The following is a 50,451-nucleotide window of genomic DNA, read 5'->3' as shown; positions in this document are numbered from 1 at the left end:
GAGCCGTTGCGCGCTGTGCCGGCCGGGCGTGGACTCGGCGGCGAGCAGGGCGAGTTCGGCGGCCAGCGCGCTGTTCCCGCGGCGTCGCGCCGTGTCGGCCGCAGCCGCGACCTCCGCTGCCAGTTGCTCGTCGGGGATGTCCGTCGCCAGCGCCCGGTGCCGTACGGCCTCGACGGGGTCGTCCACGACCCGCGCGAGAGCCGCATGACCGTCGCTGCGCTCGGCCCACCCGGCGTCGTGCACCAGCGTGGAGGGCAGCAACCCGGCCGTGAAGGCGACCGTCCCGTCCTCCGTGAGCGAGATGAGATTCGCCCGCTCGGCGGCGGCGAGATCGGCCTCGGCCATGGTGCGGCCGGTGCGGCGGATCAGCGAAGCCGTCGGGCGCAGCGCCAGTGCGGCCAGCAGGAGCGTGTCACGCACGGCGGGGGAGGCGGCGCCGAGCAGTTGACGTGCGAGATCGCGTGCGCGCCCGGACAGGGACAGGGCCTCGGCGTGGTGCACCGGCGTCCTGGCGTCGGCGAGGGACCGGCCGACGGCGAGCGCGAGTCGCGGATTGCCGCCGCTGGCCTTGTGGATACGGCCGGCCATCCGGGACGGCAGCCGGTGGTGGAAGAGGAGTTCGGCGATCTCGTCGGCGTGCAGCGGCGCCACGTTCAGGACGTCGGCCTCGGACGGCACCCACAGCGGCTCCGGGCAGGCCGCGTCCTGCGGTGCCGTACGTGTGGTGGATGTGTCGGGTCCGTACGCCTCGGGGGTCTCGACGGCGATGACGCGCAGCGCCGACGGAGCCAGATGCAGGGCGAACCGCATCAGGTCGGCGCTGTCGGCGTCGATGCGCTGGACGCCGTCGACGACGAGCAGGACGGGGCCGTGCGCGGCGAGCGTCCGCAGGATCTGGGCGAGGGCGAGCCGCAGGGCGATGGGGTCCCAGCCGTTGTCGGGCACGGGCGCCTCGCGGCACAGCATGGCGACCGCGGTCCGCTGCGGTCCGGGCAGTCCCCCGAGGATGTCGTACGGGGCGGGGCCACCCTGGGGCCGGGCCCCGGGCCAGGAGGCGCACGCCGAAATGGTCGCGACCAGGGCGGCGGCGGCCGCGCCGGGTATGTCCCGGTCGGCGGGCAATGTGGCGAGCCACAGTACGGTTTCGCCGCGGGACTCGGCGCGCGCGGCGGCGGCCAGGGCGACCTCGGTCTTGCCGACCCCGGCCGGGCCCGTGAGCAGGGCACGCCCGCGGGCGTGCAGGACTCGTTCGAGCCGCGCGAGGAGCTCCCCCCGCCCGACCGGTGCAGGGCGGTGCGCCGCCGTTGTCACGTACCCACCACCCCCCTGTGGCCTGCGCGGGACTCTGCCCGTGAGAGCAGAGCATACGAATCAGGCCACCGCAGTCCAGGCTGTTTGTCCGGGATGCGGACAGGCGCGCACGGACCGGCGGCGGGGCGCGCTCGCGGCGATATGCCGCGAACGCGCCCCTGACCAGCTGTGATGCACTTGTGGTGGGTGGTTCAGAAGGTGAGACTCCAGGCGTCGATGTAGCCGGTGTCACCCGATGCCACATCGCGGACCTGCAGCTTCCAGGTGCCGTTGGCCACCTCGCTGGACGCGTCGACCGTGTACGTCGCAAGGACGTTGTCGGCGCTGTCGGACGACGACGAGGCCTTCAGGTTGCGCACCGTGCCGTCCGGCGCGATCAGGTCGATGACCAGGTCGCCGCGCCAGGTGTGCTTGATGTCCACGTCGACCTTGAGGGCGGCGGGGGCGTTGCCGGAACGGCCGGTGACGGCGATCGACGAACTGACGGTCGAGTTGTCCGCGATTGTCACATCCGTCGCATTGCTGAACGTCGTACCGCCGGTGGTGCCGGTGACGGCGTTCACGGTCTTCGCCGCGTCGGCGATGCCGGTGCCGCAGCCGCCGGTGCAGGTGCCCGGCAGTGGCCTGGCGTTGCTCTTGATCGCGGCCTCGATCTCGGCCGGGGTCAGAGTGCTCTTGGCCGACTTGAGCAGCGCGGCGAGCCCGGCGATGTGCGGGGCGGCCATCGAAGTGCCCTGGTAAGGCTTGTAGTTCTCCGTCGACTGGGTGGTGGCGCCGGAGTTCAGCGTGGAGAGGATGCCGTTTTCCGGAGTGGTGACGGTGCCGGGCGTGTCGGTGGCGCGGCGGGTCTCGCCGCCGGGCGCGGCGACGTCGACGATGCTGCCGTAGTTCGAGTAGAACGAGCGGTTGCCCTCACGGCTGGTGGACGCCACGTTGATGATGTTGGCGCAGTTCGCGGGGGTGAAGCCTGAGGCGTTGGCGTTGCTGTTGCCCGCCGCGACGACCACCGTGGTACCGCGGGACACGGCGCCGTTGATGGCGTTCTGGTAGACGCTGGGGCAGGTGGCACTGGCGCCGCCGAGGCTCATGTTGATGACCTTGGCCGGGTTCGGGTTCGCCGGGACGCCAGGGACGGTACCGCCGGATGCCCAGGTGATCGCGTCGGCGATGTCCGCGGAGGAGCCGCCGCACTTGCCGAGCACGCGGAGCGGCTGGATCTTCGCGCTGTACGCGATACCCGCAACGCCCTTGCTGTTGCCCGCCGTTGCCGCAATGGTGCCCGCGACGTGGGTGCCGTGCCAGGAGGAGTTGCCCGCCTTGGAACCGGTGCCGCACTCGCCGTCGGTGGCGTTCCAGTCGCCCTCGTCCTTGGCGTCGCTGTCGCGGCCGTTGCCGTCCCGGGCGTCCGCGGCGGTCGAGATGAAGTCGTAGCCCGGGATGACATTGGCGGCGAGGTCCGTGTGGGCGGCGTAGCCGGTGTCCACGACGGCGACGGTGACGCCACTGCCGGTGGTCTTGTCCCAGGCGCCTGGCACGTTCATGCCGCCGGTGGCCTCGAACAGGTCCCACTGCTTGGTGTACTCGGTGTCGTTCGGGGTGACGGCCATCGCGTAGGCGCGGATGTCGGGTTCCACTGACGCGACCGACGAGTCGGCGCGGAAGGCGTCCAGGACCTCGGCGAGGTCCTTCTTGGACGCCTTGCCACCGAGGTTGACCAGGGCGGCGCCGCCGGCGAGCCGGCGCTCGAACGACAGGCTCTCGCCGGTCTCGGCGGCCTTGGCCGTTGCGTCGGTCTTGGCCGCCGTGTTGGAAGTGGCCTCGGACGTCTTGGACTTGTAGGTGACGATGACCTTCTCGACCGGTGCGGTCGGCAGTGAGGTCATCGACTGGGAAGCCGGGGCGGGCTTCGGCGAGGGCGGCGGCGGAGTGGCGGCGAGTGCCACGGAGTACGTGGCGGCGACGGCGGCGATCGTCGCGCTCGCGGCCACGACGGATATGAGTCTCCGTCTGGAACCGTTCAAGGTGTTCCCTTTCAACTGACGGTGCGGAGCGCGGACGGACGGCGCGGGAACCGCGGTTGGCTGTGGGGGTGCGATCCGCGGTCCCCCGGGCCGGGTCGCCCTCGCGCCGCCGTCGGCGCGACGGCCCCTGGTCAAGGGCCGTCGCCGGCAGATCCCACGATTTACATGCACCTGACATTTAACGGTCAGAGGCTGGAATTCGCCGGTGCGGCAGACAGTAGGGAATGCGGAGATGAACCCGATACGGGGAAAACCCTTGTCACCCCCGTGGGGGCTCCCCCAGCGGGGTCCGGGGTCCGGCGGGTGCGCGGCGTGTCGCGTCGCACCCAACGGCGGATGCCAGTGGGGGCTGGCACGCTGAAGGCGACCGACTGCAACCGTCATCCCCGCGCGCGTGCGAGAGGAGAACCACGATGCTGACGACCACGTACGTCCCGGGTGCGCCGAACTGGCTCGACCTGGGAAGCCCCGACGTAGAAGCCGCCGCCGCCTTCTACGGAGCCCTGTTCGGCTGGGAGTTGCGGACCATGGGACCGGAGGCCGGAGGGTACGGCTTCCTGCGGCTGAACGAGAGGACCGTCGCCGCGATCGGCCCGCTCACCGAGGAGGGCGCGGCCTCCGCCTGGACGCCGTATTTCCAGACCGCCGACGCCGACGCCACGACCAGGGCCGTCGAGCAGGCCGGCGGCACCGTGCGTGTCCCGCCCATGGACGTCTTCACCGAAGGCCGGATGGCGGCGTACACCGACCCGACCGGCGCCCGGTTCGCCGTCTGGCAGCCCGGCGACACGAAGGGTCTGGAAGCGGTCAACGATGTGAACACGCTGTCCTGGACGGAGCTGTACACCACGGACGCCGCCGCCGCGAAGGACTTCTACCGCTCCGTCTTCTCGTGGGACTACAAGGACGTGCCAGTCGCCGGCACCACCTACACCGTCGTCTCTCCCCCGGGCGGCGGCGAGAGCGCCACGCAAGGCGGCATCATGCAGCTCGCGAAGGAGAACCTGGAAGCGGGTTCCCGCTCGGAGTGGCATCCGTACTTCGAAGTGGCCGACGTCGACGCCACCTTCACCGAGGCCACCCGACAGGGTGCCACCCCGCTGATCCCGCCCATCGACGCGGAGGGCGTGGGCCGCTTGGCCATGTTCACCGACCCCTTCGGCGCCCCTTCGGCCATTATCCGCGGCGCTGCCCGCTGAGTCCGCGGCCCGGACGGTCGGACGAAGCCGGCCTCGGCGACTCGCCCGGTTGCCGCGGGCCGGACGGCCTTCACGATGACCGTCCTTACCCGGCTGCCGCGGGCAGGCCTCCACGATGGCCGCGCCGGCTCCTGATCCGGGATGAACTCAGTGGAACGCCCCGGTCACCCAGGTCTCCCGCTTGATCGTTCGGCGGGCGGTGAACCGCCGGCGGCCCATGGACGTCTGACATGTCGAAGTTCGTTCTCGAGACCTCTCGACGCCGCAATGCGGCACAAAGCCGTGTGCAAGCACCATCGTCGATCAGCTCTACCGGAAGGACACGGAACGCATGGCGACGTTCGATCCGATCACCCGTCGGCTCCGGCAGCTCTTCGCGGTCCTGGACACCGACGAAGACGGCTTCGTCACGTGGGGCGACTACCAGCGGATCGTGGACAAGTACATGACCGGCTATGCGTTGGCGAAGAGCGACGCCAGGATCAAGTCGTTGGAGAAGGCGTACTGGGCGCAATGGCTGGGACTCCTGACGCAGGCGAACCCCGGGCAGGACCGTCTGTCCCAGGACGAGTTCGTCGCGGCGCACCGCGCCGCGGGGTACGACACGTATGCGTCCCACCTGCTGGAGGACATTGCCCAGGCCATCTTCAATGTCCTGGACATCGACGGCGACAAGCGGATCAGCAGGGACGAGTTCGCCCGGTACCTGGCCTTCTACGAGGTTTCCAGCGCTGACGCCGCGGTCATCTTCCAACGGCTGGACCTGGACGGCGACGCGTTCATCTCCCAGCGGGAGGTCGCCAGGTCGCTCCGCGCGTTCCACCTCTACAACGACGACCTCAACACGCCGGGTGGCATCTTCCTCGGCGTCACCGAGCGGAGTTCGGACGCCCCCTGACCGTGGGCTGAGCCCGGCCGCACCGACAGGCCCCGAGCCGCAGGGCCAGGACGGCCCTGCGGCTTCGGACTGCGCGAGAGCCGGGGCTCCGACGGGTCGGCGCGGTGAGAGGGCGCTTCCCGCAGCGCGGCCGAGTCGAGCGAGCTGTTCGAAATGTGCTGAGTGATGGCGTGCCGACCGCCTCAGCATGCGTGCGGTCCCGGCTGCCGTAGTTCGCGGCGCTCAATGACGAGGCAGTCGTCTCTGCGGACATACCCGTGCGGTGGTGCGGCGGCACGCTGAACCTACCGGCCGGCCGATGGGCGCCGCCGCCCGGTGAGCCGTCACCGTTCCGTAGACCGACTCACCCCGCAGGGACGAAGCGCCTATAGCGGCTGGAGTCGGCACCTCGGACACCGAGGGTGAGCGGGCGACTATTTTCGGTCAAAGGTACGATTCGTGACGCGATGTGCGAGATCGACCGAGACCTGCCGGGCGAGCGCTGCGCGGATCCTCTTGTCGGGAAGCATCAACGCATGCCATTCATCCGGAAGTTGCATCATTCTGGCGGAAGATTTGCCGATCCGATGGAGATATCGCAGGAGAAACGACCGAAAGTGTTCTTTGTGTTTTGACTGTTGATCGACCTGACGGTGAAGGTCTGACTCATGTCCCCCTCACCCCCTGTCGCATCCAGCGGTCTGCTGCGCATGCGCGACTTCCGTCTCCTGCTCGCCGGCGCCGCGGCCGGTCAAGTCGGCGCCCAGGTCACCCTGGTCGCTCTCCCGCTGGTGGCGGTACTCGTGCTGAAGGCACCCGCGTTTCAGGTGGGTCTGCTCACGGCTGCCGAGACCGCCGCGTTCCTCCTGATAGGGCTGCCTGCGGGTGCCTGGGTCGACCGGATGAGGAAGCTCCCGCTGATGATCCGGGCCGATGCGGTGCGCGCCCTGACCATGGCGAGCGTCCCGCTGGCCGCAGTCGCCGGCGTACTGACGATGGCGCAGCTGTACGTCGTCGCTCTGGTCACCGGAGCCGCAACCGTCTTCTTCGATGTGGCCCACCAGAGCTACCTGCCCGAACTGCTGCCCAAGGAGCGGCTGATGGCGGGCAACGGTGCATTGGAGACGGTCCGCTCATCGGCCCACATCGCCGGACCCGGGCTCGGTGGCGGACTCGTACAAGTCCTCGGGGCCCATCTGGCGATCGTGGCCGACGCGATCGGCTACGCCGTGTCCGCGCTGTTCCTGCTGGCCATGAAGCGGCCGCCCGAGAGCCGGCCCGAGCCGGTCCCGGGCGCGTCCCTGCGCAAGGACATCGGGGAAGGCCTCCGGTTCGTGCTCGGCCACCCCTTGCTACGGGTCATCGCCGCAACGACCGGCCTCGGCAACTTCTTCACCGCGATGCTGATGGCCACTCAGACCATCTTCCTGGTACGGGTGATCGGCCTGCAGCCGGTCGCCGTCGGTCTGATGCTCTCCGCGTCCGCCGTGGGCGGACTCGTCGGTGCACTCAGCGCCGGCACGCTCGCCGGCCGCCTCGGACAGGGCCGCATCATCTGGCTCTCCGCCCTGGCAACCGGGCCGTTCGCACTGTTGTGGCCGCTGTCCGGACGGGGAGCCACCGCCGCCCTGTTCGCCATCGGCTCCGGCGTGGTCTCCTTCGGCGCGGTGGTCTACAACGTCGCCCAGGTCAGCTTCCGTCAGACGCTCTGCCCGCCCCGACTGCTCGGCCGGATGAACGCCACACTGCGTTTCCTTGTGTGGGGCACCCTGCCGCTCGGCGCCGTCGTGGGCGGCGCCGTCGCGGGCGCCTTCGATCCGCGCGCCGCACTCTGGGTCTGCGCGATCGGCTTCCTCGTCGTACCGCTGCCGTTGCTGCTCTCCCCCCTTCGCCGCATGCGCGATCTGCCGGCCGCTCCGGAGGACACACAAGCCCCGGAAGGTCCGGCCACGGGCGACTCCGGCGGCCGGCCCGAGTCCATAGCCGTCGGCTGACTCGAAACCCCCCGTTCCAGCTCCGGCCTGCGTGCCGGTCCTTCATCGCTGCCGTCCCGCCCGAGCGTCATGGCGCGGCGTCCGACGCGCGGCCATGACAGACACGACAGAGAGGACAACGTGCGCCTCAGCATCACGGGCCAGTACGTGGCTCGCTACCAACGCATCGCCGCCGACAACAGGGAAATCGATCTGCTGCCCGTCACCGGAGCCCAGCGGCGTTTCGTCCTGGTGCGCTCCCTGGACCCCGCCGGACGGCCGGACATCGTCCCGATGTTCTTCGCCTTCCCCCGCGGCACCGTGGATCCGGTACGGCTGCGAGCGGCCGCGAACCATCTGGCCGCCCGGCACCCTGTGCTGCGCGCCCACCCGGAGGTGCTCCGCGGCACCCCCGTGCTTCGCCCGGCGGAGCCGGACGTACCGGTGGAACGCGTCGTTCGCGCGCCCGGCGAGGACGCGGCCACCACCGTGCGCCGAGCCCTGAACGCCTGGACTGCGCAGGGCTCGCCGCTGCGGCTCTACCTGGCCGATGACGGACCGGATGCCCGGGAAGAGGTGCTCGCCGTCGTACTGGACCACACCGCCTGCGACGGCCAGTCGCTGGCACGCGTCGTCGAGGAGCTGAGCAGCGCCTACCGCGACGGGGCCGGCCCCGGAGAACTCGCGCCCGCCGAAGCGGCCGCGGAAATGGCCGCCTACCGGGACGCGGTCCTGATGCAGCTCGACGCCGAGCAGCACGCGGGGTCGTCCGCCGCGCTGGAGTACTGGGGCGGGCGGCTGCGTGAGGTGCGCGAACGCGCTCCGCTCCCGGGGCCGCAGACTCCCGCCTCCGGCACGCTGCCCACCGGCGCGGCCGAACTGCGGCTGCCCGCACCGGCCTCCGGCGCACCGTTCCCTGCGCTGCTCGACGCCTGCCGGGCAGCGGCCCGGGTCCTGTACGGAGCCGGTCATGTGTCACCGATCGGGTACCCATGGGGCGGCCGCCCGGCCGCCGCTGCCCCGGTGGTCGGCTGCTTCCTCAACACCGTCGTTTTCCCCGCCGGGACCGATGACGCCCCCGACGGCCCGAACGGCGGCGACCCCTTCGGCGCGGAGGCGACGGCCACCGACTGGTGGGCCGACCTCGACCGGGCGGACACCCCCTTCGACGAAGTCGTGCACGCCGCCCGGTCGGCCGGGTCCCTGTGGTCGGGCCGACTGGACGGCCTGCTGACCGTCGACGACGCCCGTCGCCGTCCACCGCTGAGCCTGGGCGGAGTGGCAGGCCGCGAGATCCACATCGACGGCCGGCCGGTGCGCGCCCCGTTCGCCGTCTCCGTGACCCACGGGCCCGAACTCCACATCCGCATGGTGTGGGACCGCCACGTGCTCGACGACCACACGGCCGAAGACGGGTTCGGCGCCTTCTGCGCGGCCCTGCCCGCCCCGGAGCGAGCCGACGTCACCGTCGGCTGAACGCCGCGGTCGTACACGGAAACGGCACACCGCCGAACGCACACGGCCGGCGCACCGCACACCCCTCGAGCCACAGAGCCACAGACCCACCCGTAAGCCACCCAGCACAGCACGGCAGGACCGCGCGATCCGCGGACCGGCCTGCGAACCCGGGTCGGGGAGCACAACCGTGCCCCGACCCGCATCCGAAGAACCCGACCCGACAACCTCAGGGATCGCCCATGCTTCCCCTCTCCTCGTCGCAGGAGATCGTCTGGCTGCACGAACAAGTGCAGCCCGGCAGCCGCGCCTACAACTTCACCGCCTCACTCGACCTGTGGGGGACGCTGGATACCGAGGCCCTGCGCCGCGGACTCACCGCCGCCCTCGACCGTCACCCCGGACTCCGCCTGGAACTCGTGGCCGTCCCCGGCGCGATGCCCGCCCAGCGGGCCGCCAACGCCTGTACGCCCCGCCTGCGCAGCGTGGACCTGACCGGGGAGGCCGACCCGGAGGCCGCGTTCGCCGAGCTGCTGCGCACCGAGGCCGAGACCCCTCTCGACACATATGAGGCGCCGCTGCTGCGCTGGACCCTGGCGCGGCTCGCCGACGACCAGCACCGGCTCATCCACGTCGAGCACCATCTGATCCACGACGGGCACTCCTTCGCGATCCTGCTGGGCGATGTCTTCACCGCCTACCGCGCCCATGTCCTCGGTGAGCCGGTCGCTCTGCCTCCCGCGAGCTCGTACACGGACCATGTGCGTGCCCAGGCCGACGCCCGGGCCGAGGACGCAGGAACCATGGAGCGGCAGGCGAGCCTTGAGTACTGGGCCGACGAACTGCGCGACGCCTCCCACGACATGCCGTTGCCCGGCCTGACCCGGCCCGGCGCCCGGCGCAGGCACCACGGTGGACAGCTGCGGCAGTCGATCGGCGCGGATCTGACACAGCGGCTGCGCGCCCACACCCGCGAGCGCGGTCTGACACCGTTCTCCACGCTGCTCGGGCTTTTCGCGGAACTCCTGCGCCGGCACAGCGGCCGCTCCCAGATGGTCGTCGGCACCGCCGTCGGCAACCGCCCGCGGGGATTCGAGGACGCCGTGGGCATGTTCGTCAACACGATCCCGCTGCGGCTTCGCCTGGATCCGAAAGCTCCGGCCGAGGACACCATGGACGAGGTGACCGACACCCTCATCCGGGCTCTGCCGCATCAGGAGGTGCCGGTCCAGGAGTTGACCCGGGCACTGGCCCTGCACACCTCCGGCGCGGACAACCCCCTGTTCAGCGTCATGTTCAGCGCGCACGACGCGGCACTGCCCGAGATCGAGGTGCCAGGCCTGGACATCACCCTGTTCGAAGGGTTCAACACCGGCACCACCCGATTCGACCTCGATGTCGTCCTGCTGCCCGACGACCGGCGTGGTGTGAGCCCCCGGCACGGGGCGCCCGGCATGACGCTGGTCTGGGACTACGACGCCGATCTCTTCGGCGAGGACGTGGCGAAGCTGCTCGCCGAACGCTTCCTGGATCTGCTGCGCGCCTACCTGGACGCTCCCGCCACCGTGCTCGCCGACCTCGCCCTTCCGGCGGCCGGCGATCCCGCACCCGAACCGCACGCAGTCGCGCAGGGCCGGGACACGCTCGACCCGGCCGCCGCCCACGACGCCTCGCTGCCCGCGCTGCTGATCGGGGCCCGCCGGCTCACCTACGGCGACCTCGACGAGCAGGTCACCTCCCTCGCACAGCGGATGCGGGACGCCGGTGTGACGGCCGGTCAGCCGGTCGCCGCCGTACTGCCGCGCGGCGCCGACTCGGTGGTGACGCTGCTGGCCTGTCTACGGACCGGAGCCGTGTACTGCCCGCTCTCACCGTCCGACCCGGTCTCCCGTCTGGAGCTGCTGCTCGAGCGGCTCGGTCCGGCGCTCGTGCTCACCTCCGCCGACGCGGGGGCGAAGCTGCCCACACACCTTCCGACGGCGCGGATCGACGCCGCCTCCTTCCCCGCCGCGCGACCGGCCCCAGTGGTGGCCGGTGCGGCGTACATCATCCACACCTCGGGTTCGACCGGCATACCCAAGCCGGTCGCGGTGGGCCGGGCGGCCCTGGAGAACCATCTGACCGGCGCGGCCGACCGGTTCGGCCTGGCCGCCGGTGACCGGGTGCTGCTGTTCGCCCAGCCCTCGTTCGACGTTGCGCTGGAAGAGGTCCTGCCCTCGCTGTACGCCGGTGCCTGCCTCGTCGTACCGGAGCGGGAAGTGCCCACCGGAGCAGAACTCGCCGAGCTGCTGGCCGCCGCCCGGGTCACCGTCGCCAACCTCCCGACCAGTTACTTCCTCGCCACCCGCGAGGAGTTGCGGCCGGTGCTGCGCGAGCGCCGCTGGGCGCCGAGGCTGCTGGTGCTCGGCGGCGAGCGCATCCCGGCGGATGCGATGCGCGGGTTCTTCGCCGACAGCGACGCCGCCGTGTTCAACGTCTACGGAGTGACCGAAGCGTCGATCAGCTCGACCGTGTACGAGATCACCCGCGAGAACCTCGTGGACGGGGCGGAAATCCCCCTGGGCACCGAACTGCCCGGCGAGCGGATCCACGTCCTGGACGCGGCGCTGCGTCCACTGCCGGCCGGTGCGGTCGGTGAACTGGCCATCTCCGGCGCCGGTCTGGCCGAGGGGTACGTCGGCAACCCGGAGGCCACCGCGGCACGGTTCGTACGGATCGAAGCACTGAACGGCGAGCGGGTCTACCTCACCGGCGACCTGGGCTACCGGGATCGCGACGGGCTGCTGCACTTTCTGGGGCGCCGCGACAACCAGATCAAACTGCGGGGCTACCGCATCGAACTGGAGGAGGTGGAGGCCGCCGCATCGGCCGTGCTCGGCGGACGTTCCTGCGCCGTCGTACTGGACAGGGAAGCGGCCGGGGGACCGCGCCTGGTCGGCTTCCTGGAGAACTCCGACGAACAGCGGCCGTGGGACGAACAGGCGATGCACATCGAACTGAGCCGCCGTCTGCCGGGTGCCCTCGTACCCGGCCGATGGGCGCGGCTGGATGCGATGCCGACCTTGGCCGGCGGCAAGCCGAACCGAGTGGCGCTGGCCCGTCTGGCCGCTCAACTCGAGCCCACCGCACCGGCCGAGGAGAACACCACGGTCGAAACCGGCCCCGCGGCATTCGCCGATCCGTCTCTGGCGCTGCTCGCCGAAGGCTGGCGCGAGGTGCTGGGTCACAGTCGGTTCACCGCTGCCTCGCACTTCTTCCGGACCGGCGGGCACTCGCTGCTCGCCGCGCAACTGGCGGCCTGGCTGGAACCCCGTATCGGCGCACGGCCGCCGCTGCGACTGCTCTTCCAGAACCCGGTCCTGTCCGACCAGGCACGCGCCCTTGGCGCGCTCGCCACGCCGACCGTTGCTGCCCACACCGCTACGACCACGCCGACGGAGTCGTGATGACCGAGATGCTGAATGACATGCCGACGGGGGCCGAGCCGATGACCGGGCGGTCCACGGAGCCGATGACCGAGCAGACCTCCGCGCCGATGAACGGCCGTCAGGGCGCCCTGCCGAGCGTCGTACACGGCACTCCCCTTCCCGACGCCACCGCCGCCGGAGTGCTCTCCCGCTTCGAGGAATGGGTACGCCGCAACCCCGAGGCCCCCGCCGTGGTCGACGGGACCCGTACCTGGAGCTACCGGCAGTTGGACGAGGCGGCCGACGACGTTCTTCGCGCCCTGAACGACCGGGTCCGCCCGGGCGACCTGGTCGGCGTCTGCCTGGACCGCTCGGCGGCGCTGGTCGTGACCGCGATCGCCCTCGCCCGGATCGGCGCGGTCTATCTCCCGCTCGGCCCCCGGCCCGGTGGGCGCCGCATCGACGCGGTCACCGAGGACGTCGCCGTGGTCTGCCTGATCGGTGACCCCACCGTGCTGCCCCCCCGCCATCAGGCCGCCGAGCAGATCGCGCTGCCGCTGCCGGGAGAGGGGACGAACGCCGCGCCGAAGGCCGTCGCGGCCTTCGCCCCTCCCGCGGCCAGCGCGCGCCCGGCTCTGCAGGAAGCCTTCTACGCCGTGCTGACCTCCGGCTCCACCGGGCGGCCGAAGGCCGTCGCCGTCGCGGAACCCGCTCTGTCCGCGCTGCTGGACTGGTACCGCACCGGCACCGGCCTGGCGCCCGGAGACCGGCAGTCCCTGCTGATCGGCGTCGCGTTCGACCCGCATGTGATGGAGCTGTGGGCCGGTCTGACCTCCGGCGCGGCCCTGGTTCCCGCTCCGGACGCCGTTCGCTGGGACCCGGCCGAACTCACCGCATGGTGGCGCGACGCCGCCGTGACGGTGTGCGTCGTGGCCACTCCGATGGCCGAGGGGGTGCTGGCACGGACCTGGCCCCAGGACCTGAAGCTGCGTCACCTCATTGTCGGCGGTGACCGGATGCGCCGACGGCCCGGTGGGGATGTGACCGCCACGGTGCACAACGCGTACGGGCCCGCCGAAGCCACCGTCGTCACCACCACCCACGCCATGCGCGCCACGGACGGCGACGCGGGCGACGAGAGCGCGCCGTCGATCGGAACTCCGATCCCGGGCGCCACGGTCGTCGTCACCGCAGCGGACGGCCGTGTCGCCGCCCGCGGTGAGGCCGGTGAACTGTGCATCGGCGGCACGTGCCTGGCGCTCGGCTATCTGGACCCGGAGCTGACGGCACGCCGGTTCACCGCCCCGCCCCCGGGAATCGACGCGGGGCAGACGGACCGCGTGTACCGGACCGGGGACCGCGTGCGGATGCTCGACGACGGCAGGCTGGAGTTCCTCGGCCGTCTCGACGATCAGGTGAAGATCAGCGGAGTACGGATCGAACCGGCCGAGGTGGAGGCCGCGCTCGAACAGAACCCTTCGGTGCGCAGCGCGGTGGTCACCGCGCCCCGTTCCGCCGACGGCAGCGCACGCCTGGTGGCGTACGTCCTGGCATCCGGCGGAGCGAGTGCTGACGAGCTGCTGTCCGAGGTACGGGCCTGGCTGCCCGAGCAGGCCGTGCCCTCGGCCGTGCGGATCCTGGACACCTTCCCACTCGACGCCAACGGCAAGGTCGACCGGGCCCACCTGCTGAAGCTGGCTGCGTCCCCCGCGCAGCCGATCACCGGCGACAGCGCCACAGCCGACAACGGCGATGCGCACGACGGCGCGACGGAGAGCGAGCGACTGGTCCTGCGGGTGGTGCGCGACCTGCTGGGCAGCCCTCGTACCGGACTGATGGACAACTTCACCGAGGCCGGCGGAACCTCCCTCGTCGCCGCGCGCCTGCTGACCGTGATCGAGCAGGAGACCGGAGTCCGGCTGCGCGCGCCGGAGTTGCTCCGTCAGCCCGACCTTCGGGCAGTCGCGGCCGTACTCGACAAGCGCCGCGCCGCCGTCGGACCGGAGGTGGCCTGAGATGGCGACCGCCTTGGCGAACACCCCCGACCGCAGGAAGGAAAGCCCCGTGCCGGCTGACCGCACACCGTCCGCGTACGCCTCCGCTCTGCCCGCGCTGGTGGCGCGGCACGCCGAGCAGACCCCGCAGGCCCTGGCCGTGATGGACGGCGACACCACGCTGACGTACGCGCAGCTGGTCACCTCCGCCCGCGCTCTGGCCGCACACCTTCACGACCATGGCGTCCGCCCCGGCGACCGGGTGGCGCTGCTGGTGCCGCGATCGGCCCGCGCGCTTGTCGCGCAGCTCGCGCTGTGGTGGGCAGGCGCGGCATGCGTGCCACTCGATCCGGCACACCCGCGTCCGCGTACCGAAGCGATGCTCGCCGCCGCCGGGGCCACACTGACCGTCGGCGACAGCAAGCTGCTCGAATCCACGGCTCCCACGGGCGCCACCCTGGCGCTGCCCGAGGATCCCCTGCTGACCGGCGCCGAGCTGCCCGCTGTTGAGCCCGGCCCCAACGCGACGGCGCTCGTCCTGTTCACCTCAGGATCCACCGGCCTTCCCAAGGGCGTGACGGTCACCCACGGCGGCATCGCCCAACTGGTCACCGCTCCGCAGTACGCCACCGTCACCGCCCGCGACCGGGTGTTGTTCCACTCGCCGGCAACCTTCGACGCCTCGACCTTCGAGGTGTGGTCGGCCCTCGCCAACGGCGCCGCCGTGGTGGTGTGCACCGTCGAGCGGCCCTCCTTCGAGGATCTGGCCCAGCAGGTGGAGCGGCACGGCGTGACCGTGGCGTTCTTCACGACGGCGCTGTTCCACCAGCTGGCTGCCCGCCGCTCCCGGGTGTTCTCGGTACTCCGCACGGTGGTGGTGGGAGGCGAGGCGATGGCCGCCCAGCATGCCCGTGCGGTGCTGCGCGCGTTTCCCTGGCTGGAGTTGGTCAATGGCTACGGGCCGACGGAGACGACGACGTTCGCGACGGCGCACAGGGTCACCGATGCGGACTGCGACGGCCCGGTGCCGATCGGCCGCCCGATCGCCGGTGCCGTCGCACACGTCCTGGACGGGACCGGGCAGCCGGTGGCGCCGGGCGAACGCGGTGAACTGTGGATCGGCGGCAGCCGTCTGGCAGGCGGATACGCGGGGCAGCCGGAGCTGACCGCCGAACGCTTCGTGGACCATGCGTCGCTGGGCCGCCTGTACCGCTCCGGCGACCTGGTCTCGGAGCGCCCGGACGGAGTGCTGGACTTTCACGGCCGCGTCGACGACCAGGTCAAGGTCCGCGGATTCCGCATCGAGCCGGGCGAGGTCGAGCACATCCTGCGCGAGCAGGCGGAGGTGGACGACGCCGCTGTGACCGTGCGCCGGCCCGCAGCGGACGACGCCCGCCTGGCCGCCTTCGTCGTAGCCGCGCCAGGCCCGGTACCTCGTGCCGAGGCGCTGAGGGCGCGGCTCGCCGAACAGCTCCCCGCCCACCTGGTCCCCGACGAGCTGACCCTCGTGGAGCGGCTGCCCCTGACGGTCTCCGGCAAGGTGGACCGGCGCGCGCTCACCGCCTTTCACGGCACCGCCACCGCCGAAGAAGCCGCCCAGGCGCTGACCCCGCTCCAGCAGGCCGTCGCCGAGGTGTGGAGCCGCAGCCTGGGCTGCGAGGTGAACCGGCCGGACGCCGACTTCCTCGCCTACGGCGGCCACTCCCTGCTCGCCCTGGTCGTCACGGACGACCTGCGCGAGGAGCTCGGAGTGGAGCTGTCCCTGCCCGACTTCTTCGCCGCCCCCACGGTGGCCGGACAGGCCGAGCTCGTCGAGCGCGCCCTGCTGGCCAACCACGGCGATCTCCACCTCGACGCGCCGGAGGACACAGATGCCCACTGACAGCACCCCCAGCTCCGCCGCACTGCAGGAGGAACTGCTGCGCAGGGCCCGGGCCCGCGCCGGCACCCGCCCGGCCGCCCCGGTCCCCGCAGCCGTCCACGACCAGGGGCCCGCCCCGCTCTCCCACGCCCAGCGGCGGATGTGGCTGATGGACCGCCTCGGCCAGGGAGGCTCCCTCTACAGCGTGCCCTTCGCCACCCGGCTGCACGGGCCGCTCGACGTGGACGCCCTCACCGTCGCACTCACCACGCTCGTACGACGCCACGCCATCCTGCGTACCCGTTACGGTCGGCGCGGCGACGAGCCGTACCAGGAGACGCTCCCCGCGCCCGACACGATCGCCGTGCCGGTGGTGGAGGTCGACGGCGACGGCGTGCACACGCTCGCCGAGGAGGCTCGCCGTCCGTTCGACCTGGCCGCGGGTCCCCTGCCGCGCGCCCTGGTGCTGCGGCACGGCCCCCGAGACCACACCGTGCTGCTGACCTTCCACCACATCACCATCGACGGCGGGTCGCTGGAGACCGTCGCCGACGAACTGACGCAGCTGTACGCAGCAGCCGTGGACGGACGCCCTCACGAACGGCCGGAGCCGCCGCAGTACACGGACTACGCGCGCCGCGAGCACGCGGCGGCCGGCTGCCTCGATGAAGGACTGGCTCACTGGACGCGCCGGCTCGCCGGAGCCGTACCGCTGCGGCTGCCCCGGCCCGCACGCGCCTCCGCCGACCTGGGCACGCGGCCGGCGGTCGCCCGCACCACGAAGCTGGACGCCTCGGTGCTGTCTGCACTGCGCGAGCTGGGCAGGCAGCACCGGGCCACCCTCTTCACTGTGTCCCTCGCCGCCGCCTTCGCCGCGCTGCAGCGCTTCACCGGCGAGGACGACCTGGTCATCGGCTGCGCCGCCACCCACCGCGAGGGGGCCGCCATGCGCGGTCTCGTCGGACTGTGCGTCAATACCCTTCCGGTACGTGTGGACCTGTCCGGCGACCCGGAGTTCGGGATCCTTGTGGACCGGGTGCGGGACGCGCTACTGGAGGCCCAGGAGCACCGGGACGTTCCCTTCGACCTGATCCTGGAGCGACTCGGCGCCACCGCGCGGGAGGCCGACGGCACGCCGCTGGTACGGGTCACCGCGGACGTCCTGCGGGCGCCCACGGCGCTCCCGCTGCCCGGCACGGTCGCCGAGCCCGTCGAAGTCGGCCTCGGCGAAGCCAAGTTCGACCTGTCGTTCGGCCTCATGGACACCGACGAGCCCGCCTGCCTGGTCCAGTACGGGCCGGCAGCCCTGGCGACGGAGGCGGGAGACCAGCTGGCAGACGCCTTCGCCGACCTGCTGGCCGCGGTCGCCGTCGACCCGGAACTGACACTGTCACGGCTGCCCGGCCGGCCGTGGGCGGTCCAGGCCGACGACAACTGCCATCCGGCCGAGACCCGGCTGCGGACGCATCCGCAGGTGAGCGATGCGGCAGTGCCGCAGCCGGCGACCGGACCGCTGATCGCCTACGCCGTCCTGCGGGAGACCGGGGGCCCCTCACCCGCCGAGTTGCGGAGCCACCTCCGGTCCGCCCTCGCCCGGGAACTCGTCCCGGCGGCGGTGACGCTGCTGGACGCGATGCCGCGGAAAGCCGACGGCTCACTGGACGCCGGCCGGCTGCCCGGCGCGGCATCGGCCTCCGCCCTGCACGGGGACCGTGCGCACGCGGTGACGGCGGCGTTCACCGCTTTGCTGGGCAGGACCCCCGCACCGGACGACGACTTCTTCGTCCTCGGTGGCCACTCCCTGGTCGCCGTGCAGCTCGCCGAACGCTTGCGCACCGGGCTCAAGCTGCCGTTGACCGGTCTCGATGTGATGCAGAACCGGACACCGCGCGCACTCGCCGCGCTGCTCGACGCACGTGAGACGGAACGGGCGGCCGCGGCCGCCTCGTCGGCCCCGTCGGCGTCACGTACCCGGCGGGCTCGCGAGGGCACCGTGCTGGTCACCGGCGGGACGGGCGGCGTCGGAGCGTTCATCCTGCGCGAACTCGCCGCCCAGGGCAGGCCGGTGCTCGCGCTGGCCCGCCCCGAGTCGGCGCACCTGGTGGCCGGGGACGGTGTGGACGTCGTCGAGGGTGATCTGACCGATCTGGACGGCCTGCGCGCCGCCGTGGAGAGTGCGGACGCGGTGATCCACGCGGCCTGCACCTTCACCCGTCCCGAGGTGGACATGGCGGCGATGGAAGCGATGGTCGGCGCCTGGCACAGCGGCCCGTTCGTCTTCGTCAGCAGCGTGGACGCCTACGGACGCCCCACGGAACAGTGGGTGGCCGAGGAGTCGGCCTCCCGACAGCCATTGAGCGCGTACGGACAGGCGAAGCTCGACTGCGAACACATGCTGATGCGGGCGGCCGGCACCGGGGGCAGGGGCGGGGCCAGCGCCGTACGCTCGCCCCTCGTGTGGGGCCCGCACGACCGGCTCCGAGACCAGTTGCGCTGGGGCGCGACCGGGATGCTCTATCAGGCTGCCCTCGCCGGGGAGCCGATCACCCTCCCACAGCCCGGCACAGCCGGGCGCGACTGGTACGGCGCCCCGTGGGTCCACGCGGCTGCCCTGGCCCGCGCCGTGACCGCCTGCCTGGACACGGCCGTCCACGGCGTGGCCAATGCCCTGAGCGGTCACGTCGCGTGGCAGGACCTCGCCGCCGAGCTGCGCAAGCTCCTCGGCAGCGACAGTGAGATCCGGCTCGCCGAGCGGGCGCATCCGGACCTCGACCACTCCTGGCACTACCACGCGGACCGGCTGGCCACCGCACTGCGTGAACAGCCCGGGGAGGACCGGCACTCCGTGCTCGCCGCGATGGTCGACCCCTCCCGGGCCTGAGCGCCCAGGACAGCGGGCCATGCGATCAGCCCTCGGCGCGGGCCGGGGGCTGATCGCCGTCCTCGCAACGCGCACACGGTACGGACCGCCTGGCAGGGCGCATCGCCGCCGCGAGCCTCATCGAGGTGGGCAGGCCGGCACTGAGCCGGCACCGACTCTCTGTCGGCACCGGCACCGGCAGCGCTCCGCGCGGGCCATCGGAACAGGTCGCTGCCCGACTGAGCCTCGGTCACCATGCGCAATGGTCTGCGCATCAAGGACGGTCCGGACTGTCCGACGGCTGGATCCACCCCAGCGATCGCTCGACGGCCCGTTGCCAGTTTTCGTATTCCGATTCGCGCCGCGCGGAGTCCATGTCGGGCAGCCATTGGCCCGCCCGGTGCCAGTTGCGGCGCAGGACTTCCAGGTCCGACCAGTATCCGGCGGCCAGCCCGGCGGCGTAGGCGGCACCCAGCGAGACGGTCTCGGCGACCATGGGGCGCACCACTGGCACATCGAGGACGTCGGCCAGGATCTGCATGAGCAGGTTGTCGGATGTCATGCCGCCGTCGACCTTGAGCTCATTCAGGGTCAGCGAGGAGTCGGCGTTCATGGCGTCGACGACCTCACGCGTCTGCCAGCCGGTGGCTTCCAGCACGGCTCGGGCCAGGTGCCCCTTGGTGATGTACGAGGTGAGGCCGACGATGACACCGCGTGCGTCGCTGCGCCAGTGGGGTGCGAAGAGACCGGAGAACGCCGGGACGATGTAGCAGCCGCCGTTGTCCTCGACGGTGCGCGCGAGGGTCTCGATCTCCGGCGCGCTGCTGATCAGTCCCAGACGGTCACGGAACCACTGGACCAGCGAGCCTGTGACGGCGATCGGGCCTTCCAGCGCGTAGACCGGGGGCTGATCGGCGATCTTGTACGCGACGGTGGTGAGAAGTCCGTTCCGGGACCGTACGACGTTGGTACCCGTGTTGAGCAACAGGAAGCTGCCGGTCCCGTAGGTGCACTTCGCCTCGCCCGGGGAGAAGCAGGTCTGCCCGAAGAGTGCGGCCTGCTGATCGCCGAGCGCGGCCGTGATCGGGATGCCCGGGAGGATCGATCGGTCCTCCCCATAGCTTTCCGCCGAGGACCGGATCTCGGGCAGCATGGCGCGGGGGACCCCGAAGAACGCCAGGAGCTCCTCGTCCCAGGTGAGCGTGCGCATGTTCATGAGCATCGTGCGACTGGCATTGGTGGCGTCGGTGATGTGCTGACCGCCGGCCGTGCCGCCGGTGAGGTTCCAGATCAGCCAGCTCTCCATCGTGCCGAACAGCACCTCGCCGTCCTGGGCTCGCTGTTCCAGCCCCGCGACGTGGTCGAACAGCCAGCGGATCCGTGGCGCGGAAAAATAGGTCGAGGGGGGCAGGCAGCAGCGTTCCAGGAAGAACTCGTCGCCGGGGTGGTTTCTCAGGCCCTCGACGAGCCGAGCGGTGCGGGTGTCCTGCCAGACGATCGCTCTCCCCAGCGGGGTGCCTGTCCGCCGGTCCCAGAGCACCGTCGTCTCGCGCTGATTCGCGATGCCGAGAGCGGAGACCTCGCCGACGGCGGCGCCGGCGCCGGAGAGGGCCTCGGGCACGACGCGCCGCAGATTGCGCCAGATCTCGAGGGCGTCGTGCTCGACCCAGCCGGGCCTCGGGAAATACTGCTCGTGCTCGCGCTGGGCCACCGACATCAACCGCCCACGGTGGTCGAACAGGATGCAACGGGTGGAGGTGGTGCCCTGGTCAATGGACATCACATACCGTTCAACCATGATCCGGACCGCCTTCCGATGCGTCGAGGATGCGGTGGTGGAGCTACCAGCGGGCCGCCCCCAGGTCTCTGGAGATCGCCCGTGCGGCCTCACGGAGGAGGGTGATCAGGGCCGGCCGGGGCTCACCCTTGGCCTCACAGATCCGCTCGACCGGGCCGGACATGCCGATGGCGCCCACCACGAGGCCCCCGTGCCCCCGGATGGGGGCGGCGACGCCGGCCTCACCCATGCTCATCTCCTGAACCTCGGCGGCCCATCCGTTCTCGCGGATCTCCTCGAGCGCCCGGGTGAGCTCCTCGGGGACGACCAGGGTGTGCCGGGTGTACGCCTCCAGTCCGGCGCCGAGCGCCACCTCCACGGTCGCGGTGCCGAAGGCCAGCAGGACCTTGCCGATCGAGGAGGCGTGCAGCGGCAGCAGCGAGCCCACGTCCAGGGTCTGGAGCGTGTCGTCCGGCCGGAAGACGTGGTGGACGATGAGCACCTTGCCCTCAAGGGGGGTACCCAGGCGGACCGCCTCCCCGCTGCGGGCGGCCAGAGCGTCGGCCCAGTTGATGGAGCGCGACCGCAGCTCGTTGACGTCGAGGTAACTGGTACCGAGGTGCAGCAGCGCCGCCCCGAGCTGGTACTTTCCCGTCGCCGCGTCCTGCTCCACGAAATCCACGTGCTGCAAGGTGCGCAGAATGCCGTGGGCGGTGCCCTTCGCCAGCCCGAGCGACGCGGCCACCTCGCCCAGTCCGAGCCGACGGGGACCGCCGGCGAGCAGACGCAGGATTGCCGCCGCCCGTTCGATGGACTGGACTGGGCCGGCCATAGGACGATTCTAGGCCCGCCTTTACCGGACCACAGCGCACACGATGAGGGTATTTTTCCGGATTCGGGTACTCCGTTCGGTAATGCCGACCGCTGTCCATTGACCGGCCTCGCCTCGCTCCCTAGCGTGCGTTGATGCCGGCGTCCCGTCGGCAGCGCTCGCCGAGGAGGGCACATGGCGGTTCAGCTCAGCGCAGTGGCCCGCAAGGCAGTCGATCATGTCTGTCCTGTGCCGCACACCCCGGAGGCCGTCTCGGTCATGCGCGGACGTGTCCGCGCGGTACTCGTGGACTGGGGCCTTCCCCCGGACGTCACCATGGATGCGCTCCTGGTGGTCTCGGAGCTGCTGACCAATGCGCTCGTCCACGCCCTGCCACCTGCGACGCTGCGGTTGTCGTGGGTCCGCGCCGAGGAAGGCAGAGCCCTCCGCATCGAAGTCACCGACGCGGGACGCGCGCTCCCGGCAAGCCAGCCTGCCGCCCCGGACGAGCACGGCCGGGGAATCGCCATAGTGTCGGCCCTGTCGGCCCGCTATGGCATACGCGTCCACACCGGCGGGATCACCCGCTGGGCGGATCTCCTCGCCGTGTAGGAAGTTGGCCCGGACAGGACGCGGAGCAGCTCAGTCAAGCCGCTCCGCGCCCCGCTCCACAGCAGCCGGGGCCCCTCAGCCCCGCGCCGAACCCGGGCCCCTCAGCCCAGGTCGTAGGTGTGGAACCCCCGGCCCGACTTGCGGCCGAGCAGCCCCGCCTCGACCATCCGCTGGAGCAGCGGCGGCGGGGCGTAGAGGGGTTCCTTGAACTCGTCGTACAGCGACTCCGCGATCGCCGCGACGGTGTCCAGGCCGATCAGGTCCGCCAGTTTGAGCGGCCCCATCGGATGGGCGCATCCCAGCTCCATCCCCGCGTCCACGTCGGCGGCGGTGGCGAAGCCGGACTCGGCCATCCGGACCGCAGCGAGGAGGTAGGGGATGAGCAGGGCGTTGACGACGAAGCCGGCCCGGTCCTGGGAGCGGACCACCGTCTTGCCCAGCGTGCCGGTCACGAACTCCTCGACTGCCGTCACCGCCTCGGGCGCGGTGTGCAGCGATGCCACGACCTCCACCAGCGGCAGGACGGGTACCGGGTTGAAGAAGTGCAGTCCCAGGACGCGGTCGGCGCGGTGCGTGGCCATGCCCAGGCGCATGACCGGGATGGAAGAGGTGTTGGTAGCCAGAATCGCCTCCGGATCCTCGACGATCTTGTCCAGGGCGGCGAAGACCCCGGTCTTCGCATCGGCGTTCTCGACCACGGCTTCGACGACGAGCTGCCGGTCGGCCAGGTCGTCGAGGCTGCCGCTGAACACGAGGCGGGCCAGCGCGTCTTCGGCGGAGACACGGTCCAGCTTGCCGCGCTGGACGGCACGTTCGAGGGACATGGCCACACGTCCCCGGGCCCCGCGGGCCGCTGCGGCATCCGCCTCGCAGACCACCGTGTCGAGCCCGGCGCGGGCACAGACCTCGGCGATCCCGGCCCCCATCCGGCCGCCGCCGACCACGCCGACCCTTGTGAGGGATCCGTTCATGACTGCACTTCCGATCGTCGGACGAGGTGCCTGGCGTATGCGTCGGCGGTGAAGAATGCCGGCAAGTCCCGTACCAGGGCGGTGCGTTCGAAGATGGCGCGGACTTCGTCCACCCGGGCCCACGGGTACTCAGCCCCGAGGGCGGCGATCTCGTCCTCCAGCAGCTCCACCACCGTGTCGCGCTCGACGAGGCCGTGGCGTATCCACTGCCAGATCTGGCAGCGGGCGATCTCTGCGGTGGCGGCGTCCTCCATCAGCCCGTACAGGGCGACGGCTCCGCTGCCGCGCAGCCAGGCGTCGAAATAGCGGACGGCGACGGCGATGTTGGCACGGACCCCCTCGGGGGAGGGCGGGCCGGCGGTGCGGCGGACGGCGACGAGGTCCGCAGCGGTGACGTGAACGTCGTCGCGGGTGCGCTCGATCTGGTGGGGCCGGTCGCCCAGCACGCCGTCGAAGACATCACGGCAGACGGGGACGAGTCCGGGGTGGGCGACCCAGGAGCCGTCGAAGCCGTCCTCGGCCTCGCGTTCCTTGTCGAGCCGGACCTTGGCGAGGGCCGCCTCGTTGGCTTGTGCGTCGCGGCTGGGGACCTGGGCGGCCATGCCGCCGATGGCGTGGGCGCCGCGCTTGTGGCAGGTGCGTACGAGGAGTTCGGTGTAGGCGCGCATGAAGGGGGCGGTCATGGTGACCTTCGCCCGGTCCGGGAGGACGAAGTCGGGGCGGTGGCCGAGGTTCTTGATCAGGCTGAACAGGTAGTCCCAGCGCCCCGCGTTGAGCCCCGCGCTGTGTTCGCGAAGCTCGTGGAGGATCTCTTCCATCTCGAACGCGGCGGTGATCGTCTCGATGAGGACGGTGGCGCGGACGGTGCCGCGGGGGATGCCGACCAGGTCCTGCGCGAGGACGAAGACGTCGTTCCACAGGCGGGCTTCGTAGTGGTTCTCCAGCTTGGGCAGGTAGAAGTACGGGCCGCGGCCGGCGTCGATCTGCCGCTGCGCGCAGTGGAAGAAGTACAGCCCGAAGTCGACGAGCGAGGCGGGAACGGGGCGGCCGTCGATGACGAGGTGCTTCTCCGTGAGGTGCCAGCCCCGCGGGCGGACCATGATCGTCGCCAGGTCGTCGCCGAGCCGGTACTCCTTGCCTTCCGGCGTGGTGAAGTCGATGCGGCGCCGACAGGCGTCGAGCAGGTTCAGCTGGCCACCGATGATGTTGTCCCAGGTCGGCGACGTGGCGTCCTCGAAGTCCGCCATCCACACCTGAGCCCCGGAGTTGAGGGCGTTGACGGTCATCCGCCGCTCGGGCGGGCCGGTGATCTCCACCCTGCGGTCGGTGAGGCCCGGAGCCGGTGGGGCGACCCGCCAGTCGGGGGCGGTGCGGATGGCCGGGGTGGCCCGCGAGAAGTCGAGCGGAGTGCCGGAGGCGATCCGCTCGGTGCGGCGGCGCCGCTCGGCGAGTAGTTCGAAACGCCGGCCGGCGAAGGCAGCGTCGAGGCGGCCGATGAACTCGAGCGCGGCGGGAGTGAGGATCTCGTCGTGACGGTCACCCGGTGTGCCGAGGACCTGGACTGTGCTGGTCAGAGCAGTGGTTGACATGCAGGTCTCCTCGAGCGGAGCGGTGGCGGGCAGGAAAGAGACGGTCGTCGGCCCTCACCTGGACACGGGCCGACCGGACGGGGAGGGCCGAGCCGAGCCCCGGCTCGGCCCGCCCCGTGATGCTCAGTGGAACTGCTCTTCCTCGGTGGAGCCGCTCAGCGCGGTGGTCGAGGAGGCGGGGTTGACGGCGGTGGAGACCAGGTCGAAGTAGCCGGTGCCGACCTCGCGCTGGTGCCTGACCGCGGTGAAGCCGTGCCGCTGTGCCGCGAACTCCCGCTCCTGCAGGTCGACATAGGCGGTCATGCCGTGCTCGGCGTAGCCGCGGGCCAGGTCGAACATGCCGTGGTTGAGCGAGTGGAACCCGGCCAGGGTGATGAACTGGAAGCGATATCCCATGGCGCCCAGCTCGCGCTGGAACTTGGCGATCTGATCGTCGTCCAGTGCGGCCTTCCAGTTGAAGGACGGCGAGCAGTTGTACGCCAGCATCTGGTCGGGGTACTGCGCGTGGATCGCCTCGGCGAACTCCCGTGCCTGTGCCAGGTCCGGGGTGCCGGTCTCGACCCAGATCAGGTCCGCGTACGGGGCGTACGCGAGGCCGCGGGCGATGACCGGCGCCATGCCGTTCTGCACCCGGTAGAAGCCCTCGGCGGTGCGCTCCCCCGTCACGAACTGCGCGTCGCGCTCGTCGACATCGCTGGTCAGCAGGTTGGCGGCGAGCGCGTCCGTACGAGCCACGATCAGCGTCGACACATCGGCGATGTCCGCAGCCAGCCGGGCGGCGTTGAGCGTACGGATGTGCTGCGCCGTCGGCACGAGGACCTTGCCGCCGAGGTGTCCGCACTTCTTCTCGGAGGCGAGCTGGTCCTCGTAGTGGATGCCTGCGGCACCGGCGGCGATCATCGCCTTCGTCAGCTCGAAGGCGTTGAGCGGGCCGCCGAAGCCGGCTTCGGCGTCGGCGACGATCGGCGCAAGCCAGTCCGTGGTGTCCGTGCCGCCCTCGGCAGTCGCGATCTGGTCGGCGCGCAGCAGCGCGTTGTTGATCCGGCGCACCACCTGGGGCACCGAGTTGACGGGGTAGAGGCTCTGATCGGGGTAGGTGTGGCCGGCCTGGTTGGCGTCGGCGGCGACCTGCCAGCCCGACAGATAGATGGCCTGCAGGCCGGCCTTCACCTGCTGCACCGCCTGGCCGCCGGTCAAGGCGCCGAGCGCGTGGATGTAGTCCTGCTCGTGCAGTTGCCGCCAGAGCCGCTCGGCGCCGCGCCGGGCCAGGGTGTGCTCCTCTCGGACGCTGCCGCTGAGCCGGACGACCTCTTCCGCCGTGTAGGTGCGCTCGATGCTCTTCCACCGCGGGTCTGTCGCCCATCGCTGTGCCAGCTGCTCGGCCGTCGCCGTCGTCGTCTCTGCCTGTGCCATGACCGTCTCCCGGGTTCGTGTGAAATCACACGGTTCTTGTGAAGTGTGCGTAAGGCCTGTCACTGAGTGACCTGCTACGGATACGGCCCGCCGTCCCTCCGGGTGTGTGAAGCGGTGAGCAATACGTCCGGACCGACGGGCCGGAGGCCGAGATGCGCGACGTCAGGGCGCGAAATCGTGCTCGGCTTTCCGGCTCGGTCGCCGGGTCCGGCGGGCCGCACTCAGACTCTGACAGTGGCACTCAGTGCCATCAAGCGTGGCCGTCTGCTAACTTCTGCGAATCTTCACCGGCCGGTTTGCCAAGGTTGCAAAGATCCGCGGGGCGCCTTGTGCGCTTACGCTGTGGGCTGCGGAAGGGGACGGGATGAGCAAGACATACGCGGGGGCGCGACTACGGCGGTTGCGCGAGGAGCGCCGGCTCAGCCAGGCAGAGCTGGCTCGCGTTCTGGCGATCTCACCCAGCTACCTCAATCAGATGGAGCACGACTCCCGGCCCCTCACCGTGCCGGTCCTGCTGAGGCTGACCGAGGCGTTCGGTGTCGACCCGGGGTTCTTCTCGGAACGTGACACCAGCAGACTCGTGGCCGACCTCCGAGAAGTGCTCGCGAACGAGGTCACCACGGCCCGGGTGTCGCCGTCCGATCTCGCCGAACTGGCATCCCGTATGCCGGCCGTGGCCTCGGTCCTCCTCGATCTCGGCCGGCGCAGCCACGCCCTGGCAGAGCGGCTGGCCGAAGCGGCCGACGGTCGCGGCAGTGAGGACCCGGCCGTGCCGCGCTCCCCGCACGAGGAGATCCGCGAGTTCTTCTACCGGCGGCAGAACTACCTCCATGACACCGACCTCGCCGCCGAGGAACTGGCCCGTGGTGTCGGCGTCCGCCCCGGTGAGGTGGTGCCAGCGCTCTCCGCACGGCTCGTCGAGCGGCACGGAGTGCGTTTGGCCACGGATTCCGACCGGCTGCATCACTTCGACCCCGCCGCCCGGGTGCTGCATCTGTCCAACCGACTGCGGCCCGGCCAGCAGGCGTTCCGCATGGCCACCCAGCTCGCCCTGCTCGAGTTCGGCGACGAGCTGTCCGCGCTCGCATCGGAGGACTACGAGGAAGGCTCCGCCACCTGGTCACTCGCCCGGATCGGCATCGCCAACTACTTCGCCGCCGCACTGATCCTCCCGTACAGCGCATTCCACACCGCCGCCGAGGAGGTCCGCTACGACATCGAACGGCTCACCGACCGCTTCGGTCTCGGCTACGAGACCGTCTGCCATCGCCTCAGCACCCTCCAGCGGCCACGCCTGCGCGGCGTGCCGTTCTCCTTCGTACGAGTCGACCGCGCCGGCAACATGTCCAAGCGCCAGTCCGCCACCGGCTTCCACTTCTCCCGCGCCGGCGGCACCTGCCCCCTGTGGAACGTGTACGAGGCATTCGCCGCGCCGGGGCGCATCCATGTGCAGATCGCCTCGATGCCCGACGGACAGCGCTACCTGTGGACCGCCCGTGCTCTCACCCGCCACCGCGGCGGCTGGGGCGAGCCCGGCAAGACATTCGCCATCGGCCTCGGCTGCGAGGTCCGCCACGCCTCCCGGCTCGTCTACTCCGACGGACTCGACCTCGGCAACACCGCCGCAGCCACTCCCATCGGCATGGGCTGCCGGATCTGCGAACGCCTCGACTGCCCGCAACGCGCCGTGCCGCCCCTGGGCCGACCGCTCACCATCGACGAGAACAGCAGCACCTTCGTGCCCTATCCGGTCGCAGACGGGCCGGAACGATAAGTCTGGTGTCCCGCCAGGCCATTCCCGGAAGCACGCAGTCGTCGGGCCTCCGGTCTCCTCAACCGGAACGTGCTGGGCAACTGCCCCTGCGCACAGGCGGGTTGGGACCGGGCGGAGCTTCCGGCGCCCACGCCGGAAAACGGGGGTCGTGGCTCGGTCTGTGGCTCCCCCATCCGAGCGGGGTGCCGAACCCGTCCGGCATGGCACCAGGGCCCGCGGCGACACGCGGCGGATGCTGATGACTCCAACCCCGCAGGAGAGGCCCGTGAACGACCCCAGCCATCGAGGAACCCGAAGGCCGGCATCCACCGGAGAAGGCGACGGCAGCGCCGGTCAGGCCGGGGTCATCGGCATGGGACTCGCCGCTGTGCTGACGATCGCATTCGCGCAGGGTTCCTGGCAGTGGTTCGCCACATTCATCGGGGTGACCCTTCTTGCTGTGATCTTCGCCTTCCACCGACGGCCGGCATGGACGCCCGACATCAGATCGGCATACATGCGCGGTCTGGTCGCGTATTCGCTGATCGTCGGCCTGTGCGTAGCGATCGCGCTGGCCCCCATGCTGCAGCGCTGGGCTTGGCTGTTTCCGATGTCAGGCACTCGTAGCGAGTGCGCTGAGATGGGCAGGTACGAGGCCATCCGGTCGGGGGCCGCGCCGGCGAACCTGACCGGTCGCGACGGCGCTGTCCTGGCGCACGCACAAGAGGCCCAGAGTCGTAAGGCCGTTGCCGACTGCCTGGCAGCCACGACGACCCTGTGGCTGCCCCTGTACGGAACCGGGGCAGCCGTGCTGGTGGGTGCGGGCGTGTGGTTCTGCGACCGGGCTCGGACGAGGAAGGGGCCTGCGCCGAACTCCTCATCGCCGGGGCCGGTCAACGCGGGAACGTGACAGGACTGCACGAAGTCGTGACAGGACTGCACGAAGTAGCTGCCGGGACCCTTCTCCTACCGCCACGTCTTCTCTCACCGCCACGTCGGCCATGAGGCAGTGCGCGCGGCCTAGAGAATCCCTCGCTCGCTGGCGCGGGCCAGCGCCTCAACGCGGTTGCGCGCGCCCAGCTTTTCCAGCGTTCGCTGGAGGTAGGTCTTGACCGTGTTCCTCGTCAGCCCCAGAACGCCTGCGATCTCCGGGTTCGTCTCGCCCATCGCCACCCTGCGCAGGATCTCGTACTCGCGGCGGGTCAGCCCGCTCTCCTTGAGCCTTCTGGCCAGCAGCACATTGAGGAGATGGTCCGGGCTGGTCCGAACAACTCGTTCCCCGGCGTTGACCCGGCGGACGATGTCCACCAGATCCGATCGTTCGGCGTCCTTGACGACCACGGCGTGCGCTCCGGCGCCGAGCGCCTCCTCCAGAGCCGCGTGCTCCGGGTAAGCCGTGAAGATCACCACCTTGACACCGGGGACATGGGTCCGCAGTCCCCGGATCACCTCGGGGGCGAGCATGTCGGGAAGGCGCAGATCGAGCAGCACGACATCCGGCTTCAGGCGTTCCGCCTCAACGACCGCTTGCCGGCCGGAGCTCGCGTATCCCGCCACCGTGATCCAGGAGGCGTTGCCCAGCGCCAGCGCGACGCCGTCGCGGACAATGGGGTGATCATCCACCACAAGCACATGTACGGTCGTTTCGTTCACGCCGGCACCCATGCCTGGACGGTGACGCCACCGTCCTCGTTGCGGAAGACGTGGACCTTGCCGCCCACCCGTTCCAGGCGCTCGGACATGGCGGACAGGCCGAGGCCATGGGAGTGCCTGCCCTTCGGCGGCAGGCCGACTCCGTCATCCGCGATGGTCACGCAGACTCCCCCGGACAGGGTGAAGACGCTGACCACCACGGAACGGGCCCGCGCATGCTTCTCGACATTCAGCAGCGCCTCCCGTATCGCGTTGGTCAGTGCCTTGACCGGGGCCGGCCCAAGAACCGGCACCTCGGTGACAATGATGAGGCGGGCGATGACCCCGGTACGCTCCTGGAAGGCCCGGCAGTCGCCGCGCAGCGCGACTCCCAGGGCGACCTGCTCCGGCGGCGCGTTCAGCGCATAGAGGGATACGCGCAGCGCGGCGGCGGCCTGAACGGCCTGCTCCTCCAGGTCACTGAGCCGTGCCTGCACGCTGTGCTCGGCCGACAGCTCGTCGGCCAGGGTGCGGATGCCCGCCCCCAGGGAGAACAGCATGGCCCCCATGGTGTCGTGGAGTTCCAGCGCGAGCCGACGTCGTTCCTCGTGTACGGCGACCTCGGCCGCATGGCGGGCCCGCTCCGCGACGACGGCGGCGGCGGCGGCCCGGCTCGCCGCCTGTTCCAGGGCCTGGGTCGTCCGGTCGCTGAACGGGGCGGTCTCCCGGTTGGAGCCGTAGAGGACACCGAACAGCCGGCCTTCGTGGATCACGGGCACAGCGATCATCGCGCCCAGGCCCTCCGTCTCGGCCTGGGCCTTGAAGTGGTGGGTGATGGTGTCGGAGCTGCGGTAGTCACTGACCCACAGGGGCCGGCGCCGGAGCATGACCTGCCCGCCGAGACCGCATCCGGAGGGTACGACCAAACCGTTCACGGCGGGGGTCCGGGTGTTCACCGTGTGTCCGAGCACGATCCGGTCCTCGCCGTCCGGTTCGCCCACCCAGGCCACATCGACCCCGCTCAGCTCGGGCACATCGTCCACGACCCGGTGCATGGCGATGGACTGGTCGAGCAGGCCGAGCATCTGGCTGTATCCCTCGGTGAGCTCGAACAGAGCGCTCGGCAAAGGCCGCTCCCGCCCCTTGCCTGCCTCGTCTGTCATGGTATGTCGCCTCACGCCTTGCGGGACCGTGTCCAACGCGCTCGTGCTCCGCTGCACACATGGTGAACTGTGCCGGCCGATGAGTCCATCTCCGAATGGAGACCTCTGAAGTCACACCTCCCCCTGGAGCTACCCGCCCTCCCCGGCGGAACCCAAGCTCTCGCCCATCGCCACAGCAGGCGATGAAAGCGACGGAGGTCTGATGCTCCAGGTACGCAATGCAACGGGCCTGCGACCCGTCACGGGGAACCGAGGCCGAGGATGACCACGGAAATGTCCCGCCGTCCCGCCTTCCCCAGCACCATGCAGGACGTGCCGCTGCTCGTCCGCAGGCTGCTGGAGAACGGCACGAACCTGCACGGCGGCAGTGAAGTGATCACGGCCACCGCCAACAACGGCACCAGGACCGCCACCTACGCCCAGGTCGGCCGCAACGCCGCCAGGCTGGCCCACGCGCTGGCCGGCCTCGGCGTACAGCCGGGCGACCGGGTGGCCACGTTCATGTGGAACAACCAGGAGCACCTGGAGGCGTACCTCGCCGTACCCGCCATGGGCGCTGTGATCCACCCCCTGAACATCCGCCTTTTCCCGGAACAGCTCACCTACATCGCCAACCACGCCGAGGACACGGTGGTCATCGTCGATGACTCCCTCCTGCCGGTCTTCGCCGAGCTGCTGCCCGACCTGCGTACCGTGCGGCATGTCGTCGTCAACGGCGAGGCGAAGTCCTCGGTCCTGCCCGACGGTCCGGCCGCCGTACACGACTACGGCCGACTGCTGGAGAAGCGGTCCGAGACGTACGACTGGCCGGACCTGGACGAGAACCAGGCGGCAGGCATGTGCTACACGTCCGGCACCACGGGTAATCCCAAGGGCGTGGTGTACAGCCACCGTTCGCTGTACCTCCACTCGCTGGGCATCAGCCTGCCGGACCTCATGGGCATCTCCTCCCGCGACCGCCTGCTCGCCATCGTCCCGCAGTTCCACGCCCAGGCCTGGGGCCTGCCGTACGCGGCTTTCCTGACCGGCGCCTCGCTCGCCATGCCGGACCGGTTCCTGGCCCCCGCGCCCCTCGCGGAGTTCATCGCCGCCTCCCGCCCCAACAAGGGAGCGGGTGTGCCCACGGTGTGGCAGGGCCTGGCCGGCCATGTCGCCCAACACCCGGAGGCCGACATCTCGTCCCTCCAGGAGGCCGTCGTGGGCGGCTCCTCCTGCCCGCCGTCCCTGATGCGGACCTACGAGGACGAGCTCGGCATCCAGTTGCTGCACGCCTGGGGCATGACCGAGGTGTCGCCACTGGGCGCCCTGGCCCGCGTACCCGAAGGCGCGGAGGGCGAGGACGCCTGGCGCTACCGCCTCACCCAGGGCCGCTTCCCGGCGCCGGTGGAGGCCCGCCTCATCGGCCACGACGGGACGGTCCTGCCCTGGGACGGCCGCAGCACCGGCGAGCTGGAAGTGCGCGGCCCGTGGATCACCGGCTCGTACTACCTCGACGACGACCCGGAGAAATTCCACGACGGCTGGCTGCGGACCGGTGACGTGGGCACGATCGCCGCCGACGGCTTCCTCACACTCACCGACCGTGTCAAAGACGTGATCAAGTCCGGTGGGGAGTGGATCTCGTCCGTCGAGCTGGAGAACCACCTCATGGCGCACCCGGGCGTGGCCGAGGCGTGCGTCGTCTCCGTCCCGGACGACAAGTGGGGTGAGCGCCCCCTGGCCGCGGTGGTACTCCGGCCCGGCAGCACGGCCACCCATGGGGAGTTGCGGGGCTTCCTCGCCGGAAAGGTCGCCGCATGGCAGCTCCCGGAGCGCTGGGCGCTGATCGAGGAGGTGCCCAAGACATCTGTCGGCAAGTTCGACAAGAAAACGGTGCGCAAGCGGTACGCGGACGGGGAGCTGGAGGTGGACGTCATCACATAGCCCCTTCTCCCCCGTCACGGACCATCCGTCCCCTGACCGATCCAGGACACGCAATGAGCCGCATTCCCCTGCATCCCGAACAGGATCCGTATCCGGTGCCGGCCCTGTATCTCAGCCGACTCGACCATGAGTCCTTGTACTCCAACTCCGAACTGCGCCGGGCGATCGCCGAGACCGTCCCGGAACTCGACGAGCCGGGCGTGCTCGGCCGCCGGTACGCCGAAGCCCTGCGCCAGGCGGCGGCAAGGGGCGGCGGCATGAGCGAGGTGCGTCGGAGGTGGGCCCTTCGCATGGCGGAAGACCTGGCCCGCGACCGGACCGGCGAGGCGCACCGGGCCACGGGCCGGCCCGCCGCCGACCGCCGTGCCACGTCGCCGGAAGGGGCGTCGTGATCCCCTCGTTCCCACCGCCCCCGCCGTGGGAACCGGGTACGCCCCACCAGCCGGATCCGCTCCGGGAAACGGGCCCGCCACGGAAACCGGTGATGTCCGTCTTCGAGCAACTCCAGACCGACCAGGGCCTGCAGCGACTGCGGGCGGCACGCCGGCGCCCGGTCTTCGCCGTCGCGGGGGCTGTCGTCGCGCTGTATGTGCTCAACGCGCTGCTGGCCGGCGAGGCGCGGGGCTTCATGGCCGTGCAGGTGGCCGGACCGCTGAACATCGGTCTCATCCTCAGCCTGATCCAGTGCGTCACCACCGTCCTGGCCGTCTGCTGGTACACGCGTCACGCCAGGACCTTCCTCGACCCTGACGGCAGGCGTCTGAGGGCCCGCTTCGAGAAGAGAGACAACGCGCGGTGACCACAGCTCTGCCACTCGCCGCCTCCGACGCGTTCCCCGTGTTCGTGGTCTTCGCCGTCTTCGTCGCCAGCACGCTGTTGCTGGCCATCTGGGTCACGACGGACCGGGTCACGCCGGGCGACTTCTACATCAGCGACGGCCGACTGACCCCGGCCCGGAACGGCATCGCCCTGTTCGGTGACTACATGTCGGCCGCGACCCTGCTCGGCTCCCCGGGCGTGATCGCGCTGACCGGGTACGACGGCATCCCCTACCTGCTGGGACCGATCGTCGCCTGGGTCGTGATGCTCCTGCTGGTCGCCGAGCCGTATCACAGCACCGGCCGGTTCACCATCGGCGACAGCCTCGCACGGCGCCTGCGCCCGCGGCCCGTCCACCGGGCCGCGGGGGTCGCCACGCTCGTCATCTGCCTCGTGTACCTCGTCGCTCAACTGGTCGGCGCCGGGGCGTTGGCCGCGCCCATCCTGGGCCTGGAGGGACAGGGGGCGCGACAGGTCATGGTCGCCTCGCTCGGACTACTGATGATCATCTACGTAGTGATCGGCGGGATGCGGGCGGCCACCGTGATCCAGTTGGTGAAGGCCGTCATCCTGCTGGGCGGGGGCGCCTTCCTGGCTTTCCTGGTCATGTCGAAGTTCAGCTGGAATCCCGCGGGGCTGCTGAACCGGGCGGCGGGCAGCAGCGGCTTGGGGGACGCCTTCCTCCAGCCCGGTGTGCGCTACGGCGACGACAGGGTCAGCAAACTCGACTCGCTGAGCCTGCAGTTGGCGGTTCTGCTGGGAGCGGCCGGACTGCCGCATCTCCTCATGCGGCTCGGCGCGGTGCCCACCGCGCGCGCGGCCCGCGGATCGGTCCAGTGGGCGACCTACCTGACGCTCGCGTTCTGTCTCCTGGCCGGGGTGATGGGATTCGGTGCCGTGGCGCTGCTGGGCAGGGGCACCATCACGGCAGACAGCGCCTCGGGCAATTCGGCCACCCTGCTGCTGGCCGAGTTCCTGGGGGGCGCGTTCCTCGTCACACTCGTCTCCTGTGTCGCTTTCACCACGGTCCTGGCCGTGGTCGCCGGGCTTGTCCTGACTGCCTCAACCGCGCTGGCACACGACGTCTACCAAGTCGGGTTCAAGAACGGCAAGGCGTCACAGAAGAGTGAACTCCTGGTCGCCAAGGGCTCGGTGCTGCTCATCGGTCTCGTCGGGACAGTGCTGTCCATGTACGCCCAGGGCCTGAACATCTCGTTCATGGTGGGTCTCGCCTTCGCCGTCGCGGGGTCCGCGATCCTGCCCGCGCTCCTCTACAGCATGTACTGGAAGGGCTTCACGACGAGAGGAGCGCTCTGGAGCATCTACGGGGGGCTCTTCGCGTCGGTGGGGCTGGTGCTGCTTTCCCCGGCCGTGTCGGGAGGTCCGACGGCACTGTTGCCGGAGGCGGACTTCGCGTTCTTCCCCCTCAGCAATCCCGCTGTGGTCTCGATCCCTCTCGGCTTCCTGCTCGGCTCGCTGGGGTCGCTCCTCGACCCGAGGGAAGTGGACGGGGCGGAGTTCACCGAAGCTGAGGTCCGCATCCTCGCGGGAGCCGGAGCCGTCCCGGAATACGAGCCGGCTGCCGGAGCGCCGCCCGACGGGCCGGAGCCGGCACCCCGATGGGGCTCCCGCTGAGAGGCGCCTGAGCCCAGAACTCCCGCACGGGCGCCGGGTCTGCGTTCCGGCGACGAGGCGGTTGCGCGCAGTCCGCAGCGGTGCGCAAGACGCCGGGAGGGGGCGTGCGCCATTACGACCATGGGGGTGCCCGGGCGTGTCCCGGGCACCCCCGTCATCGTCACCGCCAGACCTCTCCACCGGCGCCCGTCCTCTCCTGCCGGCCGCGTTGTGCCGGTCATGAGCCGACCGTCCGGCTCAAGTACCGCGTGGCTTGGCGAGGGGGGTTTCAAGCCTCGTCCCGTCGTTTCCTCGTCGGCTGTATGGACAGCATCACCCCTGAATGGAACGCTCACTACAGAGCAACGCAGTTGGCGCCGCAAGAGCGCGTCCTTTCTCGGCCGGACGGCGTCGACAGGCACGGCCCGACACGAACGAACTGGTGATCGCGTTCGTCCGCCCTTCCCTCTCGCCGACTCACCGCAGGTCCGCGACGGCGTCGGCAGCCGGACGTCCACCGCTCTGCCTTCCTCCGCAGAAGCGGACGGAACCCAACAGAGGAGACCGATGAGATTCCGCAGCGTACGACGTCCCGTTACCCGAGCCGTGACCGCCGTCGCGACGACCGTCTCCGCACTGCTGCTGTCGGTCGGCGCGCCTCCGGCGGCCTCCTCCGACTCCGGCCACGACCCGCTGGTCGTACGTACGGCGCATGGCATGGTCCGCGGCGCTGTCCGGCCCGAAGGCGGCCGCGTCTTCCAGGGCATTCCCTTCGCCGCCTCCCCCACGGGGGACTTACGCTGGCGCTCGCCCCGGCCCCCCGAGCCATGGTCCGGCGTGCGGGACGCCACCGCACCGGCCAGTCCCTGCCCCCAGTTGCCGCTGACACTGCTCCCTGACGGGGGGCCGGTCCTTCCGGGTGACTCCAACCGCACCGGCAGTACGTCGGAGGACTGCCTGTACCTGAATGTATGGACCCCGCCCCGTACCGCCGGCAGGACACTGCCGGTGCTGGTGTGGCTGCACGGCGGCGGCAACTCCTACGGCGCCGGCAGCGACTACAACGGAGCGGCGCTTGCCGCGCGGGGTCTGGTCGTCGTCACCGTCAACTACCGTCTCGGAGCACTGGGTTTCCTCGCACACCCCGCCCTGTCGGCCGAGAGCACCCACCAAGCCTCCGGCGACTACGGACTGATGGACCAGCAGGCCGCGCTGCGCTGGGTACAGCGCAACATCGGTGCGTTCGGCGGCGACCGGACCAGGGTCACGCTCGGCGGCCAGTCCGCCGGGTCCCTGGACACCTGCCTCCACATCGCCTCGCCGACCGCACGGGGTCTGTTCCACCAGGCCGTCCAGCAGAGCGGCAACTGCGTTTCCGCCGACGCTCTCAACCCACTCCCCCTCGCCGCCGCCGAGAGAAGGGGACAGAGCTTCGCGGCGTCGGTCGGCTGCACCGACCCGTCCCGCGTACCGGCGTGCCTGCGCGCCGTACCGACCGGGGCGCTCATCCGCGGTGCACCGGGGGCGACTTCCCTGTGGACGCCGAACACCGGACCGTCCATCCTTCCGATCCCGCCGCACAGGGCGTGGGCCGAGGACCGGGTGAACGCGGTCCCGACGCTGAACGGCAGCACGCATGACGAGTACCGGTACTTCACGGCGCTCAACGTGGACCTGCTCGGCGGCGGGCCACTCACGCCCCAGACCTATGCCGCCTTGATCAGGCTGCAGCAACCGGACCGGGCTGCGGCCGTTCTCGACACGTATCCGGCGTCCGCCCACCCCTCCCCGAACCTGGCCTATTCCGCCGTCGGCACCGACCAGCGGTTCGCCTGCCCCGCGCGTGCCGACGACCGCCTGTACAGCGGCCGGGTCCCCGTCTACGCCTATGAGTTCAACGATCCCCAGGCACCACCGTTCATCCCGGCGCCGCACACTCCGCAGGGCGCCTTCCACGCGTCGGAACTGGCCTATCTGTTCCCGATGGACGCCCTGCCACTCACTACTGCGGCACAGCGCCGGCTGTCCGTCACGATGACCGGATACTGGGCCCGCTTCGTCGCCACCGGCAACCCCAACGGGCCCGGCGCCCCCATCTGGCCGCGATACACCGCCGACCGTGACCGCATCCAGGTTCTGGCTCCGGACCGCACCGCTCCCACCACTGGTTTCGCGGCCGACCACCACTGCGCGTTCTGGCAGCCGGACGCCACCTCCTGACGGAGCCCACACTGTGCGCGGCAGGTCCGCATCCGTCGCACGGGTGGGATCCCTTGGGCGGCCTCCGCCCCGCAACTACGGGGAGCCGCCCCGGGTCCCGCAGGATCCTCGCCTCCTCCTCGGCAGACCGTGCTTCCGGGCCACCGCCGTGAGCTGTCCCGGCCTACCTCACCGACAACCAACAGTTGACGACACGACCGTGACGCGTGTCGCCGAGGGAGCCCTCGTCACAAAACGCCGTGGTGGGAGGCGAGGGCCATCAACGCGATGCGCAGCGGCTCGATCTCGAGGGAAGTGGCCGGTTCGAACCAACGGGCCACCGCGGTTCCGCTCGCCGTTCTGAGCGTGAAGCGGGCGAGTTCGCCCGACACCTCGGGGTGATGGCTCAGGTCGAATACGACGCTCAGGGAATCCTGGGCCCAGGCCAACAACGCGTCGCGGTAGTGGCGCAGTTCGGCCAGGGCCGCCGTACTGGCGTCCTGCCGCAACATGCCCACCGCGAGCAGCAGCTCCAGGCTGTGCGGGTGGCGTTGGAAGCTGTCCCTGATGGATCCGAGGAAGGCGTCCAGCCGCTGCGCAACGTCAGCGCCGGGTACGTCGACCGGAGGAAGGGCCGCCAGCAAGGAGATTCTTGCGCGTTGGAGCACCGCGACGTAGATGCCGTCCTTGCTGCCGAAGTGCCAGTAAATAGAACTGGCGGGGAGTCCGCATGCGGCGGAGATCATCGATATGGACGTGGCGGCGTAACCGTGCTGGGACATCAGCTCGGTTGCCGTGCCGAGAATCGCGTCGTGGGACCGCATGCCGCGATCCCGAGCCGATGCCTCCGTCATACGCCGACTCTAGATCAGCCGCGGACCTGAGGAGAGTCCCCGGGGCGGTCGGCCCGATGGAGCGCACAACCGCCCGGGATGTGCGCTCTTCGCTCGGACCGCACAGAGCCGGCCTCGCGGCCGCCATTGTTCGGGGAATGTACGGGCGTCGGCGCGGCCGCCTGGAGGGCGGCTTGATGTGGTTAGCATCGACGGGGTAGCCGCACGTGAGAGGCAGTGATGACGGAGTCCAGGGGCCTCGTGCTGATCGTCGAGGACGAGCGCCACATCGCCGATGTGCAAAGGCTCTACTTGGCGCGCGAGGGCTTCGGTGTCCACGTCGAGACCGACGGGATTGCCGGGCTCGCGGCCGCGAGACGGATGCACCCGGTGGCGATCGTGCTGGACATCGGTCTGCCGGGCCTGGACGGCATCGCCTTCTGCCGTGCACTGCGTGACGTCGGCGACTGGACGCCGGTGCTGCTGGTCACCGCGCGCGGTGAGGAGGCCGACCGGATCCTCGGGCTCGAGTTGGGGGCGGACGACTACCTGACCAAGCCGTTCTCACCGCGCGAGCTGGTCGCCCGGGTCAAGACCGTGCTGCGCCGGGCGGCCGGGCCGCCGGGGCAGACCGAGAGCGTCGGCCGGCTCAGCGTGGACCCGATCAGCCGCACCGTGCGCTGCGACGGCGAGCCGGTCGAGCTCACCGCCACCGAGTTCAACCTGCTCACGTACCTGCTCCAGCACGTGGGCCAGGTCTTCACCCGTGAGCAGCTGCTCGCGCGGGTCTGGGGGTACCCGGGCTACCGCGACACCCGGATGGTCGACGTCTTCGTCTCACAACTGCGCGCCAAGCTCGGCGAGGCGAGCCCGATCCGTACGGTCCGCGGCGTCGGCTACAGCGCGACGGCCTCCGGCAGGTGAACCGCCCCCGCTCCCGTCGTGGCTCGCTCGCACGCAACATCGTGGTGCTGACCACCGTGGTGGCAGCGCTCGCGGCGGCGTTGACCGGGCTGATCGCCTGGCAGACCGCCGAGCACGGCGCGGAGCGGCGCGAGCGCGACCAACTGAAGCGCCAGGCAACGGTGCTGAGCCGCCTGCCCGCCATGTCCGAAGCCCTTTTTACCGGCGCCCAGGTGCTGGCCGGGCCGAACAGCGTGCAGCTGGCCGTCATCGCCCCGGACGGAACGGTGAGCGGAACCGCTACCCCAGCCGTCGACATGGCGTCGAAATCGGACCTGCTGGCGGGAGAGCCGGTCTCCACCAACAGCGTCCTGGGCGGCCAGGACGTGCTGCTGGTGGGGCAGCCGGGCGTGCGCGGCGGCGCGATCGTGCTGACCGAGCCGTACACGGTCGTCACCCAGAACACGAACCAGATCCGCCGCAATGTGATTGCGCCGCTGATCGTCGGGATGCTCGGCGCGGCACTGGCCGGAGCGCTCCTGGCCCGCCGCATCGCCCGCCCGCTCGCGACGGCCGCACAGATCGCGCACCGGCTCGCCGACGGCGAACGCGGGGTACCGGCCCCGGTCGACGGCCCACGGGAGACCGCGGACATCGGGCGCGCCCTCAACGTCCTGGACGAAGCGCTGGCGCACAGCGAGAACCGGCAGCGGGAGTTCCTGCTCTCCGTCTCCCACGACCTGCGCACCCCGCTGACCGCGCTGCAGGGATACGCCGAAGCACTTGCCGACGGCCTGGTCGAGCCGGACCAACTGCCCGAGGTCGGCGGCATCCTGGCCGACGAGACCCGGCGCCTGGACCGCTTCCTGGGCGACCTGCTGGACCTGGCCCGGCTGGAGGCGGACGACCTCCGCCTCGACACGGCCCCGACCGACATCTCCGCACTCGTCGCCGAGGCCGCTGCCTTCTGGGCCGGCCCCTGCGCACGCCACGACGTCGACCTACGGCTCGAGCGGTCCGGGCATCCCGTCGTCACCACGGACGCCTTCCGGGTTCGCCAGCTGATCGACGGCCTGGTGCAGAATGCCCTACGGGTCACGCCCGAGGGCGCACCCCTGGTCCTCGCCGTCCGCGCAGCTGCGGGCGGCGCGGCCGAACTGCAGGTCCGCGACGGTGGACCCGGCCTGAGCGACGACGACGTCCGCATTGCCTTCGACAGCGGCGCCCTCCACGAGCGCTACCGGGGCACCCGCCCGGTCGGCAGCGGCCTGGGCCTGGCCATCGCCCACCGCCTGACCGGCCGCCTCGGTGGCGTCATCGGTGTCGAAGGGCACGGCCCGGAAGGCGGCGCCTGCTTCACCGTCACCCTCCCGCCGTCACCCGACGGCGCTTGAGAACTCGCGAGCCCTCGTCCGGGCGCGCAGCCGCCCGTACATTCCCCGAACAATGCGCCAAAGGCCCCCTTACACGCGCCGCGCACAGTGAGGCCCCATGAAAACCGAATCGGCCGAGGGGCCTGGACTGCTCCACCGGAGCGGGCGCTGGTGCGCCCGGCACGCCTGGCGGGTTGTCGCGGTGTGGGTGCTTCTCCTTGTCGGCCTCGGGCTGGCCAACCACAAGTGGGGCGGCACCTTCGCGGACAGCTTCTCCCTGCCCGGCACCAGTGCGCAGACCGGTGCCGACCTGCTCAAGGCCCACACCAGCACTTCCGGTGGCACAGCCGCCCCGATCGTGATCAAGTCCGACCGGGGTTCGGTCGCCAGTCACCGGGCCGCGATCGACGCGGCCGTCAACAACCTGGATCAGCTGCCGAACGTTCTCTCGGTGGCCGACCCGCTCACCACGCCCGGGGCGGTCTCCGCGAACGGCGACATCGCCCAGATGACCGTCCGCTTCAGCAGCAACCCGGCGAGTTTCGACCGCTCCTATCTCGCCCGGGTCGACACCGCCGTCGAGCCACTGCGCACCGACCACGTCACCGTCGAATACGGGGACCCGCTCGGGCAGCTGGCCGCGCCCAAATCTGCCGACCGCGCCTCGGAGGCCATCGGTCTGGCTGTCGCCGTCCTCGTGCTGCTGATCGGCTTCGGCAGCGTCGCCGCCACCGGACTGCCGCTGCTGACGGCCGTGCTCGGCCTGGCCGTCGGCCTGGGCGGCCTCGGCCTGCTCGCCTCGCACTTCAGCTTCGCGCAGGCGTCCCCGACCCTGGCCGCGATGATGGGCCTCGGCGTCGGCATCGACTACGCGCTCTTCCTCGCCACCCGCTACCGCGCCCTGCTGCACTCCGGGATGGAACCCGCTGAGGCGGTCGGGCGCACCGTTGCCACCAGCGGCCGTGCCGTGCTGGTCGCCGCCGCCACGGTTGCCATGGCGCTGGGCGGGCTCTACGTCTCCGGCATGAGCTTCATCGGCACCCTCGGCGTCGCGGCCGGGCTCAGCGTCGTCGTGGCCGCGGCAGCGTCCGTGACACTGACCCCCGCACTGCTGGGTCTGCTCGGCCGCCGCATCGACCGCCTTCACGTGCGCACGCCGGTCGCCGAACCCACCGGCGAGTCGGACGTGTGGCACCGCTGGGCCGTCAAGGTCAGCCGGCGCCCCTGGCTCTTCCTGATCAGCGGCCTGCTCCTGCTCGGCACACTCTCCATTCCGGTCGCGTCCCTGCAGCTGGGCCACGTCGACGCCGGAGCACAGCCCACCGGCCGCACCGACCGCCGTGCCTACGACCGGATCACCGAGGGATTCGGCCCCGGCGCCAACGGGCCCCTCACCGTCGTCACCCACCTCGACAGCCGGCAGGTCGCCAGCCGGACCGAGCGCCAGGACCTCGCCACCTCGCTCCGGCACACACTGGCCGCCGTGCCTGGCGTCGCCTCCGTGACACCCCCGGCCCCCAGCCCCGACCACGACCTGCTCATCACCACCGTCACCCCCACCACCGGCCCGCAGGAGCAGGCCACCACCGACCTGATCCACACATTGCAGAACGACACGGTGCCGCAAGCGCTGTCCGGCACCGGTGCCACCGGCTACATCACCGGCACCACCGCCGCCACCCAGACCTTCACCGATACCCTCGTCGCCAAACTGCCCCTGATCATCGGTGTGGTCGTCGCCGCCGCGTTCCTGCTGCTGCTCACCGTCTTCCGCAGCCTGCTGATCGCGCTCAAGGCCGCCGTGCTCAACCTGTTCTCCATCGCCGCCTCCTACGGCGTGGTCGTCGCGGTCTTCCAGTGGGGCTGGGGCGGCGCGCTGTTCGGCGTCACCGAGAAGGTTCCCGTCGAGTCCTACGTGCCGATGATGATGTTCGCCATCGTCTTCGGGCTCTCCATGGACTACGAGGTCTTCCTGCTCTCCCGGATCCGCGAGACCTGGCTGCACCGAAAGGACAACCACCTGGCCGTCGCCACCGGTCTCGCCGCCACGGCCCGCGTCATCACCTGCGCAGCGCTGATCATGACCAGCGTCTTCCTGGCGTTCCTGCTCTCCACGAACGTCGCCGTCAAGATGCTCGCGCTCGGCCTCGGCGTCAGCGTCATCATCGACGCCACCGTGGTCCGCCTGATCCTGGTGCCCGCGTCCATGTACCTCTTCGGGCGCGCCAACTGGTGGCTACCCGGCTGGCTGGACCGGCTGCTTCCGCATCTCGACCCGGAAGGACCCGCCGCCACGCCCACCTCCCCGCCCGTACCCGCCCCCGCGCCTGCACCTGCACCTGCACCCGCGCCCGCGCCCGCCCGAGGAGACCAGCGATGAAGCACCGACTGATGAAGACGCGGGCAGCCATGCGCCGCCACCTCGTCCTCACGGTCTCGACCACCGTGGTCCTGGTAGCCGCCGTCGCCACGGGCGTCGCCGAGTTCACGGCCCGCAACATGATCCAGAACCGCATCGCCGAAGCAGCCCCCTCCCTCGGCGACAACGTGGCGGTCAGCGTGGCCGGCGACTGGGCCCTGTGGGACCTGGCACACAAGAACATCCCCAGACTCGACATCAGCAGCGACGACGCCCACCTCGGACACCTCTCCCAGGTCTCCGTACACGCACGGCTCGACGACGTCCGCCTCGGCAGCGCGGCCACCGTCGGCAGCACCCACGCCCAGGTGACCGCCCGGACGCAGTCCCTCGCCGCCGCGATCCAGACCGCCGCCCCGTCCGTGCCGGTCGCCTCGGTCACCACCGATCCGGCGAAGGGAACCATCCTCGCCGCCGTCGGCCCGGCCGGTGCCGGACAGCTGACGCTGCGTCCCGTACTCAGGGACGGGAAGGTCACCCTCGCCGTCGACGGGCTCACCGTGTTCGGCCGCTCCGTCCCCACCAGCAGGCTCGGGACGGGGAACGGCGGCCCTGGATCGGCGCCGGGCGCGCAGAAGGACTACCCGCTCGGACTCAAAGCCACCTCCGTGCACGTCCAGCCGGACGGCCTGCACATCGCCCTGACGGGCGGCCCCAGCACCCTGGCCGGCGCCTGACGACCGGATACGCCACACATCAGCGGGGCTTGCAGCGCTGCAGCATGCCGGACGGCCGAGTACTGACGGGAAGCTGACGGCCGGTTCGCCGCCGCGTCAGGAGCACGTCATGGTGTGCGGCTCCGGTGTCAGAAGGACCTCAGCAAGGCCGCGCGATCCGTCAGTACGGCACTTCCATGAGACAGCCCGCTCCTTCCCCACTCCCATTCACCCCTGACCCAGCCCCCACGCTCGTCTCATGGTGGTCGCGCGCACACTGACCCTCCGAACTGTGGTGTCCCACCACATGTGACCCTGACCTGCGTCTTCCTACGGTGTGGCGACACGCAAACGTCCCCGCCAACTGTCCGGAAGTGGTGTCCATGGCCGCCCCCGCAACCGCTCCACCAGCACCCAGCTCACTCAAGCGCATCGTCGCCGCGAGCCTCATCGGCACCACCATCGAGTGGTACGACTTCTTCCTCTATGGATCGGCCGCGGCGCTGGTCTTCAACAAGCTGTTCTTTCCCGGCTCCGACCCGCTCGTCGGAACCCTGCTGTCGTTCCTCACCTACGCCGTCGGTTTCGCCGCCCGGCCGCTCGGTGCGCTCGTCTTCGGGCACTACGGCGACCGGCTCGGCCGTAAGAAGCTGCTGGTGCTGAGTCTGCTGCTGATGGGCGGGGCGACCTTCGCCATCGGGCTGCTGCCGACGCACGCGACCGTCGGCAGCGCCGCGCCCGTACTGCTGACCGTGCTGCGGCTGGTGCAGGGATTCGCGCTCGGCGGTGAGTGGGGCGGAGCCGTGCTGCTGGTGTCGGAGCACGGAGATGCCGAGCGACGCGGGTTCTGGGCCTCGTGGCCGCAAACGGGCGCGCCGGCCGGGCAGTTGCTCGCCACCGGGGTGCTCTCCGCGCTCACCGCGCTGCTGTCGGACGCCGCGTTCACCTCGTGGGGCTGGCGCATACCGTTCCTGCTCTCCGGTGTTCTGGTGGTCGTCGGTTTGTGGATTCGTCTCTCTGTCGATGAATCACCGGTCTTCAAGGCGGCGTTGGCGCAGGCCGAGGAGCGCAGGGCGGCAGCGGGCCAGGTCGAGAAGATGCCGCTCGTCTCCGTGCTGCGACACCACTGGCGCGATGTGCTGGTGGCCATGGGGGCCCGGATGGCGGAGAACATCAGCTACTACGTGATCACCGCGTTCATCCTGGTGTACGCGACGACCGCGGTGGAACTGAGCAAGCAGACCGCGCTGAATGCCGTACTCATCGCCTCTGCCGTGCACTTCGTGGTGATCCCGGCGTGGGGCGCTCTGTCGGACCGCATCGGGCGCAGGCCCGTGTATCTCATCGGTGCGATCGGGGTCGGTGCCTGGATGTTCCCCTTCTTCGCGCTCATCGACAGGGGGAGCTTCGGCAGTCTGCTGCTCGCCGTCACGGTGGGACTCGTCCTGCACGGGGCGATGTACGCGCCGCAGGCGGCCTTCTTCGCCGAGATGTTCTCGACGCGTATGCGCTACTCCGGGGCCTCCATCGGTGCGCAGTTCTCTTCCGTCGCGGCCGGTGCGCCCGCGCCGTTGATCGCGACCGCGCTGCTCGCCGACTATGACTCGTCGACGCCGATCGCCTTGTACGTCATCGCCGCGGCACTGCTCACCGTGGTGGCCATCGGCTGCGCCAAGGAGACCCGGCATCGCGATCTGACCGCTCTCGAGCCCGAGCCGGCGGAGAGCACTCCGGCGACCCGGCCGGCGGATGCACGGACTGCCTGAGGGCCCGCAGTTGTACGGATCGAACGCACCGCGCGGGCCCCGAAGGGGGTCGGCGCGGTGGCGCGTTCAGTGGGCGACGGCCGCGGACATCGCATGCAGGCGCAGCGCGAGCTGGATCTCCAGCGACCTGGCCGGGGACTGCCAGTCGGGGCCGAGCAGTCTGCCTATGCGTTCCAGGCGCTGGGCCACGGTGTTCACATGCACATGGAGATCGTCCTTCGTACGGGCCGGGCTCATACCGCTCGCGAAGTACGCGTCGAGCGTATGGACCAGGTCGGTGCCGCGCCGCCGGTCGTAGTCGACGACCTCGCCCATCGTGCGCCGTACGAAACCGTCGATGTCGCCGGGGTCGGCCAGCAGCAGGCCGAGGAATCCCAGGTCTTGTGCCGCCGCGCCCTGGCCGGAGCGGCCGAGCAGCCGCAGGGCATCGAGGCAGCGCCGCGCCTGTGCGTACGCCCCGGCTATCGGGCTCGGATCGCCGACGGGCGCCATGACGGGCGAGGACGCGCCGACGGTGACCGACTCCCGTACCGTCCCGCTCAGTTGTCTCGAGGTCTGGCGAGCGAGCTCGGCCGCGCTGTCATCGGGGCCGAGCGGAAGCAGCAGTACGGTGCCTCCGTCACGGGCCGCGGCCAGGCCCGAGCGGGTCGCGGCCAGGTGCGAGGCGGCCGACCACAGGCGCTGCCGGTCGGCGGTCCGGCGGTCTGCGGTCTCCCGGCCGGAGGTGTCCGAGGTGCCCGAGTCGGGTCCGTCGATCCTGGCGGCCAGCACCACATGCGGTGCGTCGAGGTCGGCCTGCAACCGCGCCGCCCGTTCCCGCAGCAGCCGGGGGTCTCGGTCCGGTGCGTCGAGGAGATCGTCGAGCAGTTCACCCCGTACTCGTTGTTCGGCGTCGTGGGCGGATCGCCGGGCGAGCAGCAGGAGGGAGGTGACCATGGCCGCACGCTCCATGGTGCGCCGGTCGACGGGGTCGAGGTCGGGATGGCTGCGGAGCACCAGGGCGCCCAGCAGCTCGCCGCCCGCCGATACGGCGGCCACCCAGTCCTGCCCGTGCCGAACCGCCCGGCCGTCGGTGCCGGTGGCTTCGAGGCCGCTTTCCGTGAACTCGACCGTACCGTCCAGGACTTCGGAGAGCGCGGCGGCCACGTCATGGACACCTCCGCCTCGGAGCACCACCTCGGTCAGCCGGTCGTGGACCTCCGAGGCACGCTCGATGACACCGCTGTGGTCCTTGATGATCTCGTTGGCCCGCTCCAGCTCGGCGAGCGCCGAGCGGGTCTCCGCCAGCAGGTTCGCGGTGTCGATGGCGACGGCGGCATGGGCGGCGAAGGAGCCGAGCAGCGCGACCTGTTGCCGTTCGAAGACCCTGGCGCGGCGGTCGGCGGCGAAGAGCACGCCGATGACCTGGCTGCCGAGCATCAGCGGCACTCCAAGAATGGCCACCAGGCCCTCGTCGCTCACGGCCGTGTCGATCGTCCTTGTGTGCTCGAACCGCTCGTCGTCGAAATAGCTGTCGGTGACATAAGGACGGGCCGTCTGGGCGACGAGGCCGCCGAGCCCCTCCCCCATGCCCAGCCGCAGCTGCTGGAAGCGTGCGGACACCGACCCCTCGGTGACTCGCATATAGGTGTCGCCCGCTGCCGGGTCGTTGAGGCTCAGATAAGCGACTTCCGTGCCCAGCAGCGAGCGGGCGCGCTGCACGATCGCTCGCAGCACGGCGTCGAGATCACGCAGACCTGCCAGGTCGTGCGCGGTCTCGAAGAGCGCGGAGAGCTCGGCCTCGCGGCGCCGGCGCCCCTCCAGCTCGGCCCGCACCCGCAGCGCGAGCTGTTTGGCGTGCTCGAGGGAGGCGAGAGTCCCGGCCCCGGCTCCGCTCGCGCGGGCGAGCAGCGCCGGCCGGTCGTACGCCTCCGCGTCGGCGCCGCGTGCGAGGAGCTCCAGGTAGGAGGCTTGATCGTGGGACATGAACACAGGATTCCTGCCGTACGGGCGTTCGCACCAGCCCTGTGGACAACGAAGCCGTTGTGGACAAATGAGGGACCCTAGTGGGCGGTCCAGCCGCCGTCGAGGGCGAGAGACGTGCCGGTGATGAAGGATGCCTGCGGCGTGCACAGATACAGCACTGCTTCGGCGACCTCCTCAGGCTCGACGAGCCTCTTGATCGCGGAGTCCTTGAGCAGTACGTCCACGAGGACTCGGTCCTCGGCCACCGAGTGGGCCGCCGCCTGGTCCGCGATCTGCTTCTCGACCAGTGGCGTACGCACATAGCCGGGATTGACGCAGACGGAGGTCACCCCGTGCGGAGCGCCCTCGAGAGCCGCGGTTTTCGAGAGTCCCTCGAGACCGTGTTTGGCGGCCACATACGCGGACTTGAAGGCCGAGGCGCGCAGCCCATGGACGGACGAGATATTGATGATCCGGCCCCAGCCCTGCGCGTACATATGCGGCAGCGCGCCCCTGATCAGCCGGAACGGCGCTTCCAGCATCACCGTGAGCACGGTGTGGAAAACGTCGGGCGGGAATTCCTCGATGGGACGGACCAGTTGCAGCCCGGCATTGTTGACCAGGATGTCCGCTCCGGCGGCGGCGGCCTCCGCCGCGTCGAGATCGGTGAGGTCCAGGAGCCGCGGTTCGACGGCCCCGGCCAGTCCCCGGGAGTGCGCGGCGAGGGCTTCGAGGCCCTCGTGGTCCCGGTCGACGGCCATGACCTTCGCACCGGCGGCCGCGAGCCGCAGCGCGCAGGCACGGCCTATGCCGCCCGCCGCGCCGGTGACGAGCGCGGTACGGCCGCCGAGGTCGAGGGCGACGGGAGAAGCGTCGGGACGAGGTGGGGTACCTGGTGCGGTGGGCGCGGTCATGCTTCGCACCCTAGGCAGTGGTCATCCCCCGACCGATGTGGTCAGCGCCCATACTTCACTGCTCGACGGTGGGCTGGAACCATGCCGGTCCTTCGGTGAACGCCTGCTTGATCCGGAAGAGCGAGAACTCCTTGAGCTCCGGCAGCGCGTCCACGGAGAACCACCCCACCTCCAGCGACTCGTCGTCGTTGACACGTGCCTGGCCGGCCACCGCGCGGCAGCGGAAGCTGATGTCCATGAACTGGCACTGGTCGCCGTTGGGGTAGGTGACCGGCTTGCGCAGCGCCTGGACCAGCACGACCCGCTCCGCGACACAGCGCACCGCGGTCTCCTCGTACACCTCGCGCACGGCCGTCACCGCAGGCTGCTCGCCCGGCTCCGGAATCCCGCCGATGACGGACCATTTGCCGGTGTCGGCACGTCTCCCCAGCAGCACCCGCCCCTGGTCGTCGAAGACGACCGCGCTGACGCCCGGCAGGAGGAGGAGCTGGTGGCCTGCGGTGGCCCGGAGCTCACGGATGAAGTCGGGGGTTGCCATGACTTCGACCCTAACCGGCGTCGACCGTGCCCCGCTCGGTCGTGCCCTGCTCGGTCATGCCCTGCTCAGCGCCACCCTGCCCGGCCTTCCGCTGCCGCCCGGCCCGCACCGCCCGTGTGACGACCCAGCCCACGCCGCCCGCCGCGACCAGCACCAGGATACCTTCGGGCCAGGTCCCGAGCCGTGTCGCCGGCGTGAGCGAGGAACGCAGCGGCACTTCGGCGACCAGCGCGCCCGGCGTGAACATCTTCGTCTTCTGGACGATCTTCCCGTCCGGCATGATCACGGCACTGACACCGCTGGTCACAGGGACCACGACGGAGCGCCCGTGCTCGACGGCCCGCACCTGCGACATCGCCAGTTGCTGATACGTCATCTCGCTGCGGCCGAAGGTGGCGTTGTTGCTCGGTACGGAGATGAGCTGGGCCCCGCCGGTGACCGTGTCACGCACCGCGTCGTCGAACGCCGCCTCGAAGCAGGTGACCATGCCCACCTTGGTGCCCGCCAGGTCGAAGAGGCCCACCTTGCGCCCAGGTCCGAAGTCCCGCCGCACCCGGTCGACGTCGGAGCTGAAGAGGCGTACGAAGGAGCGCATCGGGATGTACTCGCCGAACGGCTGGACATGCCGCTTGTCGTAGGTGTCGACGGGGCCACGCGTGGGGTCCCATTCGATCAGGGTGTTGCGCAGCTTGCCCGTGTCGGGAGTGACGACCGCGCCGACGACGGTCGGCACGCCGATCGCCCTCACCGCTTCGTCGATGACCAGCTTGGCGTCGGCGTTGCGGTACGGGTCCAGGTCCGAGGAGTTCTCCGGCCACAGGACGAAGTCCGGCTTGGCCACCTTGCCCGCCTTCACGTCGGCGGCGAGCTGCTCGGTGCGACGGACGTGGTTGTCGAGGACCGCGCGGCGCTGGGAATTGAAGTCGAGTCCCAGTCGCGGCACATTGCCCTGGATCACGGCAACGTTCGCGGTGCCGTCCTCGGCGGAGTCGTCGACGAGCGGCAGAGCGGCGAGGGCCGCCGTGACCGGGAGGAGCACGGCGAGCAGCGCCGACGCCGCGGCGCCGCGCGGGAGCTCGCCGGTACGCCGGTAGGCACGGATTCGGCGGACTGTCTCGTACAGTCCGAAGCCGCACAGTACGACCGCGAAACTCAGCACCGGTGTTCCGCCCAGCGCCGCGAGCGGCAGGAAGAAACCGTCCGCCTGTCCGAAGGCGATCTTGCCCCAGGGGAAGCCGCCGAACGGCACGCGCGCCCGTACGGCCTCGCTCACGATCCAGACGGCCGCACCCCACACCGGCCACACAGGGAGCCGGGAGACCGCGGCGACACCCACGCAGGCGAGCGCGACGAACACCGCCTCCACCGCGGCCAGCGCCACCCACGGCGCGGGGCCGACCTCCTCGCCCGTCCAGATGAGCAGCGGCAACAGAAAGCTGAGGCCGGTGAGGTAGCCCAGGCCGAACGCGGGCCTCAGCCGGCGCCCGTACAGGGTCCAGCCGAGCAGAGCGAGGCCGGGCAGGGCCAGCCACCACAGGGGACGCGGCGGGAAGCTCGCGAAGAGCAGCACACCGGACAGGACGGCGGCACCCGGCCGCAGAAGGCGCCGCGGCAGCGGTCGGTCGGCGGCGGGGGCGGACTGTCGGGCGTCGACGGTGGTGATGGTGGCGCTCACCCGGCGGATTCTACGGCGCCGGGCTGTGCCCCGGCAGTCCGGTCCTTCGTCGGCCGACGCACAGACCGGCCGTACCCGCTCCCGCACCGACCGGCCGCACCCGCACCCGCTCCCGCTCCCGCACCGGCACCGACCGCTGCACCGGCCCCTGCGCCGACTGCCGGATCGTTCCTGCGCAATCCATCCACAAACACCT

The 50,451-nt window shown here is 70.8% G+C and carries 35 protein-coding genes; 21 read left to right on the top strand and 14 right to left on the bottom strand.

Translation table 11 applies throughout. The features are described 5' to 3' along the window. Together ACWDZ6_RS25170 and ACWDZ6_RS25165 are read right to left on the bottom strand one after the other, a co-directional pair. A partial coding sequence (locus ACWDZ6_RS25170) for an AAA family ATPase (RefSeq protein ID WP_451504629.1) occupies nucleotides 1-1,311 on the bottom strand: 1,311 nt, incomplete at its 3' end. 191 nt (nucleotides 1,312-1,502) lie between these two features. Then, the gene (locus tag ACWDZ6_RS25165; RefSeq protein WP_451504634.1) at nucleotides 1,503-3,194 is read right to left on the bottom strand and encodes a S8 family serine peptidase; all 1,692 of its coding nucleotides are present in this window, start codon (nucleotides 3,192-3,194) and stop codon (nucleotides 1,503-1,505) included. Nucleotides 3,195-3,745: 551 nt separating this feature from the next. On the opposite strand from ACWDZ6_RS25165, the gene ACWDZ6_RS25160 reads away from it, so the two are divergent. The 8 genes from ACWDZ6_RS25160 (at nucleotide 3,746) to ACWDZ6_RS25125 (ending at nucleotide 18,979) form a co-directional block, all read left to right on the top strand. Beyond that, nucleotides 3,746-4,531, top strand: a complete 786-nt coding sequence (locus ACWDZ6_RS25160; RefSeq protein ID WP_451504628.1) for a VOC family protein — start codon at nucleotides 3,746-3,748, stop codon at nucleotides 4,529-4,531. A gap of 331 nt (nucleotides 4,532-4,862) precedes the next feature. Further along, nucleotides 4,863-5,429 (top strand): EF-hand domain-containing protein, encoded by a 567-nt coding sequence (locus tag ACWDZ6_RS25155; protein WP_451504627.1) that lies wholly within the window; start codon nucleotides 4,863-4,865, stop codon nucleotides 5,427-5,429. Nucleotides 5,430-6,076: 647 nt separating this feature from the next. Next, the gene (locus ACWDZ6_RS25150; RefSeq protein WP_451504626.1) at nucleotides 6,077-7,402 is read left to right on the top strand and encodes an MFS transporter; all 1,326 of its coding nucleotides are present in this window, start codon (nucleotides 6,077-6,079) and stop codon (nucleotides 7,400-7,402) included. A gap of 120 nt (nucleotides 7,403-7,522) precedes the next feature. Then, the gene (locus ACWDZ6_RS25145; RefSeq protein WP_451504625.1) at nucleotides 7,523-8,857 is read left to right on the top strand and encodes a condensation domain-containing protein; all 1,335 of its coding nucleotides are present in this window, start codon (nucleotides 7,523-7,525) and stop codon (nucleotides 8,855-8,857) included. A 221-nt stretch (nucleotides 8,858-9,078) separates the two neighbouring features. Then, on the top strand, nucleotides 9,079-12,282 hold the full coding sequence (locus ACWDZ6_RS25140; protein WP_451504624.1) for a non-ribosomal peptide synthetase: 3,204 nt from the start codon (nucleotides 9,079-9,081) through the stop codon (nucleotides 12,280-12,282). Continuing rightward, entirely contained in the window at nucleotides 12,282-14,258 is a 1,977-nt protein-coding gene (locus tag ACWDZ6_RS25135; RefSeq protein ID WP_451504623.1) for a non-ribosomal peptide synthetase, read from the top strand. Before ACWDZ6_RS25140 ends, ACWDZ6_RS25135 begins: the two co-directional genes overlap by 1 nt. Before the next feature lies 1 nt (nucleotide 14,259). Further along, on the top strand, nucleotides 14,260-16,119 hold the full coding sequence (locus tag ACWDZ6_RS25130; protein WP_451504622.1) for an amino acid adenylation domain-containing protein: 1,860 nt from the start codon (nucleotides 14,260-14,262) through the stop codon (nucleotides 16,117-16,119). Then, on the top strand, nucleotides 16,109-18,979 hold the full coding sequence (locus tag ACWDZ6_RS25125) for a condensation domain-containing protein (protein ID WP_451504621.1): 2,871 nt from the start codon (nucleotides 16,109-16,111) through the stop codon (nucleotides 18,977-18,979). The genes ACWDZ6_RS25130 and ACWDZ6_RS25125 overlap by 11 nt, the downstream gene beginning before the upstream one ends. A gap of 253 nt (nucleotides 18,980-19,232) precedes the next feature. Here ACWDZ6_RS25125 and glpK read toward each other — a convergent pair whose 3' ends face one another. Continuing rightward, entirely contained in the window at nucleotides 19,233-20,756 is a 1,524-nt protein-coding gene (gene glpK / locus ACWDZ6_RS25120) for a glycerol kinase GlpK (protein WP_451504620.1), read from the bottom strand. Nucleotides 20,757-20,799: 43 nt separating this feature from the next. Next, nucleotides 20,800-21,567, bottom strand: coding sequence for an IclR family transcriptional regulator (locus tag ACWDZ6_RS25115; RefSeq protein WP_451504619.1), 768 nt, complete (start codon nucleotides 21,565-21,567; stop codon nucleotides 20,800-20,802). Nucleotides 21,568-21,741: 174 nt separating this feature from the next. Here ACWDZ6_RS25115 and ACWDZ6_RS25110 point away from each other — a divergent pair, with 174 nt between their 5' ends. Then, complete coding sequence (locus ACWDZ6_RS25110; protein ID WP_451504618.1) at nucleotides 21,742-22,158, top strand: ATP-binding protein; 417 nt, start codon at nucleotides 21,742-21,744, stop codon at nucleotides 22,156-22,158. Nucleotides 22,159-22,259: 101 nt separating this feature from the next. Here the strand turns inward: ACWDZ6_RS25110 and ACWDZ6_RS25105 are convergent, their stop codons facing one another. The 3 genes from ACWDZ6_RS25105 to aceA form a co-directional block, all read right to left on the bottom strand. Further along, nucleotides 22,260-23,129 (bottom strand): 3-hydroxybutyryl-CoA dehydrogenase, encoded by an 870-nt coding sequence (locus tag ACWDZ6_RS25105; RefSeq protein WP_451504617.1) that lies wholly within the window; start codon nucleotides 23,127-23,129, stop codon nucleotides 22,260-22,262. Continuing rightward, a complete protein-coding gene (aceB, locus tag ACWDZ6_RS25100; RefSeq protein WP_451504616.1) occupies nucleotides 23,126-24,718 on the bottom strand; it encodes a malate synthase A in 1,593 nt (530 codons plus the stop codon). Before aceB ends, ACWDZ6_RS25105 begins: the two co-directional genes overlap by 4 nt. A 123-nt stretch (nucleotides 24,719-24,841) precedes the next feature. Next, nucleotides 24,842-26,131, bottom strand: a complete 1,290-nt coding sequence (aceA, locus tag ACWDZ6_RS25095) for an isocitrate lyase (RefSeq protein ID WP_451504615.1) — start codon at nucleotides 26,129-26,131, stop codon at nucleotides 24,842-24,844. A gap of 364 nt (nucleotides 26,132-26,495) precedes the next feature. Here aceA and ACWDZ6_RS25090 point away from each other — a divergent pair, with 364 nt between their 5' ends. After that, nucleotides 26,496-27,905 carry a short-chain fatty acyl-CoA regulator family protein gene (locus tag ACWDZ6_RS25090; protein ID WP_451504614.1) on the top strand — a complete coding sequence of 470 codons (1,410 nt, stop codon included), beginning with the start codon at nucleotides 26,496-26,498 and terminating at the stop codon, nucleotides 27,903-27,905. Between the two features lie 265 nt (nucleotides 27,906-28,170). Continuing rightward, a complete protein-coding gene (locus ACWDZ6_RS25085) occupies nucleotides 28,171-28,794 on the top strand; it encodes a hypothetical protein (RefSeq protein WP_451504613.1) in 624 nt (207 codons plus the stop codon). A gap of 110 nt (nucleotides 28,795-28,904) precedes the next feature. Here ACWDZ6_RS25085 and ACWDZ6_RS25080 read toward each other — a convergent pair whose 3' ends face one another. Next, entirely contained in the window at nucleotides 28,905-29,537 is a 633-nt protein-coding gene (locus ACWDZ6_RS25080; RefSeq protein ID WP_366732422.1) for a response regulator transcription factor, read from the bottom strand. Then, nucleotides 29,534-30,679, bottom strand: a complete 1,146-nt coding sequence (locus ACWDZ6_RS25075) for a GAF domain-containing protein (protein WP_451504612.1) — start codon at nucleotides 30,677-30,679, stop codon at nucleotides 29,534-29,536. The genes ACWDZ6_RS25080 and ACWDZ6_RS25075 overlap by 4 nt, the downstream gene beginning before the upstream one ends. A gap of 273 nt (nucleotides 30,680-30,952) precedes the next feature. Here ACWDZ6_RS25075 and ACWDZ6_RS25070 point away from each other — a divergent pair, with 273 nt between their 5' ends. The 5 genes from ACWDZ6_RS25070 to ACWDZ6_RS25050 all read left to right on the top strand — a co-directional run bounded on the left by ACWDZ6_RS25070 (nucleotide 30,953) and on the right by ACWDZ6_RS25050 (nucleotide 37,255). Beyond that, nucleotides 30,953-32,602 carry a long-chain fatty acid--CoA ligase gene (locus ACWDZ6_RS25070; protein ID WP_451504611.1) on the top strand — a complete coding sequence of 550 codons (1,650 nt, stop codon included), beginning with the start codon at nucleotides 30,953-30,955 and terminating at the stop codon, nucleotides 32,600-32,602. A 53-nt stretch (nucleotides 32,603-32,655) separates the two neighbouring features. Continuing rightward, on the top strand, nucleotides 32,656-32,994 hold the full coding sequence (locus ACWDZ6_RS25065) for a hypothetical protein (protein WP_451504610.1): 339 nt from the start codon (nucleotides 32,656-32,658) through the stop codon (nucleotides 32,992-32,994). A gap of 92 nt (nucleotides 32,995-33,086) precedes the next feature. Further along, nucleotides 33,087-33,401: a DUF485 domain-containing protein gene (locus ACWDZ6_RS25060; RefSeq protein ID WP_451504609.1), complete on the top strand. Its 315-nt coding sequence runs from the start codon at nucleotides 33,087-33,089 to the stop codon at nucleotides 33,399-33,401. Beyond that, a complete protein-coding gene (locus ACWDZ6_RS25055) occupies nucleotides 33,398-35,056 on the top strand; it encodes a solute symporter family protein (protein WP_451504608.1) in 1,659 nt (552 codons plus the stop codon). Before ACWDZ6_RS25060 ends, ACWDZ6_RS25055 begins: the two co-directional genes overlap by 4 nt. Nucleotides 35,057-35,602: 546 nt before the next feature. Continuing rightward, nucleotides 35,603-37,255, top strand: coding sequence for a carboxylesterase/lipase family protein (locus tag ACWDZ6_RS25050; protein WP_451504607.1), 1,653 nt, complete (start codon nucleotides 35,603-35,605; stop codon nucleotides 37,253-37,255). 227 nt (nucleotides 37,256-37,482) lie between these two features. Here the strand turns inward: ACWDZ6_RS25050 and ACWDZ6_RS25045 are convergent, their stop codons facing one another. Beyond that, nucleotides 37,483-38,088: a TetR/AcrR family transcriptional regulator gene (locus ACWDZ6_RS25045; protein ID WP_451504606.1), complete on the bottom strand. Its 606-nt coding sequence runs from the start codon at nucleotides 38,086-38,088 to the stop codon at nucleotides 37,483-37,485. Nucleotides 38,089-38,307: 219 nt separating this feature from the next. Between ACWDZ6_RS25045 and ACWDZ6_RS25040 the strand changes: the two genes are divergently transcribed. The 5 genes from ACWDZ6_RS25040 to ACWDZ6_RS25020 all read left to right on the top strand — a co-directional run bounded on the left by ACWDZ6_RS25040 (nucleotide 38,308) and on the right by ACWDZ6_RS25020 (nucleotide 45,184). After that, a complete protein-coding gene (locus tag ACWDZ6_RS25040; protein WP_451504605.1) occupies nucleotides 38,308-38,991 on the top strand; it encodes a response regulator transcription factor in 684 nt (227 codons plus the stop codon). After that, entirely contained in the window at nucleotides 38,988-40,364 is a 1,377-nt protein-coding gene (locus ACWDZ6_RS25035) for a HAMP domain-containing sensor histidine kinase (RefSeq protein ID WP_451504604.1), read from the top strand. Before ACWDZ6_RS25040 ends, ACWDZ6_RS25035 begins: the two co-directional genes overlap by 4 nt. 97 nt (nucleotides 40,365-40,461) lie before the next feature. After that, on the top strand, nucleotides 40,462-42,723 hold the full coding sequence (locus ACWDZ6_RS25030) for an MMPL family transporter (protein WP_451504603.1): 2,262 nt from the start codon (nucleotides 40,462-40,464) through the stop codon (nucleotides 42,721-42,723). Beyond that, the gene (locus ACWDZ6_RS25025; RefSeq protein WP_451504602.1) at nucleotides 42,720-43,439 is read left to right on the top strand and encodes an LmeA family phospholipid-binding protein; all 720 of its coding nucleotides are present in this window, start codon (nucleotides 42,720-42,722) and stop codon (nucleotides 43,437-43,439) included. Before ACWDZ6_RS25030 ends, ACWDZ6_RS25025 begins: the two co-directional genes overlap by 4 nt. A gap of 362 nt (nucleotides 43,440-43,801) precedes the next feature. After that, nucleotides 43,802-45,184, top strand: coding sequence for an MFS transporter (locus ACWDZ6_RS25020; protein ID WP_451504601.1), 1,383 nt, complete (start codon nucleotides 43,802-43,804; stop codon nucleotides 45,182-45,184). Nucleotides 45,185-45,250: 66 nt separating this feature from the next. Here ACWDZ6_RS25020 and ACWDZ6_RS25015 read toward each other — a convergent pair whose 3' ends face one another. From ACWDZ6_RS25015 to lnt, 4 genes are all read right to left on the bottom strand, one after another. Continuing rightward, nucleotides 45,251-47,149 carry a helix-turn-helix domain-containing protein gene (locus ACWDZ6_RS25015; RefSeq protein WP_451504600.1) on the bottom strand — a complete coding sequence of 633 codons (1,899 nt, stop codon included), beginning with the start codon at nucleotides 47,147-47,149 and terminating at the stop codon, nucleotides 45,251-45,253. 77 nt (nucleotides 47,150-47,226) lie between these two features. Next, nucleotides 47,227-48,042, bottom strand: coding sequence for a 3-hydroxybutyrate dehydrogenase (locus ACWDZ6_RS25010; protein ID WP_451504599.1), 816 nt, complete (start codon nucleotides 48,040-48,042; stop codon nucleotides 47,227-47,229). Between the two features lie 55 nt (nucleotides 48,043-48,097). Beyond that, nucleotides 48,098-48,580, bottom strand: coding sequence for an NUDIX hydrolase (locus tag ACWDZ6_RS25005; protein ID WP_451504598.1), 483 nt, complete (start codon nucleotides 48,578-48,580; stop codon nucleotides 48,098-48,100). A gap of 10 nt (nucleotides 48,581-48,590) precedes the next feature. Beyond that, entirely contained in the window at nucleotides 48,591-50,255 is a 1,665-nt protein-coding gene (gene lnt / locus ACWDZ6_RS25000; protein WP_451504597.1) for an apolipoprotein N-acyltransferase, read from the bottom strand. Between the last annotated feature and the right edge of the window lie 196 nt (nucleotides 50,256-50,451).

It is taken from the genome of Streptomyces sp. NPDC002926 (genome assembly GCF_053591755.1).
Note: the sequence above shows the minus strand (reverse complement) of the source record. Positions and strands in the feature narration are given on the sequence as shown.

Coding starts and splice junctions, on each gene's coding strand:
- ACWDZ6_RS25165 (WP_451504634.1), bottom strand. CDS start 3,194: ATGACCTCACTGCCGACCGCACCGGTCGAGAAGGTCATCGTCACCTAC.
- ACWDZ6_RS25160 (WP_451504628.1), top strand. CDS start 3,746: ATGCTGACGACCACGTACGTCCCGGGTGCGCCGAACTGGCTCGACCTG.
- ACWDZ6_RS25155 (WP_451504627.1), top strand. CDS start 4,863: ATGGCGACGTTCGATCCGATCACCCGTCGGCTCCGGCAGCTCTTCGCG.
- ACWDZ6_RS25150 (WP_451504626.1), top strand. CDS start 6,077: ATGTCCCCCTCACCCCCTGTCGCATCCAGCGGTCTGCTGCGCATGCGC.
- ACWDZ6_RS25140 (WP_451504624.1), top strand. CDS start 9,079: ATGCTTCCCCTCTCCTCGTCGCAGGAGATCGTCTGGCTGCACGAACAA.
- ACWDZ6_RS25135 (WP_451504623.1), top strand. CDS start 12,282: ATGACCGAGATGCTGAATGACATGCCGACGGGGGCCGAGCCGATGACC.
- ACWDZ6_RS25130 (WP_451504622.1), top strand. CDS start 14,260: ATGGCGACCGCCTTGGCGAACACCCCCGACCGCAGGAAGGAAAGCCCC.
- ACWDZ6_RS25125 (WP_451504621.1), top strand. CDS start 16,109: ATGCCCACTGACAGCACCCCCAGCTCCGCCGCACTGCAGGAGGAACTG.
- glpK (WP_451504620.1), bottom strand. CDS start 20,756: ATGGTTGAACGGTATGTGATGTCCATTGACCAGGGCACCACCTCCACC.
- ACWDZ6_RS25115 (WP_451504619.1), bottom strand. CDS start 21,567: ATGGCCGGCCCAGTCCAGTCCATCGAACGGGCGGCGGCAATCCTGCGT.
- ACWDZ6_RS25110 (WP_451504618.1), top strand. CDS start 21,742: ATGGCGGTTCAGCTCAGCGCAGTGGCCCGCAAGGCAGTCGATCATGTC.
- ACWDZ6_RS25105 (WP_451504617.1), bottom strand. CDS start 23,129: ATGAACGGATCCCTCACAAGGGTCGGCGTGGTCGGCGGCGGCCGGATG.
- aceB (WP_451504616.1), bottom strand. CDS start 24,718: ATGTCAACCACTGCTCTGACCAGCACAGTCCAGGTCCTCGGCACACCG.
- aceA (WP_451504615.1), bottom strand. CDS start 26,131: ATGGCACAGGCAGAGACGACGACGGCGACGGCCGAGCAGCTGGCACAG.
- ACWDZ6_RS25090 (WP_451504614.1), top strand. CDS start 26,496: ATGAGCAAGACATACGCGGGGGCGCGACTACGGCGGTTGCGCGAGGAG.
- ACWDZ6_RS25075 (WP_451504612.1), bottom strand. CDS start 30,679: ATGACAGACGAGGCAGGCAAGGGGCGGGAGCGGCCTTTGCCGAGCGCT.
- ACWDZ6_RS25070 (WP_451504611.1), top strand. CDS start 30,953: ATGTCCCGCCGTCCCGCCTTCCCCAGCACCATGCAGGACGTGCCGCTG.
- ACWDZ6_RS25065 (WP_451504610.1), top strand. CDS start 32,656: ATGAGCCGCATTCCCCTGCATCCCGAACAGGATCCGTATCCGGTGCCG.
- ACWDZ6_RS25060 (WP_451504609.1), top strand. CDS start 33,087: ATGTCCGTCTTCGAGCAACTCCAGACCGACCAGGGCCTGCAGCGACTG.
- ACWDZ6_RS25050 (WP_451504607.1), top strand. CDS start 35,603: ATGAGATTCCGCAGCGTACGACGTCCCGTTACCCGAGCCGTGACCGCC.
- ACWDZ6_RS25045 (WP_451504606.1), bottom strand. CDS start 38,088: ATGACGGAGGCATCGGCTCGGGATCGCGGCATGCGGTCCCACGACGCG.
- ACWDZ6_RS25040 (WP_451504605.1), top strand. CDS start 38,308: ATGACGGAGTCCAGGGGCCTCGTGCTGATCGTCGAGGACGAGCGCCAC.
- ACWDZ6_RS25030 (WP_451504603.1), top strand. CDS start 40,462: ATGAAAACCGAATCGGCCGAGGGGCCTGGACTGCTCCACCGGAGCGGG.
- ACWDZ6_RS25025 (WP_451504602.1), top strand. CDS start 42,720: ATGAAGCACCGACTGATGAAGACGCGGGCAGCCATGCGCCGCCACCTC.
- ACWDZ6_RS25020 (WP_451504601.1), top strand. CDS start 43,802: ATGGCCGCCCCCGCAACCGCTCCACCAGCACCCAGCTCACTCAAGCGC.
- ACWDZ6_RS25015 (WP_451504600.1), bottom strand. CDS start 47,149: ATGTCCCACGATCAAGCCTCCTACCTGGAGCTCCTCGCACGCGGCGCC.
- ACWDZ6_RS25010 (WP_451504599.1), bottom strand. CDS start 48,042: ATGACCGCGCCCACCGCACCAGGTACCCCACCTCGTCCCGACGCTTCT.
- ACWDZ6_RS25005 (WP_451504598.1), bottom strand. CDS start 48,580: ATGGCAACCCCCGACTTCATCCGTGAGCTCCGGGCCACCGCAGGCCAC.